This window comes from Kitasatospora sp. NPDC088742 (assembly GCF_055584905.1).
Genome location: NZ_JBVJLD010000060.1, coordinates 1 through 53465 on the forward strand (window position 1 = coordinate 1; position 53465 = coordinate 53465).

At 72.8% G+C, this 53465-nt stretch carries 39 protein-coding genes, 1 tRNA gene, 1 other RNA gene and 1 riboswitch; of the genes, 35 read left to right on the plus strand and 6 right to left on the minus strand.

Translation table 11 applies throughout. The features are described from left to right. Positions 1–103 precede the first annotated feature (103 nt). The 6 genes from ACZ6ZR_RS33545 (at position 104) to ACZ6ZR_RS33570 (ending at position 9358) form a co-directional block, all read left to right on the plus strand. Positions 104–550, plus strand: coding sequence for an SsgA family sporulation/cell division regulator (locus tag ACZ6ZR_RS33545; protein ID WP_465648923.1), 447 nt, complete (start codon positions 104–106; stop codon positions 548–550). A gap of 196 nt (positions 551–746) precedes the next feature. Beyond that, on the plus strand, positions 747–1679 hold the full coding sequence (locus ACZ6ZR_RS33550) for an RICIN domain-containing protein (RefSeq protein ID WP_465648925.1): 933 nt from the start codon (positions 747–749) through the stop codon (positions 1677–1679). 121 nt (positions 1680–1800) lie between these two features. Continuing rightward, positions 1801–2454 (plus strand): HAD family hydrolase, encoded by a 654-nt coding sequence (locus ACZ6ZR_RS33555; RefSeq protein ID WP_465648927.1) that lies wholly within the window; start codon positions 1801–1803, stop codon positions 2452–2454. A 280-nt stretch (positions 2455–2734) separates the two neighbouring features. After that, positions 2735–7675 carry an NAD-glutamate dehydrogenase gene (locus tag ACZ6ZR_RS33560; RefSeq protein ID WP_465648929.1) on the plus strand — a complete coding sequence of 1647 codons (4941 nt, stop codon included), beginning with the start codon at positions 2735–2737 and terminating at the stop codon, positions 7673–7675. A gap of 100 nt (positions 7676–7775) precedes the next feature. Further along, entirely contained in the window at positions 7776–8390 is a 615-nt protein-coding gene (locus ACZ6ZR_RS33565; protein ID WP_465648931.1) for an RNA polymerase sigma factor, read from the plus strand. Next, positions 8390–9358 (plus strand): CU044_5270 family protein, encoded by a 969-nt coding sequence (locus tag ACZ6ZR_RS33570; RefSeq protein WP_465648933.1) that lies wholly within the window; start codon positions 8390–8392, stop codon positions 9356–9358. Before ACZ6ZR_RS33565 ends, ACZ6ZR_RS33570 begins: the two co-directional genes overlap by 1 nt. A gap of 7 nt (positions 9359–9365) precedes the next feature. On the opposite strand, the gene ACZ6ZR_RS33575 is transcribed toward ACZ6ZR_RS33570, so the two are convergent. Continuing rightward, positions 9366–12128 (minus strand): FtsK/SpoIIIE domain-containing protein, encoded by a 2763-nt coding sequence (locus tag ACZ6ZR_RS33575; protein WP_465648934.1) that lies wholly within the window; start codon positions 12126–12128, stop codon positions 9366–9368. Positions 12129–12383: 255 nt separating this feature from the next. On the opposite strand from ACZ6ZR_RS33575, the gene ACZ6ZR_RS33580 reads away from it, so the two are divergent. The 3 genes from ACZ6ZR_RS33580 (at position 12384) to prfB (ending at position 16846) form a co-directional block, all read left to right on the plus strand. After that, positions 12384–14267 carry a serine/threonine-protein kinase gene (locus tag ACZ6ZR_RS33580; protein WP_465648936.1) on the plus strand — a complete coding sequence of 628 codons (1884 nt, stop codon included), beginning with the start codon at positions 12384–12386 and terminating at the stop codon, positions 14265–14267. Between the two features lie 182 nt (positions 14268–14449). Then, complete coding sequence (locus ACZ6ZR_RS33585) at positions 14450–15727, plus strand: serine/threonine-protein kinase (RefSeq protein WP_465648938.1); 1278 nt, start codon at positions 14450–14452, stop codon at positions 15725–15727. A 9-nt stretch (positions 15728–15736) separates the two neighbouring features. Further along, positions 15737–16846: a peptide chain release factor 2 gene (prfB, locus tag ACZ6ZR_RS33590; RefSeq protein ID WP_465648940.1), complete on the plus strand. Its 1110-nt coding sequence runs from the start codon at positions 15737–15739 to the stop codon at positions 16844–16846. A 158-nt stretch (positions 16847–17004) separates the two neighbouring features. On the opposite strand, the gene ACZ6ZR_RS33595 is transcribed toward prfB, so the two are convergent. Further along, entirely contained in the window at positions 17005–17199 is a 195-nt protein-coding gene (locus ACZ6ZR_RS33595; RefSeq protein WP_465648941.1) for a hypothetical protein, read from the minus strand. 300 nt (positions 17200–17499) lie between these two features. Here ACZ6ZR_RS33595 and ftsE point away from each other — a divergent pair, with 300 nt between their 5' ends. The 8 genes from ftsE (at position 17500) to ACZ6ZR_RS33635 (ending at position 26619) form a co-directional block, all read left to right on the plus strand. Further along, positions 17500–18189, plus strand: a complete 690-nt coding sequence (gene ftsE / locus ACZ6ZR_RS33600; protein WP_345281355.1) for a cell division ATP-binding protein FtsE — start codon at positions 17500–17502, stop codon at positions 18187–18189. Between the two features lie 57 nt (positions 18190–18246). Then, complete coding sequence (gene ftsX / locus ACZ6ZR_RS33605; RefSeq protein WP_465648943.1) at positions 18247–19158, plus strand: permease-like cell division protein FtsX; 912 nt, start codon at positions 18247–18249, stop codon at positions 19156–19158. 35 nt (positions 19159–19193) lie between these two features. Next, a complete protein-coding gene (locus ACZ6ZR_RS33610) occupies positions 19194–20309 on the plus strand; it encodes a S41 family peptidase (RefSeq protein ID WP_465648945.1) in 1116 nt (371 codons plus the stop codon). A 45-nt stretch (positions 20310–20354) separates the two neighbouring features. Next, positions 20355–20834 (plus strand): SsrA-binding protein SmpB, encoded by a 480-nt coding sequence (gene smpB, locus ACZ6ZR_RS33615; RefSeq protein ID WP_465648947.1) that lies wholly within the window; start codon positions 20355–20357, stop codon positions 20832–20834. Between the two features lie 91 nt (positions 20835–20925). Continuing rightward, positions 20926–21301: a transfer-messenger RNA gene (gene ssrA / locus ACZ6ZR_RS33620) on the plus strand. Positions 21302–21489: 188 nt separating this feature from the next. Further along, positions 21490–22854, plus strand: coding sequence for a nitrate/nitrite transporter (locus ACZ6ZR_RS33625; protein WP_465648948.1), 1365 nt, complete (start codon positions 21490–21492; stop codon positions 22852–22854). 167 nt (positions 22855–23021) lie between these two features. Further along, positions 23022–24188 carry a uroporphyrinogen-III synthase gene (locus tag ACZ6ZR_RS33630; protein WP_465648950.1) on the plus strand — a complete coding sequence of 389 codons (1167 nt, stop codon included), beginning with the start codon at positions 23022–23024 and terminating at the stop codon, positions 24186–24188. Positions 24189–24336: 148 nt separating this feature from the next. Continuing rightward, positions 24337–26619: a HelD family protein gene (locus tag ACZ6ZR_RS33635; protein WP_465648951.1), complete on the plus strand. Its 2283-nt coding sequence runs from the start codon at positions 24337–24339 to the stop codon at positions 26617–26619. A gap of 202 nt (positions 26620–26821) precedes the next feature. Here the strand turns inward: ACZ6ZR_RS33635 and ACZ6ZR_RS33640 are convergent, their stop codons facing one another. Next, complete coding sequence (locus tag ACZ6ZR_RS33640) at positions 26822–27016, minus strand: hypothetical protein (RefSeq protein ID WP_345290463.1); 195 nt, start codon at positions 27014–27016, stop codon at positions 26822–26824. Here ACZ6ZR_RS33640 and ACZ6ZR_RS33645 point away from each other — a divergent pair. Then, positions 26931–28406, plus strand: coding sequence for an NAD-dependent malic enzyme (locus ACZ6ZR_RS33645; protein ID WP_465648953.1), 1476 nt, complete (start codon positions 26931–26933; stop codon positions 28404–28406). The two genes, ACZ6ZR_RS33640 and ACZ6ZR_RS33645, sit on opposite strands and share 86 nt — an antisense overlap. A gap of 532 nt (positions 28407–28938) precedes the next feature. Next, positions 28939–29220, plus strand: coding sequence for an HU family DNA-binding protein (locus ACZ6ZR_RS33650; protein WP_104816345.1), 282 nt, complete (start codon positions 28939–28941; stop codon positions 29218–29220). 82 nt (positions 29221–29302) lie between these two features. Here the strand turns inward: ACZ6ZR_RS33650 and murA are convergent, their stop codons facing one another. After that, entirely contained in the window at positions 29303–30643 is a 1341-nt protein-coding gene (murA, locus tag ACZ6ZR_RS33655) for a UDP-N-acetylglucosamine 1-carboxyvinyltransferase (RefSeq protein WP_465648955.1), read from the minus strand. 284 nt (positions 30644–30927) lie between these two features. Between murA and ACZ6ZR_RS33660 the strand changes: the two genes are divergently transcribed. The 10 genes from ACZ6ZR_RS33660 (at position 30928) to ACZ6ZR_RS33705 (ending at position 42422) form a co-directional block, all read left to right on the plus strand. Continuing rightward, positions 30928–31497: a YqgE/AlgH family protein gene (locus ACZ6ZR_RS33660; RefSeq protein ID WP_465648957.1), complete on the plus strand. Its 570-nt coding sequence runs from the start codon at positions 30928–30930 to the stop codon at positions 31495–31497. Positions 31498–31582: 85 nt separating this feature from the next. After that, on the plus strand, positions 31583–31864 hold the full coding sequence (locus tag ACZ6ZR_RS33665; protein ID WP_465648959.1) for a DUF3039 domain-containing protein: 282 nt from the start codon (positions 31583–31585) through the stop codon (positions 31862–31864). Between the two features lie 75 nt (positions 31865–31939). Further along, on the plus strand, positions 31940–33541 hold the full coding sequence (locus ACZ6ZR_RS33670; RefSeq protein ID WP_465648961.1) for a beta-N-acetylhexosaminidase: 1602 nt from the start codon (positions 31940–31942) through the stop codon (positions 33539–33541). Positions 33542–33828: 287 nt separating this feature from the next. Then, a complete protein-coding gene (locus ACZ6ZR_RS33675; RefSeq protein WP_465648987.1) occupies positions 33829–34689 on the plus strand; it encodes an FAD binding domain-containing protein in 861 nt (286 codons plus the stop codon). Next, positions 34686–35852, plus strand: coding sequence for a (2Fe-2S)-binding protein (locus ACZ6ZR_RS33680; protein ID WP_465648963.1), 1167 nt, complete (start codon positions 34686–34688; stop codon positions 35850–35852). Before ACZ6ZR_RS33675 ends, ACZ6ZR_RS33680 begins: the two co-directional genes overlap by 4 nt. After that, positions 35849–38230, plus strand: a complete 2382-nt coding sequence (locus ACZ6ZR_RS33685) for a xanthine dehydrogenase family protein molybdopterin-binding subunit (protein WP_465648964.1) — start codon at positions 35849–35851, stop codon at positions 38228–38230. Before ACZ6ZR_RS33680 ends, ACZ6ZR_RS33685 begins: the two co-directional genes overlap by 4 nt. Positions 38231–38341: 111 nt before the next feature. Then, on the plus strand, positions 38342–38971 hold the full coding sequence (locus tag ACZ6ZR_RS33690; RefSeq protein WP_465648966.1) for a DUF3558 family protein: 630 nt from the start codon (positions 38342–38344) through the stop codon (positions 38969–38971). Between the two features lie 146 nt (positions 38972–39117). Next, positions 39118–40455, plus strand: coding sequence for a S8 family serine peptidase (locus ACZ6ZR_RS33695; protein WP_465648968.1), 1338 nt, complete (start codon positions 39118–39120; stop codon positions 40453–40455). 139 nt (positions 40456–40594) lie between these two features. Continuing rightward, a complete protein-coding gene (locus tag ACZ6ZR_RS33700) occupies positions 40595–40921 on the plus strand; it encodes a hypothetical protein (protein ID WP_465648970.1) in 327 nt (108 codons plus the stop codon). 1 nt (position 40922) lies between these two features. Then, positions 40923–42422 carry a WXG100 family type VII secretion target gene (locus ACZ6ZR_RS33705; RefSeq protein ID WP_465648972.1) on the plus strand — a complete coding sequence of 500 codons (1500 nt, stop codon included), beginning with the start codon at positions 40923–40925 and terminating at the stop codon, positions 42420–42422. A 164-nt stretch (positions 42423–42586) separates the two neighbouring features. Here ACZ6ZR_RS33705 and ACZ6ZR_RS33710 read toward each other — a convergent pair. Beyond that, a tRNA-Cys gene (locus tag ACZ6ZR_RS33710) sits at positions 42587–42661 on the minus strand. A gap of 275 nt (positions 42662–42936) precedes the next feature. Next, positions 42937–42994: riboswitch (guanidine-III (ykkC-III) riboswitch) on the plus strand. Positions 42995–43029: 35 nt separating this feature from the next. Between ACZ6ZR_RS33710 and ACZ6ZR_RS33715 the strand changes: the two genes are divergently transcribed. Next, positions 43030–43344, plus strand: coding sequence for a DMT family transporter (locus ACZ6ZR_RS33715; RefSeq protein ID WP_396297825.1), 315 nt, complete (start codon positions 43030–43032; stop codon positions 43342–43344). Between the two features lie 92 nt (positions 43345–43436). After that, entirely contained in the window at positions 43437–44888 is a 1452-nt protein-coding gene (locus tag ACZ6ZR_RS33720; RefSeq protein WP_465648975.1) for an MFS transporter, read from the plus strand. Here ACZ6ZR_RS33720 and ACZ6ZR_RS33725 read toward each other — a convergent pair. Continuing rightward, positions 44885–46138 (minus strand): polysaccharide deacetylase family protein, encoded by a 1254-nt coding sequence (locus ACZ6ZR_RS33725; RefSeq protein WP_465648977.1) that lies wholly within the window; start codon positions 46136–46138, stop codon positions 44885–44887. The genes ACZ6ZR_RS33720 and ACZ6ZR_RS33725 overlap by 4 nt on opposite strands. Positions 46139–46329: 191 nt before the next feature. Here ACZ6ZR_RS33725 and ACZ6ZR_RS33730 point away from each other — a divergent pair, with 191 nt between their 5' ends. The 4 genes from ACZ6ZR_RS33730 to ACZ6ZR_RS33745 all read left to right on the plus strand — a co-directional run. Next, a complete protein-coding gene (locus tag ACZ6ZR_RS33730) occupies positions 46330–48912 on the plus strand; it encodes a phosphatidylglycerol lysyltransferase domain-containing protein (protein ID WP_465648979.1) in 2583 nt (860 codons plus the stop codon). Positions 48913–49179: 267 nt separating this feature from the next. Next, the gene (locus ACZ6ZR_RS33735; protein WP_465648981.1) at positions 49180–49806 is read left to right on the plus strand and encodes a class F sortase; all 627 of its coding nucleotides are present in this window, start codon (positions 49180–49182) and stop codon (positions 49804–49806) included. Positions 49807–49860: 54 nt separating this feature from the next. After that, the gene (locus tag ACZ6ZR_RS33740) at positions 49861–51198 is read left to right on the plus strand and encodes an alpha/beta hydrolase (protein ID WP_465648983.1); all 1338 of its coding nucleotides are present in this window, start codon (positions 49861–49863) and stop codon (positions 51196–51198) included. Then, the coding region (locus ACZ6ZR_RS33745; RefSeq protein WP_465648985.1) for a rhomboid family intramembrane serine protease at positions 51195–53465 on the plus strand (2271 nt) is incomplete at its 3' end. The genes ACZ6ZR_RS33740 and ACZ6ZR_RS33745, both read left to right, overlap by 4 nt.

Sequence of the window (53465 nt, forward strand, 5' to 3'; positions counted from 1 at the left end):
CCCCCGCTGTCCGCCCCTACAGGGTTTCGAATCCGCGGATACCGACCCGTCACCGGCGTCGTTCTCAGGGTGCCGGACCGGGACGAGCGGAGGAGAGCGCGAGATGGAGAGCCGCGAGATGGAGAGCACCGTGCTGGAGCGCGACCTGACCATGGACCTGCTGGTGTCGCCCCAGGACAGCATCCCGGTCCGGGCCCGGCTGGGCTACCGGGCTGACGACCCGTACGCGGTGCACGTCACCTTCCACGTGCACTCGGCCTCGCCGGTCAGCTGGTACTTCGCCCGGGAGCTGCTGGCCGAGGGCGTCTACCGGGCCACCGGCAGCGGGGACGTGCGGATCTGGCCGAGCACCGTGGGCGGCCGCGGCCTGCTCACCGTGATGCTCCGCTCGCTGGAGGGCGACGTGCTGCTCCAGGCCGACGCGGGCACCGTCGCGGACTGGGTCCGCCGCACCGAGGAGCTGGTGCCGCCCGGCACCGAGCACGTGCACGAGCAGGTCGACCGGGTGCTGCGCGAGCTGCTGACCGACGGCTCCACCCCCGGCGCCTGACGGCCCGAAAGATTTCTCGCGGGCCCGGCAACCTCTCCGGAGGCGGTGGCAACCGGGGGGTGTCCGGCCGAGCGGTCCGGCCAGGGGCACCGGCTGAGAGCGAGCGTCTCCATGTTCCGTCGCCCATCCGCACAGACCCGTCGCCGCCGTCGGCTGTACCAGCGCCGGAGCCTGGGCGGCCGTCGCGCCGGCAGTCGTGGGCGGCTCCGTGGCCGTGGTCAACACCGCCTCGGCGGGGACCGTGGACACCGGCAGCCGGTACGTGCTGGTCAACCGCAACAGTGGCGAGGTGCTGGACGGCCTCCACTACGGCTCCGAGGACGGTGCGGCGGTGGTGCAGTGGGGCCGCAACGACGGGGTCAACCAGCAGTGGCGGTTCCTCGGCTCGGGCGACGGGAACTACCGGCTGCAGAACCGCTTCTCCCCGGCCTCGCCCACCGCGCCGCCGGCCACCCCGACCGCCACCACCGGTGCGGGTGGCGGCAGTTCGGCGAAGAAGTTCATGGGCAGCAGCACGATGCTGATCGGCGGCTCGATGGCCGAGGCCTCGTTCACCGCCGCGCCCTTCGACGTCCGGTACAACTACGTGCACAGCCAGCCTGCGGCCTCCTCGGACCACTGCACGGCGGCGCGCTGCAAGGCCGAGTGGTCGAGCTGGTGGGGCTGCCGGAGCGGGGAGACCACGGCGCCCGGCTTCTACGTGACCTGGGGCGACGACCACGCGGCCAAGGCGGCCTACCAGGGCAAGCCGCGTCGGCAGAAGTACTTCTGGGGCTACGTCCGCTCGCTCGGTGACCCGCACAAGGTCCCCGCGCAGGTCACCTCCGCCAACCCGACGGACTGCGGCTCGCAGGAGAACAGCGCGGCCGGCCTGTCCGCCTGCCTGATCGCAATGGCCCACAAGTACGCGCCGAACACCGGTGCCGGCCTCCACCTCACCTGCTGGGACCGGCAGTCCGACATGCAGAAGTGCGTCAAGGACTACACGGCGCTCGGCGCGAAGAACGCGGACTTCCTGGTCGCCGACGTGGTGGACCGTGACGCGGGTTGGTACGCGAAGCCGGAGAACGGCGGCCGGGACACCTTCTGGAACGACCAGAAGGCCGCCGCCGAGACGGCGGGAACCTGATCGACAAGACCATCGCCTACCGCAACGCGGGCGGCACGCCGCTCAAGTAGCCGCAGGTGACCGCCGTGCCGGGCAGCGGGCGTTTTTTCGTACTGCCGCGCACGGCGGGTACCGTTCCGGGGTGAGCACGCACATCGTCTGGGACTGGAACGGCACCCTGCTGCACGACATGGCGGCGGTGGTGGCCTCCAGCAACGCGGCCTTCGCCACGCTCGGCATGGCGCCGATCACGCTGGAGCAGTACCGGGAGCTGTACACCTTCCCGATCCCGAAGTTCTACGAGCGGCTGCTCGGCCGCGAGCCCAGCCGGGACGAGTGGGCGGTGCTGGACGCCGCCTTCCAGGACCGCTACCAGGAGCTCAGCGAGGCCTGCGGGCTCACCGAGGGTGCGGCCGGGCTGCTCGCCGGCTGGCGGGCCGCGGGGCGCAGCCAGTCGCTGCTGTCGATGCACGAGCACCACCGGCTGGTGCCGCAGGTGCGGGCCCGCGGGATCGAGGAGCACTTCGTCCGGGTCGACGGCCGGGTCGGCGAGTCGTACGGGACGGGCAAGAGCGAGTACCTGCGGCTGCACCTGGAGCGGCTCGGCCAGGACCCGGCGCGCACGGTGGTGATCGGGGACGCGGCGGACGACGCGGTGGCCGCCCACCGGGCGGGCGCGCGTGCGGTGCTGTACACCGGGGGTTCGCACACCCGGGAGAAGCTGGCCGGGCTGGGAGCGCCGGTGGTGGACTCGCTGGCGGAGGCGGTCGAGCTGGTCCTGGCCGAGCAGGTCTGACGGCGCGTCATGTGACTGGCCGGTTTGGACACGGTGTCCAGGACGGTGTGATCTTCCTCCGGCTTTGTGCCTCCATGTCCCCTGACACCTTGCTGGGCTTTGGTTAGGGTGAGTGACGTCGTCGGGTGCCGAATCCGTCACCATTACCCGGACGAAGGTCGCTTCATGCGTGCCATGGGCCACTTTCCTCCGAAGCTGGTGGAGGATTGCGGGTAGACCCGGCGGTGAACCGGACCCATCACCGAGTCACGCAACGGCGCGCGACAGGAGCCATACAGCCATGCAGACCAAGCTGGACGCAGCCAAGGCCGAGCTGCTCACCAAGGCAGCGGCAGCCGCTGAGAACAGCCAGGTGGGGGGAGCGGCACCGGGGGAGGGCCTGAGCAACGGTGCTCTCGCTTCGTACCTGCGGTACTACTACCTCCACACCGCCCCCGAGGACCTCGTCGACCGCGACCCGGTGGACGTCTACGGCGCGGCGGCCTCGCACTACCGCCTCGGCCTGAAGCGCCCCCAGGGCACCGCCGAGGTCCGGGTGTACACCCCGACGGTGGAGGAGAACGGCTGGTCCTGCGGCCACACCGTGGTCGAGGTCGTCACCGACGACATGCCCTTCCTGGTCGACTCGGTCACCAACGAGCTGACCCGCCAGGACCGCGGCATCCACGTGGTGATCCACCCCCAGCTGGTGGTGCGCCGTGACCTGACCGGCAAGCTGCTGGAGATCCTCGACCTGGACGCCTGCTCGCGCAGCCAGGCGGCCGGCACCGAGTGGCCCGCCGACGCCACGGTCGAGTCCTGGATGCACATCGAGATCGACCGGGAGACCGACCGCGAGGACCTCCACGCGATCGAGGCCAACCTGCGCCGGGTGCTCGGTGACGTCCGCGAGGTCGTCGAGGACTGGGGCAAGATGCGCGACTCCGCGCTGCGCCTGGCCGACGAGCTGGCCGAGGAGCCCCCGGCCCACCTGGCCGAGCAGGAGGTCGGCGAGGCCTGGGAGCTGATGCGCTGGCTGGCCGACGACAAGTTCACCTTCCTCGGCTACCGCGAGTACGACCTGGCCGAGCACGAGGGCGAGGAGGTGCTGCGGGCCGTCCCCGGCACCGGCCTGGGCATCCTGCGCTCGGACCCGCTCAGCCACGACACCGACCACCACCCGGTCTCCGAGGCCTTCGGCCGGATGTCCGCCCCGGTCCGGGCCAAGGCGCACGAGAAGAAGCTGCTGGTCCTCACCAAGGCCAACAGCAAGTCCACCGTGCACCGCCCCGCGTACCTGGACTACGTCGGCGTGAAGAAGTTCGACGCCCAGGGCAACGTGATCGGCGAGCGCCGCTTCCTCGGCCTGTTCTCCTCCGCCGCGTACACCGAGTCGGTCACCCGGATCCCGGTGGTCCGCCGCAAGGTGCAGGAGGTGCTGGCCGGCTCCGGCTTCTCCGGCGAGAGCCACGACGGCCGCGACATGCTGCAGATCCTGGAGACCTTCCCCCGGGACGAGATCTTCCAGACCCCGGGCGAGCAGCTGCTCTCCATCGCCACCAGCGTGCTCTACCTCCAGGAGCGCCGCCGGCTGCGGCTGTTCCTCCGTCAGGACGAGTACGGGCGCTACTTCTCCGCCCTGATCTACCTGCCGCGCGACCGCTACACCACCCGGATCCGGCTGCGCCTGATGGACCTGCTGCTGCAGGAGCTGAACGGCGAGAACATCGAGTACACCGTCTGGTCCACCGAGTCGGTCCTGACGCGTCTTCACTTCGTGGTCCGGGTCGCCAAGGGCAGCGAGCTGCCCTCGCTGACCGACGCCGAGGTGGAGCGGATCGAGGCCAAGCTGGCCGAGGCCGCCCGGTTCTGGATGGACGGCTTCCACGACCAGCTCCACACCGAGCTGGGCGAGGAGCGCGCCGCCGAGCTCGGCCGCCGCTACGCCAACGCCTTCCCCGACGGCTACCGCGCCGACTTCCCGCCGCGCACCGCCGTCGCCGACCTCAAGCAGATCGAGGCGCTGAGCGGCGAGGGCGACTTCCGGCTCAACCTCTACCAGCCGGTCGGCGCGGGCGACGACGAGCGCCGTTTCAAGATCTACCGGGTCGGCGGCCCGATCTCGCTGACCGAGGTCCTGCCGGTGCTCCAGCGCCTGGGCGTCGAGGTGCTCGACGAGCGCCCGTACGCGCTCACCCGCGAGGACGGCTCCAAGGCCTGGGTCTACGACTTCGGCCTGCGGCTGCGCGAGGCCTCCGCCCTCACCGACGAGGCGCGCGAGCGCTTCCAGGACGCCTTCTCGGCGACCTGGACCGGCAAGGCGGAGAACGACGGCTTCAACGAGCTGGTCCTCACCGCCGGTCTGACCTGGCGTCAGGCCGTGGTGCTGCGCGCCTACGCCAAGTACCTCCGCCAGGCCGGGAGCACCTTCTCCCAGGACTACATGGAGGACGCGCTCCGCAACAACATCCACACCACCCGGCTGCTGGTGAACCTCTTCGAGGCCCGGCTCAGCCCCGGCCACCAGCTGGGCGCCGACGAGCTGACCGAGGGCATCCTGGAGGAGCTCTCGGGCGCCCTGGACGAGGTCGTCTCGCTGGACGAGGACCGCATCCTGCGCTCCTTCCTGCACCTCATCCGGGCCACCCTGCGGACCAACTTCTTCCAGCACGCCGCGGACGGCGAGCGGCACTCCTACGTGTCGATGAAGTTCGACCCCAAGGCCATCCCGGACCTGCCGGCCCCGCGCCCGGCCTTCGAGATCTGGGTCTACTCGCCCCGGGTAGAGGGCGTGCACCTGCGCTTCGGCAAGGTCGCCCGCGGTGGTCTGCGCTGGTCCGACCGGCGCGAGGACTTCCGCACCGAGATCCTCGGCCTGGTCAAGGCCCAGATGGTCAAGAACACCGTCATCGTGCCGGTCGGCGCCAAGGGCGGCTTCGTCGCCAAGCAGCTGCCGGACCCGTCGGTGGACCGCGACGCCTGGCTGGCCGAGGGCATCGCCTCGTACAAGACCTTCATCTCGGCGCTGCTGGACATCACCGACAACCTGGTGGCCGGTGACGTCGTCCACCCGGCCGAGGTGGTCCGCCACGACGAGGACGACACCTACCTGGTGGTCGCCGCCGACAAGGGCACCGCGACCTTCTCGGACATCGCCAACGGCGTGGCCGAGAGCTACGGCTTCTGGCTGGGCGACGCCTTCGCCTCCGGCGGCTCCGCCGGGTACGACCACAAGGGCATGGGCATCACGGCGCGCGGCGCCTGGGAGTCCGTCAAGCGCAACTTCCGCGAGCTGGGCGTCGACACCCAGACCGAGGACTTCACCGTGGTCGGCATCGGCGACATGTCCGGTGACGTGTTCGGCAACGGCATGCTGCTCAGCGAGCACATCCGCCTGGTGGCGGCCTTCGACCACCGCCACATCTTCCTGGACCCGAACCCGGATGCGGCGTCCTCCTTCGCCGAGCGCCGCCGCCTCTTCGACGTGCCGCGCAGCTCCTGGGACGACTACGACAAGAGCCTGATCTCGGCCGGCGGCGGCGTCTTCCCGCGCTCCGCCAAGTCGATCCAGCTCTCCGCCCAGGTCCGCGAGCGGCTCGGCATCGAGGCGTCCAAGCTCACCCCGGCCGAGCTGATGAAGGCGATCCTGCAGGCCCCGGTGGACCTGTTCTGGAACGGCGGCATCGGCACCTACGTGAAGTCCTCCGCCGAGACCAACGCCGAGGTGGGCGACAAGTCCAACGACGCGATCCGGGTCAACGGCGGCCAGGTCCGCGCCCGGGTGATCGGCGAGGGCGGCAACCTCGGCTGCACCCAGCTCGGCCGCATCGAGTACGCCTCGACCGGCGGCCCCGAGGGCACCGGCGCCTGGATCAACACCGACGCCATCGACAACTCGGCCGGCGTGGACACCTCGGACCACGAGGTGAACATCAAGATCCTGCTCAACCAGGTCGTCGCCGACGGCGACATGACGGTCAAGCAGCGCAACAAGCTGCTCGCCGAGATGACCGACGAGGTCGGCCACCTGGTGCTGCGCAACAACTACGCGCAGAACGTGGTGCTGGCCAACGCGGTGGCCCAGGCCCTGTCGATGGTCGACGTGCACGCCCGCATGATCAACCGTCTCGAGGGCAACGGCCAGCTGGACCGGGCCATCGAGTTCCTGCCGACGGACCGTCAGATCAAGGAGCGGGCCGCCGCCGGGCGCGGGCTCTCCCAGCCCGAGCTCTCGGTGCTGCTCGCCTACACCAAGATCACCCTGGCCGACGAGCTGCTGGCCACCGAGCTCCCCGACGACCCGTACTTCCGCGCCGCGCTGCACGAGTACTTCCCGAGCGCGCTGCGGGCCCGGTTCGCCGAGGCGATCGACCAGCACCCGCTGCGCCGGGAGATCATCACCACCCTGATCGTCAACGACACGATCAACCGCGGCGGTTGCACCTTCGCCTTCCGGCTCCGCGAGGAGACCGGCGCCACCATGGAGGAGATCGCCCGCACCCACGCGGCGGCGCGCGCGGTCTTCGGCCTGGAGCGGATCTGGTCCGAGGTCGAGGGCCTGGACAACGCGGTGACCGCCCGGGTGCAGACCAAGATGCGCCTGCACACCCGCCGGCTGGTCGAGCGGGCCACCCGCTGGATGCTCAACAACCGGCGCCAGCCGCTCGACATCGCGGGCACCATCGAGTTCTTCCAGTCCCGGGTCGACCAGGTCTGGGACAGCCTGCCCAAGCCGCTGCGCGGCGAGGACCTCACCTGGTTCGAGGGAGTCCACCGGGAGCTGGCCGAGTCCGGCGTGCCGGAGGAGCTGGCGCTGCGGATCGCGGGCCTGTCGTCCGCCTTCCCGACCCTGGACATCGTCGGCGTCGCGGACCGCAGCGGCAGCGAGGTGACCGAGGTGGCCGAGCTCTACTACGACCTGGCCGACCGCCTGCAGATCACCCACCTGCTGGACCGGATCATCGAGCTGCCGCGCGACGACCGGTGGTCCTCGATGGCCCGCGCCGCGATCCGCGAGGACCTGTTCGCCGCGCACTCCGCGCTCACCGCGGACATCCTGTCCTGCGGCAGCGAGGGCTCCACGCCCGAGGAGCGCTACGCGGCCTGGGCCGAGCTCAACTCGACCCTGCTGAGCCGGGCCAAGACCACCCTCGACGACATAAGGGGTTCGGACAACTACGAGCTGTCCAGCCTCTCGGTCGCCATGCGGGTGATCCGCACCCTGCTCCGCACGGGCGTCTGACGGTCCGACAGTTCACCGCGAGGGCGGTACCGGCTCCGGCCGGTACCGCCCTCGCGGCGTTCGGTCCGGAACTCCCGCGCGCGAGCGGACAGGTGGGGGAGTGGAACTGTCACTGCGGGCCCGGCTGCGCGCCGGGGACCAGAGCGCCTTCGGGCAGCTCTTCGACGAGCACGCACAGGGGGTGTACGGGTATGCCGTACGGACGCTGGGGGACTGGGCCGCCGCCGAGGACGCGGTCTCGCTGACCTTCCTGGAGGCCTGGCGGCTGCGCGGGAAGCTGCACGAGGACGGCGAGTCGGTGCGGCCCTGGCTGTTCGGCATCGCCACCAACGTGCTGCGCAACACCACCCGGGCCGGCCGCCGGCACCGGGCCGCGATGGCCCGGCTGCCGGAGCGGGAGGTGGTGCCCGAATTCGCCGACGAGCTGGTCGGCCGACTGGACGACAGCGCCCGGCTGGCCGCCGCGAAGCGCGCGCTGGAGCGGCTGCGCCGGCGCGACCGTGAGGTCTTCCAGCTCTGCGTGCTGGCCGGGCTGGACTACGCCTCGGCGGCGGAGGCGCTCGGAGTGCCGGTCGGCACCGTCCGCTCCCGGCTGTCCCGGGCCCGGGCCCGGCTGCGCGAGCTGGCGGCGGAAGAACTGACGGAACCTCAGCGGGGCACCGGACAGGTAGGGAGTGACCGCGTCGAAGCGGTCCGGTCCGAGGGGAAGAACTGATGAACCGTGAGCACGAGCCGGTGCTCCCCGCCGACCGCCACCAGCTGTTGAGGGGACATCTGATGAGCGAGATCAGCCGGGAGAGCGTGGTGCGCCGGAGCCCGGCGCGGCGGTACGGATGGGTGGCGCTGCCCGCGCTGGCGGGCGGGCTGGCGCTGGTGATGGTGCTGGGCAGCGGCGGGGGCGGCGAGGCGCCGGCGCCGCCACCGGCGGCGGTCGGGCCGCTGGAGACGCCCTCGGCCACTGCGCAGTCGGCGCCGGTGCAGCTGTTGGAGAGGATCGCCCAGGTCGCGGCGTCCAAGCCGGCCAAGGAGGCGAAGGACCACCAGTTCGTCTACGTGAAGTCGCTGAACCGGTTCCCGGACTACGGGCGGGACAAGATGATCCCCGGGACCCTGCACGAGCGCGAGGTCTGGACGTCGGTGGACGGGAAGAAAGCCGGTCTGCTGAACGAGCCCGGCCGGTTCCGCCCCGGGGTCGACCCCGGCGTGAACCCCGACGGGACGATGCCGTTGGACGACAACCTGACACCTAACATCCAGTCACCGACGTACCGCTACCTGGCCACGCTGCCCACCGACCCCAAGGTGCTGCTGCAGAAGATGATCGACGACAAGGGCGGCAAGGCCCACACTCCGCAGAGCGCCTTCGGGATGATCGGGGACCTGCTGAGCGAGCAGATCGCGCCGCCGGAGGTGACCGCCGCGCTCTACCGGGCGGCGGGCCTGATCGAGGGCGTCCAGCTGATCGACGACGTGGCCGACGCCCAGGGGCGGCACGGCGTGGCGGTCGCGCTGACCACCCAGGACGTCCGGTTGGAGTGGATCTTCGACCGGGGCGCCGGCGAGTTCCTCGGCGAGCGCCAGGTGGTCGTCAAGGAAGGCAGCCGGGGCAGGCCCGGGGACGTGATCGCCGAGACCGCCGTGCTCGTCCGCGCGGTGGTGGACAAGGCGGGCGACCGCCCCTGACCCTCCGTCAGCCGCCCGCCCGGAGGGTGGCGGCCCGCTGGAGGGCGCTGGCCAGCAGGGCGAGGTCGGTCGGGCCGTTGCCCAGTTCGCGGACCGGGCGGCGGGTCGGCGGGGTGCCGAGCTGGGCCGGGTCGATCGCGACGACGGTGGGGCGCAGGGTGGCGGTGCGGGGGATCCGGCCGCTGACCCGGGCGGCCTGGAAGGCCGTCACCCCGCCGTCGGGGCGGCGCAGGTAGCCCCGGCCCGGGGTGCCCTCGGGGAGGGCGGTGGCGTCGGTGAGGTGGATCAGCAGGTCGGAGTCGACCGGGTCGGCGGTGCGCAGGGCGATCCGCAGCTGGGCGTTCTCGTCCAGCGCGGTGCCCACCGCCAGCTCGGGCGCCCCGGTGGCGGCCACCAGGTGGACGCCGAGCCGGCCGCCGCGCTCGGCGACGGCGGAGAGCGCCCGGCTGAGCGGGCGTCCGGCGGGGGAGGTGGGGGAGAGCAGCGCGTCCAGGTCGTCCACCACCACGACCAGCCGGGCCGGGGCGCTGAGCACGTCGGCCGGCTTGCGCTGCTGCCCGACCCGGGGGGCCGGAGCGGGGGCGGTGCCGCCGCCGGCCGTCACCAGGGCGGGGGCGGGCTGCACGGCGGCCCGGGCGTTGTGCCAGGCGGTGAACGAGAGGCCGTCGAACAGCGCCTCCCGGTGGGCGAGTTCGTCCAGCAGGGTCTCGGCGGCGAGCAGCGCCCGGCGCGGGTCGGCCCCGGCGTCCACGTGCTCGGTGACCTGCGGCAGGTCGGTGCAGCCGGCCAGCCCGGCGGGGGCCTCGGGGGTGCCGCCGCCGCGGCCGTCGATCACGGTGATCCGCAGCCGCCCCGGCTGCTCGGAGACGGCCAGCGAGGCGACCAGGGTGCGCAGCAGCTCGGTCTTGCCGGTGCCGCGGGTGCCGCCGATCAGCAGATGCGGGCCGTTGGGCTCGTCCGGGTCGGCGAGGTCGATCAGCAGGGTCTCGTCCCGGCCGGTGCCGAGCAGGGCGGTGGCGGTGCCGGGGCCGCCGGGCAGGGCGGCCCAGCGGGCGGCCAGCTTGGAGGGGGTGACGGTGTCGGGCTGGAGCAGGTCCAGCAGCCGCAGCTGCTCGGGCAGCGGGCCGCGGGAGACCGGGGAGGCCTCGCGCAGCGGGGCCAGCACCCGGGCCAGCCGCTCGGCCCAGGCGGGGGAGACGGCGTCCAGCGCGAGCTCGCGGACCAGCTCGCGGCCGCCGCCGCCGAGCGGGCGGTCCAGGGTGAGCTGGGTGGCGACCTCGCCGGTGACCACGGCGGTGGCGCCGAGCCCGGCGGGCAGCGCCTGCGCGGTCTCGGCCAGGCAGACCGGGAAGACGCCGAGGGCCGGGCCCTGCTCCAGCAGGACGGCGAGCGCCGCGCGGGCGGGCTCGGTGGCGGGGGCGCCGTCGAGCAGCAGCACGGTGGTGCCCGACGGGCCGTCAGCTGCCCCGGCGCGGGCGCCGGCCCGGGTCGCGGTCCGCGCTCCGGCGGCCAGCTCGGTGAGCCGGGCCTCGGTCTGCTCGGGGCCGAACCCGACCAGTAGGCGGCAGTCCTGACCGTGCGTCGGCTCCAGGTGCGGCAGCCAGAACGCCCAGGACCAGTCCGCGGCGGCCTCCTCGGCCCCGGCCACCACCAGGCTGAGCGAGCTCGGCGGGTGCAGCACCGCGAGCTGGGCGAGCACCGCGCGGGCCAGGCCGGCCAGCCGGGGGCGCGGCCCGGCCAGGCCCAGGCTGCCGGCGGTCTGCAGGTCCACGGTGACGGGGACGGCGGGCAGCACGGTGCCGGGGGCGGTGCCGGGGCCGCCCGGCCGGTCGGCGGTGCCGAGCCGAAGGGTGAGCGCGTCGGGGTGGTGCGGGCCGCGCTCCCAGAGCCGGGGGCCGGAGCCGAGCGCGGTCAGCAGCAGGGCGGCCGGGTCGGGCCAGCGCTCGCGCTGGGCGGCGGCCTGGCGGCTGCGGACGGCGGCGTGCTGCTGGGCGGCGCTGGGCCCGGCGGGCTCGGCCTGGCGGCGGCGGGAGAACAGCGAGCGGGCCCGGCCGCCGGTGGCCGGGAGCTCGGTGGCGGGCGGCTCGGGCGGCGCCGCGGCCGGTACGGGCGGGGCCGGGGGAGCGGCGGCCAGCTGGAGCCGGCCGAGGCCGTCGGGGGTGGTGCGGTCGCCGTCCCTGGTCTCGGGGCGGGTGACCAGCAGGGTGGACTCGCCGATCCGGACCAGGCCGTCCTCGGCCAACTCGACCGCCTCGTCGCGCAGGAAGCGGCCGTCCAGCACGGTGCCGTTGGTGGAGGCCAGGTCCCGGACGGTCACGGTGCCGTCGGGGGAGAGCTGGAGGGAGAGGTGCAGCCGGGAGACGTCCGGGTCGTCCAGCGGGACGTCGGCGGCGCTGGAGCGGCCGACGGTGACCCGCTCGCCGTGCAGGCGGTGCACGCCGCCCGCGTCGGGGCCGCCGGTGACGCGCAGCTCGGCCGGGGCCGGGGCGTCGTCCTGGTCGGCGTCCGGATCGGGCTCGTTGAGCGAGAGCACCGCGCCGTCGAGCAGCGGGGGGTGGCCGAGCGGGGTCTGTTCGTCGATCCGCCGGCTCCCGGCGTACAGGTGCACATGGGTGGCGGAGCGCGGGCCGCGCACGCCCACCGCGCCCGCGAGCGCCCCCGCGACCGCGCCGAGCGCCGTACCGACCGGGGCCGTGACCAGGACGTCGGTGGCCGTTCCGGCGGCTGCCGGTCCGCTGCGCGGTCGGAGGACAGTGAGCCGGATCTGCATCGCCCCCGCACTCCCCTTCAGTGATGCCGTTGGGCCACAAGAGTGGTGCCTGTCATCCTGCCACTACGGGGGGACACGGCGCGCCCGGCACCACAATCGGACGATCTTGCGATGATCGCCATGGTGGAGCCGACGCCCCGTCAGGTCAACCCGCACCGGTGCGCGTACGGTCGGGGTACCTCGGAAACCTGGACGAGCGCCGTTAGAGTTGCCGAAAACCACGGCAGTACCGAACGGCAGTACCGAGGAGACAGCGTGCGGCCAGTCGGCAGCAAGTACCTGCTTGAGGAGGCCCTCGGACGCGGGGCGACCGGCACCGTCTGGCGCGCCCGGGTGCGCGAGGGCGTGGTGGTGCCGGGCATCGAGCCGGGCGCCGCGGTGGCGATCAAGATACTGCGCGAGGAACTGGCCGCCGACCCGGACGTGGTGATGCGCTTCCTGCGCGAGCGCTCCGTCCTGCTCCGGCTGACCCACCCCAACATCGTCCGGGTCCGCGACCTGGTGGTGGAGGGCGAGCTGCTGGCCCTGGTGATGGACCTGGTGCAGGGCCCCGACCTGTTCCACTACCTGCGCGGCAACGGCCCGTTCAGCCCGATCGCCGGTGCGCTGCTGATGGCCCAGATCACCGACGCGCTGGCCGCCAGCCACGCCGACGGCGTGGTGCACCGCGACCTCAAGCCCGCCAACGTGCTGCTCGCCTCGGTCACGGTGGACGGCGCCGAGCAGATGCACCCGATGCTCACCGACTTCGGCATCGCCCGGCTCGCCGACTCCCCGGGCATCACCCGCAGCCACGAGTTCGTCGGCACCCCGGCCTACGTCGCCCCCGAGTCCGCCGACGGCCGTCCGCAGACCTCGGCGGTGGACGTCTACGGCGCCGGGATCATGCTGTACGAGCTCACCACCGGCCGCGCCCCGTTCCAGGGCGACAGCCCGGTGGCGATCCTCCAGGCCCACCTGGCCCAGGACCCGGAGCGCCCGCGCACCATGCCCGAGCCGCTCTGGACGGTGATCGAGCGCTGCCTGCGCAAGGAGCCGGCCGAGCGGCCCAGCGCCGTCGCGCTGGCCCAGGCGCTGCGGGTGGTGGCCGCCGGGATCGGCGTGCACGCCTCCCCGGACCAGGCCGAGGCCGCCTTCGCGGTCGCCGAGCTGCTCCGCCCAGACCCGCGGCCCACCCCCGCCACCGGCTCCCCGACCGAGCCCGGCGTGCCGGTGCAGGCCCAGTTCGCCGACTCCTCCTTCGGTGACCAGACCTTCGGCGAGCAGACCCAGGTGCTGCCCTCGGGGCAGTACGACGCGGCCGCCGCCACCCAGTTGATGAACCCTCAGGGCGCCGTCCCGCCGCTGGGCGCGGCCGACCGGACGGCCGTGATGCCGCAGGCCCCGGCGATGCCGCCGGTGCCCCCCGGCGCCCCGGCCGCGCCCGCCGCCGAGCAGCCGCACCCGTGGCAGACCCAGCTCCGGGCCGCCCGGGACCGCAACCAGCAGACCGAGGTCTTCGCCCCCGGCGACTACGGCACCCAGGACGACTGGCCCGCCCCGCAGGTGGCCCCGCAGCCGTACCAGCCCCGGCCGCAGCAGCCGCAGGGCTACCAGCCGCCGCAGCCGTACTCGCCCTACCGCCCCGAGCAGCCGTACCAGCAGCCGCACCAGCAGCCCGGTCCGCCGCAGGGCGGCCCCCGGCCCGGCGCCCGCCCGCAGCCGGCCGACGGCTACAACCAGCGCCAGCCGGTGGCCCCGCCGCCGTACCAGGGCCAGCCGGGGTACGGCCAGCAGCCGCAGCCCGGCTACGGCTACCCGCAGCAGCAGCCCCAGCCGCCCGCCTACCGGCAGGCGCCCCCGCCCGCCCCGGCCCCGGTCCGGCGCCCCGAGCCGGCCCCGCAGCGCCGCCAGGAGCCCCCGGCCCCGCAGCAGCGCGAGCCGGAGCCCCCGCGGGAGCGCGAGCCGCGGCGGCGCAGCCGGAACCGGATGTACATCCCGGGCCTGGGCTGCCTGAAGGGCTGTCTGATGATCATCGTGGTGCTGGCCGTGGCCGCCGGGGCGCTGTGGAACTTCACCGACCTGCCGATCTGGTGGGAGAACACCAAGGGCTGGTTCACCGACGTCAGCGACTGGGTCACCAGCCTGACGAGCAGTTAGACCCCAGGTCACGTAGGCGACTTGTCGACAATTCAGGATTTTTCCTGCCCCCTGAGGGCTGTTCCGGGCCGATCGGCGTCCCCCGAACGGCCCTCGGGCGCGTAGGTTGGGTGGCTGAGAAGCACCGACCTACCGAGCGCGCAGCCGGACAGCGCGCTCCCGCCGCCTACGGAGCAGCAGCATTGGCACGCAAGATCGGCAGCCGTTACACCGTCCAACAGGTGATCGGCCGGGGGTCCGCCGGGACCGTGTGGCTCGGCGAGGGCCCGGACGGACCGGTGGCAGTCAAGCTGCTGCGCGAGGACCTGGCGTCCGATCAGGTGCTGGTCGGCCGCTTCGTCCAGGAGCGCGCCGCGCTCACCAGCCTCGACCACCCGAACGTGGTCGAGGTCCGCGACATGGTGGTGGACGGTGACGACCTGGCCCTGGTGATGGAGCTGGTCCAGGGCACCGACCTGCGCTCCCGGCTGGAGCGCGAGGGCGCGCTGGCCCCGGCCGTCGCCGTCTCGGTGATCGCCGACGTGGCCGACGGCCTGGCCGCCGCGCACGCCGCCGGGATCGTCCACCGCGACGTCAAGCCGGAGAACGTGCTGCTCGACCTGGCGGCCCCGGCCGGCCCCGGCGGCGCCCCGCGCGCCAAGCTCACCGACTTCGGCATCGCCCGCCTGGTGGACGCCCCCCGCCGCACCCGGGCCACCCGCATCATCGGCACCCCCGACTACCTCGCCCCCGAGATCATCGAGGGCCTGGAGCCGCGCGCCGCCGTGGACATCTACGCGCTGGCCACCGTGCTGTACGAGCTGCTCACCGGCTTCACCCCGTTCGGCGGCGGCCACACCGGCGCGGTGCTCCGTCGGCACGTCACCGAGCAGGTGCCGCCGGTCCCCGGCCTGCCCGAGGGCCTGTCCCGGATCATCACCGAGTGCCTGGCCAAGGCCCCCGCCTCCCGACTGCGCGCCGCCGAGCTGGCCGCCCGGCTGCGCGAGCAGCTGCCCTACCTGGTCGGCCTGCCCCCGCAGCTGCCGCCGGAGCGGGCCGAGGCCGAGCCGCTCCTCACCCCGGGCGAGGCCGTCTACACCGAGGTGGACGCCGGCCCCGGCACCCACCGCCGCCGGCGCGGCCCGGCCGTCCCGCTGGTCCAGGCCCCGCTGCCGGACTCCACCCGGGACACCCACACCAGCCTGCGCCGCCCCTCCGACCGCGAACTCGCCTCCTACGCCGCCGAGTCCCAGGCCCAGCGCCGCGAGGCCGCCCCGGCCGGGCACCGCAAGGGCCGCCGGGCGCTGGTGCGCCGCCGCCGGCTCTACGCGGTGCTGATCGCGGCGGTGCTGCTGCTGGCCGGCGCGGCCGCCGCGTACTCCGCCTTCGCCCAGGAACGGCACGCCGCCGGGGCGGGTCCGGTCGGAATCCAACGGGTCCTCACGGATACCCATGCGCAGTCGGGGTCACCGAACCATTAGTCTGGTGGCGTGGCAGCCGTCGATCCTTCCGAAGAGCTCAAGTCCCTCGAAACGACCATGGGGTCGATCGAGGCCGTCCTCGACCTGGACAAGATCCGGGCCGACATCGCCGTGCTGGAGGAGGAGGCAGCCGCCCCGGCCCTCTGGGACGACGTAGCGAACGCCCAGAAGGTGACCAGCCGGCTCTCCTTCCTGCAGGGCGAGGTGCGCAAGTTCGAGACCCTGCGCGGCCGCGTCGAGGACCTCGCGGTCATGTTCGAGCTGGCCGAGGACGAGAACGACGCGGACGCCCGCGCCGAGGCCGAGACCGAGCTGACGTCCGTTCAGAAGGCCGTCGAGGAGCTCGAGGTCCGCACCCTGCTCTCGGGCGAGTACGACGCCCGTGAGGCCCTGGTCAACATCCGGGCCGAGGCCGGTGGCGTGGACGCCGCCGACTTCGCCGAGCAGCTGATGCGCATGTACCTGCGCTGGGCCGAGCGGCACGGCTACCCGACCGAGGTCTACGACACCTCGTACGCCGAAGAGGCCGGCATCAAGTCCGCGACCTTCACCATCAAGGCGCCGTACGCCTACGGCACCCTCTCGGTCGAGCAGGGCACCCACCGCCTGGTCCGCATCTCGCCGTTCGACAACCAGGGCCGCCGCCAGACCTCCTTCGCGGGCGTCGAGGTGCTCCCGGTCGTCGAGACCTCCGACCACGTCGACATCGACGAGGGCGAGCTGCGGGTCGACGTGTACCGCGCCTCCGGCCCCGGCGGCCAGGGCGTCAACACCACCGACTCGGCGGTCCGGATCACCCACCTGCCGAGCGGCATCGTGGTCTCCTGCCAGAACGAGCGCTCGCAGATCCAGAACAAGGCCTCGGCGATGAACGTCCTCCAGGCCAAGCTGCTGGAGCGCCGCCGCCAGGAGGAGCGCGCCGCGATGGACGCCCTCAAGGACGGCGGCTCGTCCTGGGGCAACCAGATGCGCTCCTACGTGCTGCACCCGTACCAGATGGTCAAGGACCTGCGGACGGAGTTCGAGGTCGGCAACCCGCAGAGCGTGCTGGACGGCGACATCGACGGGTTCATCGAGGCAGGCATCCGCTGGCGGAAGCAGCGGGAAACGGCCGCGTGACGGGAAGGATGCCTGCCTCGATGAAAATCAAGCACAGCATCGAGGCCGGCATCCGCTGGCGCAAGCAGCGGGAGACCGCCGCGTAAGGCCTGCTCCGATCAGGAGACGCCGAAAAGGGCCCCGGGTGCTCCCGGGGCCCTTTCGCGTGTGCGGACCGGTCAGGCCAGGGCGTGACGGGCGATCAGGGCGACCGCCAGCAGGCCGACGAGCAGCGCGAGCAGCGCCGTCGGCGACAGTGCCGCGAACGGGCCCTGCTGGTCCTGGAGCCGGGCGCGGTTGGCGCGGCAGACCGGGCAGCGGCCGTCACTCACGCGGCCGTTGCAGTTGGCGCACACCAGATGGTCGCAAGTCATGCGATCTCCTCCTTGCTGGTTACTGCAACGCGCCGGACGGGCTTCCGGTTCCTCCGACAGCCACGGACGGACGCTCTCTGCTACCACTGTGCCAGGTTCCGGCCGTTCCGGCCCGTCCTCCCCCGTCCCCGACCGCTCAACCGCATGCGGCACTGTGACATGGGTCGCACTTATCCGGGCAGAACGGGATTTTTCTCGCCAATTCCCAGGTGAACCCCCGGGCAGTCCCTGCGGGTGCCGAGGGGCTTCGCGTAGGGTCCGAGTCCGGACCCACCTTAGGATGGCCCCCGTGATGCAGCCGTGATCAGATTCGACAACGTCTCCAAGACCTATCCCAAGCAGAACCGTCCGGCCCTGGACAACGTCTCGCTGGAGATCGAGAAGGGCGAGTTCGTCTTCCTGGTCGGTTCGTCCGGCTCCGGCAAGTCGACCTTCCTGAGGCTCTGCCTGCGCGAGGAGCGCCCGAGCACCGGCGCGGTCCACGTGCTGGGCAAGGACCTCGGCAAGCTGTCCAACTGGAAGGTGCCGCACATGCGGCGTCAGCTGGGCACCGTCTTCCAGGACTTCCGCCTGCTGCCGAACAAGACCGTCGCGCAGAACGTCGCGTTCGCGCTGGAGGTCATCGGCAAGCCGAAGAGCGCCATCAACAAGGTGGTGCCCGAGGTGCTCGACCTGGTCGGCCTCGGCGGCAAGGAGGACCGGATGCCCGGTGAGCTCTCCGGTGGTGAGCAGCAGCGCGTGGCGATCGCCCGGGCCTTCGTGAACCGGCCGATGCTGCTGATCGCGGACGAGCCCACCGGTAACCTCGACCCGCAGAACTCGGTCGGCATCATGAAGCTGCTCGACCGGATCAACCGCACCGGCACCACGGTCCTGATGGCCACGCACGACCAGGCCATCGTCGACCAGATGCGCAAGCGGGTGATCGAGCTCGACAAGGGGCTGCTGGTCCGCGACCAGGCCCGCGGCGTCTACGGCTACCAGAACTGAGCCACCTGACGCCCCGTCCGCCTGCCCGCCCCACCTGTCTGCCCTGGAGTTAACGCCATGCGTGCCCAGTTCGTCCTGTCGGAGATCGGTGTCGGTCTCCGCCGCAACCTGACCATGACCATCGCGGTCGTGGTCAGCGTCGCGCTCTCCCTCGCCCTCGCCGGCGCCTCGCTGCTCGTCCGCGACCAGGTCAACTCCATGAAGGGGTACTGGTACGACAAGGTCGAGGTGAGCATCTACTTCTGCACCAAGTCGGACGCCAAGACCTCCGCCCAGTGCTCGGCGGGTGCCGCCACCGACCAGCAGATCGCCGAGGTCAAGGGCCAGCTGGACAAGATGACCCAGCTGGTGCAGAGCTCCGCCTTCGAGAGCTCGCAGGACGCGTACAAGCGCTGGAAGGAGACCAACCCGGACAACCCGCTGCTCGCCGCCGTGGGCGCGGAGGCGATGCCGCAGTCCTGGCGGGTCAAGCTGAACGATCCGACCAAGTACGACGTGGTGCAGAGCGCCTTCGCCGGGAAGCCGGGCGTCAAGTCGGTCGAGGACCAGCGGAAGATCCTGGAGAACCTGTTCGGCCTGCTGAACGGCCTCCAGACCGCCGCGTTCGTGATCATGGTGCTGATGCTCTTCGTCGCCCTGCTGCTGATCGTGAACACCGTCCGGGTGTCCGCGTTCAGCCGACGGCGCGAGACCGGGATCATGCGCCTGGTCGGTGCCTCGAACTTCTACGTGCAGATGCCGTTCATCGCGGAGGCGGCCTTCGCCGCGCTGCTCGGCGCGGTGCTGGCCTCCGGGCTGCTGCTCGGCGGGCACTTCTTCGTGCAGGAGTTCCTGGCCCAGCGGGTGCAGTTCATCCACTTCATCGGGCTCTCCTCGGTGCTCACCGTCATCCCGCTGCTGGTCGTGGTCGGCATGGGGATGGCCGGTATCGCGGCGTTCATCACCCTACGGAAGTACCTGAAGGTCTGACGTCCCCTCAGACCGGGGGCCTAGACTCCCTTGCCATGCCGGTGACACTGCGTGCGGGAGTGCGCCAGGGGGCGGTGCTCTCCCTGGCGTTCGGCGCCGTGCTGTTCACCGGGGCGGTCACCGGGGCCTGGAGCGAGGCCCCGGGCAGTGAGCCCCGGAGCGGTGGGCGAGTGTCCTCCGATGCCCTGGCCGGGCGTGACCTGGCCGGGGCATCGCTGTCCCGCCAGCAGGCCGAGCGGCTGGTGGCGGAGGGTGGCGACCCGTGGGCCGCGTACTACACGCCGGAGGAGTACACCGACCTGACCAAGGGGCGCTACCGGGGCGTCGGCCTCTCGGTGCGGCGGACGGCGGACGGGGCCACCACGGTGGACCGGGTGCACCCCGACGGGCCCGCCCGGCAGGCCGGGATCGCCGCGGGTGACGTGCTGCTGGGCATCGACGGCACCCCGGCCGACCGGCTGCCGGTCACCGAGGTGGTGGCCGGGCTGCGCGGCGAGGCCGGCACGGCGGTGGAGCTGACGGTCCGCCGGCCGGGCGGGCAGCCGCGCGAGCTGACGCTGCGCCGGGCGGAGCTGGAGGCCCGGGACGTGACGGTGGAGCAGCTGCGCCCCGGGGTGGTGAAGGTCGCGGTGCGCGGCTTCACCGCCGGGGTGGCCGGCGAGGTGGCGGAGGCCGTCCGGGGCGCCCGGGGCGTCCTGCTGGACCTGCGGGGCAACTCCGGCGGGCTGGTGGACCAGGCGGTGGAGACCGCCTCGCTCTTCCTGGACGGCGGCCCGGTGGCCTCGTACCAGGAGCGCGGGGAGCGGCGCGAACTGACCGCCGCGCGCGGGGGTGACACCACCGTGCCCCTGGTGGTGCTGGTGGACGGCGGCACCATGAGCGCCGCCGAGCTGCTCGCCGGAGCGCTCCAGGACCGCAGCCGCGCCGTCCTGGTGGGCTCCCGCACCTTCGGCAAGGGCACCGTCCAGCAACCCAGCCGGCTGGCCGACGGCGCCGTCCTGGAACTCACCGTCGGCCGCTACGCCACCCCGGCCGGCCGCTCCCCGGACGGAACCGGCCTCACCCCTGACGTCCCCCAGCCCCCGGGCGGCGACCCGGAGGCGGTGACCCGGCTGGCCGACACCGTGCTGTCGGGCCTGGGCCGCGGCTAAAGGGGCTGACCACCGGGCCGGTGAGGTGCGAGAATGGCCGGTGCTATGGCTAAGGAAACGGGAAAGAAGCTGATCGCGCAGAACAAGAAGGCGCGACACGAGTACACCATCCTCGACACGTACGAATGCGGCATGGTGCTGACCGGCACGGAGGTGAAGTCGCTCCGCGAGGGGCGGGCCAACCTGGTGGACGGTTACGCCTACGTGCAGGGCCACGAGGCGTGGGTCGACAACGTGTTCATCCCCGAGTACACCCAGGGGACCTGGACGAACCACGCGTCGCGGCGCAAGCGCAAGCTGCTGCTGCACAAGCTCGAGATCCGCAAGATCGAGTCGAAGGTCAAGGAGACCGGCCACACCCTGGTGCCGCTCTCGCTGTACTTCAAGGACGGCCGGGTCAAGCTGGAGCTGGCCCTCGCGGTCGGCAAGAAGCTCTACGACAAGCGGCAGACCCTGCGCGAGAAGCAGGACCGGCGCGAGTCGGACCGGGCCGTCGCGGCGGTGCGGAAGCGCCAGAAGGGTTAATGGCTTGGCCGGGGCCGGTGCCTGCGCGTACTATGGCTCTCGCAACACCCCCGGAGGGTCCGCCCGCCGGAGCTGTTTGTCAAATGAACATGGGGATGATCGGTTTCGACAGGGGACGTCGAAACAGGAGAAGCGAGCCGAGGAACGCGGCAATGATCTCGTTAACCATCTGTCGCAAAAAAATAATCGCCAACTCTAAGCGCGATTCCCAGCACTTCGCTCTCGCTGCCTAAGCAAGAGTGAATGGGTGTCAGCCCGGGGAGTTCCCGACCCGGATCCTGGCATAATCTAGGGAACTCATCCGCCACCCCGGTCACGGGGGTCGGCGGAAAAAGAAAACAGTGACTGGGCCTGTTGGCGGCTTGTCCGCGTGACTGCCAGGGCCGAGAAAATCACAGCGGACTGCGCTCGGAGAAGTCCTGAATCCACTCCACTGGACCCGGGTTCGATTCCCGGCATCTCCACAGACCCCATGTCGCTTGAAGGCCGCACTCCTCCGGGAGGCGGCCTTCTCGCGTTTCCGCCGTCTCACACCCCGCCGGGCCGCCCCGTGAGAGGACGGTTCCGTCCGGTTCACAGCCCACAACTCGGCCGAAATCACGGCCCGTTAGGGTCAGGCACGTCAGGGCGCCGGGACAGCACAAGGGGAGTGGCGATGAGTGGTGACACGACGGTGCGACGGCGCTGGATCCAGGAGTGGGATCCGGAGGACCGGGCGTTCTGGGAGCGGACGGGGCGCAGGACCGCCAACCGGAACCTGCTCTTCTCGGTGCTCTCCGAGCACATCGGCTTCTCGATCTGGAGCCTCTGGTCGGTGATGGTCCTCTTCATGGGGCCCACGTACGGGATCGACCCGGCCGGGAAGTTCTTCCTGGTCGCGATGCCGACCCTGGTCGGCGCCTTCGTCCGGATCCCCTACACCGTGGCGGTGGCCCGCTTCGGCGGGCGGAACTGGACGGTGGTCTCGGCCCTGCTCCTGCTGCTGCCGGCGCTGGCGGCCGCGTACGTGATGGAGCCGGGGACCTCGTACTCCACCTTCCTGGTGGTGGCCGCGCTGACCGGGCTCGGCGGGGGGAACTTCGCCTCCTCGATGACCAACATCAACGCCTTCTTCCCGCAGCACCGCAAGGGCTGGGCGCTCGGGCTGAACGCCGGCGGCGGCAACATCGGCGTCCCGGTGATCCAGCTGGTCGCGCTCGCCGTGATCACCTCGGCCGGGGCCGCCTCACCCCGGCTGGTGCTGGGCATCTACATCCCGCTGATCGTGGTCTCGGCCACCCTCGCCGCGCTCTTCATGGACAACCTCGCGCCGGTGAAGAACGACACCGGGGCGCTGGCCGGGGTCCTGAGGGAGCGTCACACCTGGCTGATGTCCGTCCTCTACATCGGCACCTTCGGCTCCTTCATCGGCTTCAGCTTCGCCTTCGGCCTGGTGCTCCAGACCCAGTTCGGCCGCACCCCGCTGCAGGCCGCCCAGCTCACCTTCGTCGGCCCGCTGCTCGGCTCGCTGATCCGCCCGTTCGGCGGCTGGCTGGCCGACCGCTGGGGCGGCGCCCGGATCACGCTGTGGAACTTCGCCGGGATGGCGGCGGCCACCGTGGTGGTGCTCTACGCCTCCTCGGAGCGCTCGCTGCCGGTCTTCCTGGCCGGCTTCACCACGCTCTTCGTGCTGGCCGGGCTGGGCAACGGCTCCACCTACAAGATGATCCCGGTGATCTTCGAGGCCAAGGCGCAGAACCGGATCGCCGAGCTCGGGATCGGCGCCGAGGAGGCCGCCGCCTGGTCCCGCCGGATGTCCGGCGCGGCCGTCGGGGTGATCGGCGCGGTCGGTGCGCTGGGCGGGCTCTTCATCAACCTGGCGTTCCGTCAGTCCTTCCTGGTCGCCAAGACCGGCACTCCGGCCTTCGCCTCCTTCCTGGCGGCGTACGCGGTCTGCGCCGCCCTCACCTGGGCCGTCTACCTGCGCCGCCCCACCGCCACCGGGGCGTCCGCCCCGGCGAAGGAGCGCGTCGCCGTCTGAGCCCCGCCCGGGCCGGCCGTCCCACCGCGGGACGGCCGGCCCGGCCCGTGAAACACAGCGGAAATCCGTCCGACCCCGTCGCGACACCACGCAGGGGGAGGATTCCCGTCCACCCACCCTCCCGGCCGGCCGCAGCCGGGGCGCGCACCATCGAAGGACCCACAGTCATGGACGAACTGACGGCCCCTCACTCCGTCGAGCCGGTGCCCCCGCTGGCCGGATTCACCGTAGGCATCACCGCCGCCCGGCGCTCCGAGGAGCTGGCCACGCTGCTCCAGCGCCGCGGCGCCGCCGTGCAGCGGGCCGCCGCACTGCGGATCGTGCCGCTGCCCGACGACACCGAACTCCTCGCCGCCACCCGGGCGTTGGTCGCCGACCCGCCGGACGTCGCGGTGGCCACCACCGGGATCGGCTTCCGGGGCTGGATCGAGGCCGCCGAGGGCTGGGGCCTGGGCGACGAGCTGATCGAACGCCTCGGCAAGGCCTCCGTGCTGGCCCGCGGCCCCAAGGCCAAGGGCGCCATCCGGGCCGCCGGGCTGCGGGAGGAGTGGTCGGCCACCTCGGAGTCCTCGGTGGAGGTGCTGGAGCGGCTGCTGGAGCAGGGCGTCGAGGGCAAGCGGATCGCCGTCCAGCTGCACGGCGCCCCGCAGCGCGACTTCGTCGACTCGCTCACGGCGGCGGGCGCGGAGGTGGTCGAGGTGCCGGTGTACCGCTGGCTGCCGCCGGCCGACCTGGCCCCGCTGGACCGGTTGCTGGACGCCTGCTGCTCCGGCGCGCTCGACGCCATCACCTTCACCTCCGCCCCGGCGGCGATCAGCCTGCTCGACCGGGCGGCGGAGCGCGGCCTGACCGACGAACTGCTGCACGCGCTGCGGCGGGACGTCCTGCCGGTCTGCGTCGGGCCGGTGACGGCCGCGCCGCTGGAGGAGCTCGACATCGCCACCGTCTGGCCCGAGCGGATGCGGCTGGGCGCGATGGTGCAGCTGCTCACCGCCCGCCTCCCGGAGCGCGGGCGCAGGCTCTCGGTGGCGGGGCACCAGCTGGAGCTGCGCGGCCAGGCCGCCCTGGTCGACGGCGAGCTCCGGCCCGTCCCGCCGGCTGGCATGGCCCTGCTCCGCGCCCTGGCCCGCCGCCCCGGCTGGGTGGTGGCCCGCGCCGAACTGCTCCGGGCCCTGCCCGGCAGCGGCAACGACGAACACGCCGTGGAGACCGCGATGGCCCGGCTGCGCGCGGCCCTCGGCACCCCCAACCTGGTCGCCACCGTGGTCAAGCGCGGCTACCGGCTGGCGGTGGACCCGACGGCGGAGCCGGGGGAGAAGTACGGCGCCGTCTAGCGGGCCGACCCGGCCCCGGCGGGCCGGTGCGTGGCGGTGCGGTGAAGGCGGAGTGTGCGGGCATCTGCCGCTGGGCGGCCTCCTGGGCGTAGGATCTTCCGTCCGTCTCTTTTTTCCCGCAGGTTCACAGCCGCCACTGAACGAGGCCATGCACAGCAGCACAGACTCAGACACCGTCCGAGACCGCGAGATCGCCGAGGAGCAGCGCCACCTCGACACCGTCTACCACCGGTTGGAGGAGAAGCTCGCCGAGGCCGAGTACATCCTCGAGGACGCCGCCAAACGCGTCCAGGTCGGCACGCCCGGCGCGCTGGCCGAGCGGGACGCCCAGGTGTACCGCGCCGGGGCGCACCTGCACCGGCTGAACACGGAGTTCGAGGACTTCCTGTTCGGCCGGATCGACCTCCAGCAGGCCGACGCTCCGGAGGAGCACGGCATCCCGTCGCAGACCCCGCTCGACCCGGCCGACCCGGCCGTGGCCGAGACCCTGCACATCGGCCGGCTCGGCGTGCTGGACGCCGAGTTCGGCCCGCTGGTGATCGACTGGCGGGCCCCGGCCGCCGCGCCGTTCTACCGCTCCACCCCGCTCGAGCCCGGCCGGGTGATCCGCCGCCGGGTGATCCGGTCCAAGGGCCGCCGGGTGGTCGGCGTCGAGGACGACCTGCTCCGCCCGGACCTGACGCCGACCCTGGACGGCGAGGAGCTGGCGGTGGTCGGCGACGGCGCGCTGATGGCGACGCTCGGCCGGGCCCGCAGCCACACCATGCGGGACATCGTCTCCTCGATCCAGAAGGAGCAGGACGAGGTGATCCGGGCCCCCGCACCCGGTGCCACCCTGGTCACCGGCGGCCCGGGCACCGGCAAGACCGCCGTCGCCCTGCACCGCGCGGCCTTCCTGCTCTACCAGGACCGCCGCCGGTACGCGGGCGGCATCCTGGTGGTCAGCCCGACCGCGCTGCTGGTCTCGTACACCGAGGGCGTGCTGCCGGCCCTGGGCGAGGAGGGCCAGGTGGCGATCCGTGCGGTCGGCAGCCTGGTGGACGGCATCGAGGCCGGCCGGTACGACACCCCGGAGACCGCGCACGTGAAGGGCTCGGCCCGGATGGTGACGCTGCTGCGCCGGGCGGCCAAGGCCGCGCTGGAGCTCGGCGCCCCGACCGAGCTGAAGGTCTTCGCCCGCGGCGAGGCCCTGCGGCTGGACGCCGGCCGCCTCAAGGCCGTCCGGGGCAACGTGATCGGCAGCGGCGGCACCCCGCTCAACCTGCTCCGCCCGCGCGCCCGCCGGCTGCTGCTGGACGCGCTCTGGCAGCAGGCGGTCCGGCACCAGCCGCGCCCGTCCGACCACTACGCGCGCGAGCAGCGCCAGGAGGAGAAGGAGGCCTTCGACGAGTACGTCTCGGACGAGGCCGCGTTCCTGGACTTCCTGGACGCCTGGTGGCCCGCCCTGACGCCCCGTCGGGTGCTGGCCACCCTCAAGCAGTCCCGGCACACCAACCGGATCGCCCGCCGCGCCGTCACCCCGGAGGAGGCCCGTCTGCTGGCCGACTCCTGGCGGCACCTGACGACCCGTGGGGACGGCGAGCTGTCCGCGCACGACGTCGCGTTGGTGGACGAGCTGCAGCTGCTGCTCGGCGAGGCGGCGGTGCGCAAGGTCCGCGAGGTGGACGCGGTGGACATGCTGACCGGCCTGGACGAGGTGACCACCTACGCCGACCGGATGTCCCGGCAGCGCGAGCGCGTCCCGGTGGAGCGCACCGAGTACGCGCACGTGATCGTGGACGAGGCGCAGGACCTGACGCCGATGCAGTGGCGGATGGTCGGCCGGCGGGCCCGGATGGCCACCTGGACCATCGTCGGCGACCCGGCGCAGTCCTCCTGGCCGTTCCCGCAGGAGGCGCAGGCCGCGATGGACGAGGTGCTGGCCGGCAAGCCGCGCCGCCGTCACACCCTGACCGTCAACTACCGCAACCCCTCGGAGATCGCCGAGGTGGCGGCCAAGGTGCTGGAGCTGGCCGCGCCCGGCACCCCCTCGCCGACCGCCGTCCGCTCCACCGGCCTTCAGCCGCGGTTCGCGGCGGCCGGCTCGGCCGAGCCGGCCGTGGTCGCGAAGGCGGCCCGGGCCGAGCTGGAGCGGCTGCTGGCCGAGGTGGACGGCACCGTCGCGGTGGTGGTCCCGATGGACCGCCGGGCCGAGGCGGCCGGCTGGGTGGCCGGGCTGGGCGAGCGGGCGGTCGCGCTGGGCTCGCTGGAGGCCAAGGGCCTGGAGTACGACGCCACCGTGGTGGCCGACCCGGTCGGCATCGCGGGCGAGTCCGAGGCGGGCCTGCGGGTGCTGTACGTGGCGCTGACCCGGGCCACCCAGCGGCTCACCGTGCTCTCCGGCCCGGACGACCTGCCGGACGCGGACGGGGTGCCGGCGCTGCTGCGCTGACGGGCCGACAGCAGAAGGCCCCCTCACCGGACTTGGTGAGGGGGCCTTCTCAAGCTATGACACCGACCCGCCATGCTCGCCTCGCGGCAAGTGGTCCCTCTGAGGGACGAAGGTTGGGCCCGGGGGCTTGGATCGAGCCGGTGCCTTGTCCAATGTAACGCATCGTCCGGCGAGGGCAAGAAGCCTTGTCGACTCCGGACACTCAATGAACGTTATTTCTATCGAACCCTTGGTGAGTGCGACGATCGAGGTCTAGCATGCCGACTGCGCAGGCATTCAACAAAGTGTTGATTTCAGGAAGAAGGACGTCGATGGCGACGGTGCCCAGTGTCTCGAACTCGATCACGGTCCGGTTGGAGGTGCCCGCCACCGGCAACGCGGTGAGCTCGATCACCACCGCCGTCGAGTCCTCCGGCGGCTCGGTCACCGGCCTCGACGTCACCGCCTCCGGCCTGGAGGCGCTCCGGATCGACGTCACCGTGGCCGCCGCCTCGGTGGCCCACGGCGAGGAGATCGTCGAGAAGCTGCGCGCGATCGACGGCGTGGCGATCGGCAAGGTCTCCGACCGCACCTTCCTGATGCACCTCGGCGGCAAGATCGAGATGTCCTCGAAGCTGCCGATCCGCAACCGTGACGACCTCTCGATGATCTACACCCCCGGTGTGGCCCGGGTCTGCATGGCCATCGCGGAGAACCCCGAGGACGCCCGCCGCCTGACCATCAAGCGCAACAGCGTCGCCGTGGTCACCGACGGCTCCGCCGTGCTGGGCCTGGGGAACATCGGCCCGATGGCCGCCCTGCCGGTGATGGAGGGCAAGGCCGCCCTGTTCAAGCGCTTCGCCGGCATCGACGCCTGGCCGATCTGCCTGGACACCCAGGACGCCGACGAGATCGTCGCCATCGTCAAGGCGATCGCCCCCGGCTTCGCCGGGATCAACCTGGAGGACATCTCCGCGCCGCGCTGCTTCGAGATCGAGGCCCGGCTGCGGGAGGCCCTGGACATCCCGGTCTTCCACGACGACCAGCACGGCACCGCGATCGTGGTGCTGGCGGCGCTCACCAACGCGCTCAAGGTGGTCGGCAAGGACATCGCCGACATCCGCGTGGTGATGTCGGGCGCGGGCGCGGCCGGCACCGCGATCCTCAAGCTGCTGCTGGCCGCCGGCGTCGAGCACGCCACCGTGGCGGACGTCCACGGCGTGGTCCACGAGGGCCGCGAGGACCTCAACGACAGCCTGCGCTGGATCGCCGAGCACACCAACCGCTCGGGCCGCACCGGCAGCCTCAAGGCGGCGGTGGCCGACGCGGACGTCTTCATCGGCGTCTCGGCCCCGAACGTGCTGGACGGCGACGACCTGGCCACCATGGCCGACAACGCGATCGTCTTCGCGCTGGCCAACCCGGACCCGGAGGTGGACCCGGCGGTGGCCCGCCAGACCGCCGCCGTGGTGGCCACCGGCCGCAGCGACTTCCCGAACCAGATCAACAACGTGCTGGTCTTCCCGGGTGTCTTCCGCGGCCTGCTGGACGCCCAGAGCCGGAACGTCAACACCGAGATGATGCTGGCCGCCGCCCGGGCGCTGGCCACCACCGTCGCCGACGACCAGCTGAACCCGAACTACATCATCCCCAGCGTCTTCCACCCCGACGTGGCCAAGACCGTGGCCGCCGCCGTCCGGGAGGCCGCGCTGGCCGCCCGTGGCGAGTCCGAGCCGGCCCAGGCGCGGCCCACCTCGGGCATCGTCGGGACGCTGGACACCACGTCGTTCCCGGCCGTTCAGCTCTGATCCAGCCGCAGCTCGGGCGGGGTGGCGGCCCGCCTCCGGCCCTCCCGAGGGGGTGGCCGGTGGCCGGCCGGCCACCCTACCCGAGCCCGTCCGCCCCGAACCCTTGCGACACAAGGGGAAGGGGCGTGTTTGGGCTTGTCGGTGGCAGGGCGTACGGTAGCCCTGCACGGGGCAGGCGTGTCCGACAAGTACGGAACGTCCCCCTGGGCCCTCGGCGTGTCCCCCCGGGCCGTCGCCCGCTCCGGTCCGCCGGAGCGGACGGAGCGTCACAACTCCGTCCGGCGGGCGCTGTTCGGGTCAACCGCGGCGGGGTCCGATTGGCTTTCTCAGTGTCGGTCGGGGCAGGATTCGTACCCAGGCAGTGCGGTTTGAGGCGCTTCGGGGTGCAAGCCCGACCCCTGACCAACCCTCGCCTGAACGAGCACAGTGTGCGGACCAACGGCCCGGTCGGCCCGCCTCCCGAGGTGGTGCCCCGGCAGGACGGCCGGTGGGCCCCCGCACACAGCAACGCGAACAGACCACAGGAGTACACATGAACCGCAGTGAGCTGGTGGCCGCTCTGTCGGAGCGCGCCGAGGTGACCCGCAAGGACGCCGACGCCGTTCTGGCCGCCTTCGCCGAGGTCGTCGGTGAGGTCGTCGCCAAGGGTGACGAGAAGGTCACCATCCCCGGCTTCCTGACCTTCGAGCGCACCCACCGTGCCGCTCGTACCGCGCGTAACCCGCAGACCGGTGACCCGATCCAGATCCCGGCCGGCTACAGCGCCAAGGTCAGCGCCGGTTCGAAGCTGAAGGAGGCCGCCAAGGGCAAGTGACGCCCCTGGTAGCCCCTGAACACGGCTGTGGCCGGTCTCCCCTCGGGGAGACCGGCCACAGCCGTTTCGCGTGCCGTCCGGATCAGACGGCGACCAGCTCCTCGTTCTTCAGCTCGACCTGGGCGCCCAGGTCACGGAGCTTCTCCATGAAGTTCTCGTAGCCGCGGTTGATCAGGTCGATGCCGTGCACCGTGGAGGTGCCCTCGGCCGCCAGCGCCGCGATCAGGTACGAGAAACCGCCGCGCAGGTCCGGGATGACCAGCTCGGCGCCGATCAGCTTGGACGGGCCCGAGACCACCGCGGAGTGCTGGAAGTTCCGCGCGCCGAAGCGGCACGGGGTGCCGCCGAGGCACTCGCTGTAGAGCTGGATGTGCGCGCCCATCTGGTTCAGCGCGCCGGTGAAGCCCAGCCGGGACTCGTAGACCGTCTCGTGGACGATGGAGAGGCCGTCGGCCTGGGTCAGCGCGACCACCAGCGGCTGCTGCCAGTCGGTCTGGAAACCGGGGTGCACGTCGGTCTCCAGGGCGATCGCCTTGAGCTCGCCGCCCGGGTGCCAGAACCGGATGCCCTCGTCGTCGATCTCGAAGGCGCCGCCGACCTTCCGGAAGGTGTTCAGGAAGGTCATCATCGGGATCTGGTCCGCGCCGCGGACGTAGATGTCGCCCTTGGTGGCCAGCGCGGCGCAGGCCCAGGAGGCCGCCTCCAGGCGGTCCGGCAGCGCGCGGTGGTTGTAGCCCGAGAGCTCCTCCACACCGGTGATCAGGATGGTGCGGTCGGTGCCCATCGAGATGATCGCGCCCATCTTCTGCAGCACGCAGATCAGGTCGACGATCTCGGGCTCCACGGCCGCGTTGCGCAGCTCGGTGACGCCCTCGGCGAGCACCGCGGTGAGCAGCACCTGCTCGGTCGCGCCGACCGAGGGGTAGGGCAGCTCGATCTTGGTGCCCTGGAGCCGGCTCTGGGCCACCAGGTAGGTGCCCTGCGGGTGCTTCTCGATGGTGGCGCCGAACTGGCGGAGCACCTCGAAGTGGAAGTCCACCGGCCGGCCGCCGATGTCGCAGCCGCCCAGGCCCGGGATGAAGGCGTGGCCGAGGCGGTGCAGCAGCGGGCCGCAGAACAGGATCGGGATCCGCGAGGAGCCCGCGTGCGCGTCGATGTCGGCGACGTTGGCGCTCTCCACGTGCGAGGGGTCGAGGATCAGCTCGCCCTCCTCGTCGCCGGTGCGCACGGTCACGCCGTGCAGCTGCAGCAGGCCGCGCACGACCTTGACGTCGCGGATGTCCGGGACGTTGCGCAGTCTGCTGGGGCCCGTGCCGAGCAGGGCGGCGACCATGGCCTTGGGGACCAGGTTCTTCGCACCACGGACGCGGATCTCGCCTTCGAGCGGGTTTCCGCCGTGAACCAGCAGGACGTCGTCGGTCATCGTTCTCGCAATCCGGGGTGACTGAGGGGAGGGAGCGGCTGCGGAGCAGGGCAAACGCGAGTGGAAGGAACTTCCGCCGTTCGGCGAATGCCCTTCCACCACCTGTAGATGGTAATGGGCGGGCGGATGGTTCCCTTGCGCCCTACTGGTGATGGTCGCCTCCTCACCGTCTCCACCGCAGCGACACGGCGGTGCGGTACGGCCGTACGGGTGTTCGCCCACGGCGTGTCGGGGCTCCCCGTGTTGTCCGCCCCGGGCGGGCCCGGCTGGGGGATCATGTGGGCATGACCCCGGCCTCCTCGCACACCGGCCGACTGCTGGTCGCGACCCCGCTGCTCACCGACCCCAACTTCTCCCGGGCGGTGGTGCTGCTGCTGGACCACGACGCGCAGGGCGCGCTCGGCGTGGTCCTCAACCACCCCACCCCGATCGAGGTCGCCGCCGTGCTGGACGGCTGGTCCGCGCTGGCCGGGGCGATGCCGGTGGTCTTCCAGGGCGGCCCGGTCGGCCTGGACTCCGCGCTCGCGGTGGCCGTCGTCCCCGGTGAGCCGGGCGGGGCCGAGCCGCTGGGCTGGCGGCGGGTGCACGGCGCGATCGGCCTGGTCGACCTGGAGGCCCCGCCCGAGGTGCTGGCGGGGGAGCTCGGCGGCCTGCGGGTCTTCGCCGGCTACGCGGGCTGGTCCCCCGGCCAGCTGGAGTCCGAACTCGCCGAGGGCGCCTGGTACCTGGTCGACTGCGAACCCGGCGACATCTTCTCGCCGGAGCCCGAACGCCTCTGGCGTGCGGTCCTGCGCCGCCAGCGCGGCCCGCTGGCCGTCCTGGCGACGTACCCGGACGACCCGACGCTGAACTGAGTGGGCCGCGGGAGGGGGCCGCGGGAGGGGGCCGGCCGGGCGTGTGCCTTCTGTTCGGTTCGGCGGGCCCATAGACTTGAGCGTCATGAGCACTCTTGAGCCCGAGCGCGGCCTCGGTACCGGCACCCTGGTCGAGCCCGTCCCCCAGGTCTCCCACGGGGACGGCGACCACGAGCGCTTCGCGCACTACGTCCAGAAGGACAAGATCATGGAGAGCGCGCTCTCCGGATCCCCCGTGGTCGCGCTCTGCGGCAAGGTCTGGGTGCCCGGGCGGGACCCGAAGAAGTACCCGGTCTGCCCGATGTGCAAGGAGATCTACGACGGCATCGGCAGCCCGCAGGGCGGCGGGGACGACGACAAGAAGTAGCACGTCGCGCGGTACGCGGAACACTTCCCCGATTGGTCTATGCCACTCGGGTGCCGGCGGGGCAGGATGCAGGTCATGGACCTCATTCCTGCCCCGCTGAGTTTCATCCGTCCCGAGACCCCCGGCACCTACGCCCTCGACGCGAGCACCGGACTGACCGCGGACCCCGCGCTGGCCCCGGTCGAGAGCTGGCTGCGCACCGCGCTCGGCGCCGCCACCGGCCTCCCGCTCCCCGCTGCCCCGGGCGGCATCGAGCTGCGGCTCGACGCGTCGGCCGCCCCCGAGGCGTACCGCCTCGCGGTCGGCCCCGACGGCGTGCTGCTCTCCGCGAGCACCACGGCCGGCGCCTTCGCCGGCGCCCAGACGCTCCGTCAGCTGCTCGGTGCCGACGCCTACCGCACCGCCCCGCTGCGCCGCACCGGCTGGGAGCTGCCGTACGCCGAGATCGAGGACGCGCCCCGGTTCGGCTGGCGCGGCGTGCTGCTGGACGTCTCGCGGCACTTCATGCCGAAGGCGGGCGTGTTCCGCTTCCTCGACCTGATGGCGGCTCACAAGCTGAACGTGCTGCACTTCCACCTGACCGACGACCAGGGCTGGCGGATCGAGGTCAAGCGCTACCCGCGCCTGGCCGAGACGGCCTCCTGGCGGGAGCGGTCGATGGTGGGCTTCCGGGCGGCGGACCGCCGGGACGACCGGCCGCACGGCGGCTTCTACACCCAGGACGACCTGCGCGAGATCGTCGCGTACGCGGACGCCCGGCAGATCACCGTGGTGCCGGAGATCGACCTGCCCGGCCACTCGCAGGCCGCCATCACCGCCTACCCGGAGCTGGGCAACACCGACGTGGTGGACACCGCCGCGCTCGGGGTCTGGACCGACTGGGGCGTCAGCGACAACGTGCTGAACGTCTCCGAGGCCACCCTGCGGTTCTTCGAGGGCGTGCTGGAGGAGGTGCTGGAGATCTTCCCCTCGCAGTTCGTGCACCTGGGCGGGGACGAGTGCAGCAAGGACCAGTGGCGCGCGAGCGAGGCGGCCCAGGCGCGGATCCGGGAGCTCGGGCTGGCCGACGAGGACGAGCTGCAGAGCCACTTCATCCGGCACTTCGACACCTGGCTGGCCGAGCGCGGCCGCCGCCTGATCGGCTGGGACGAGATCCTGGAGGGCGGGCTGGCGCCGGGCGCGGCGGTCTCCTCCTGGCGGGGCTTCGAGGCCGGCATCGAGGCGGCGCGGGCCGGGCACGACGTGGTGATGTGCCCGGAGACGCACGTCTACCTGGACCACCGGCAGGGGGCGGGGGAGGAGGAGCCGGTCCCGGTCGGCTTCGTCCGCACGCTGGAGGACGTCTACCGCTTCGAGCCCGTCCCGGCCGAGCTCGACGAGGCGGCCGCCTCGCACGTGCTCGGCACCCAGGCCAACATCTGGACCGAGTTCATGGACGACGCCCGGGACGTGGACTTCCGGGCCTTCCCGCGGCTGGCGGCCTTCGCCGAGGTGGCCTGGTCGGCGCTGCCCGCGCCGGCCGAGCGGGACTGGGCGGACTTCGAACGGCGGATGACGGCGCACTACGCGCGCTTGGACGCGCTCGGCGTGGAGTACCGCCCCCCGGGCGGCCCGCACCCCTGGCAGAAGCGCCCCGGCGTGCTCGGGCGTCCACTCGACGGGCCGAAGGACTCCTGACGGAGTGTGGGAAGCCTCCGGGAACTCCTGACGGCGGCCCGGACGTCAACAACAGATGAAGATCCGATCCGGTGGCCGCCGGATCGGATCGTTCTGTGCCTGGATTCGTCCGGGATTGACACAGCTTGTTCGCGGGCCCGGAAATGATCACAAAGCTTTGTGTGCCAGAGTTGCCCAACCCGCACCGATCGCCCGTACCCTACGGGCCAGGCCACACACCGCCGGGGGACGGCGGGGCAGTTGATGAGCAAGTGGAGCACGGTGGATTCCTGGTGAACCGGACGATCATGCTGCCGGCCTCGCTCGACGAGGCCGTCGAGGCGCTCGCCGCCACACCCGGCGCGGTACCGGTGGCCGGAGCCACCGACCTGATGGAGGCGGTCAACGCCGGACGGCTCCGCCCGGCCGCCCTGATCGGCCTCGGCCGGATCACCGAACTCCGGGGCTGGCGCTACGAGGACGGCGGCACCGCCGTGCTGGGCGCGGGCCTCACCTTCGCCCGGATGGACCGGCCCGACTTCGCCGCGCTGATCCCCGCGCTGGCCGACGCGGCCCGCACCGCCGGCCCCCCGCAGACCCGCAACGTCGGCACCCTGGGCGGCAACATCGCCACGGCCGCCCCCGGCGGGGACACCCTGCCGGTGCTCGCCGCGCTGGAGGCCGCCGTCACGCTGGCCCGGCCCGGCGGCAGCCGGGAGGTGCCGGTCAGCCACCTGCTCACCGGTCTGGACCCGGTCCGCCCGGGTGAGCTGCTCACCTGGGTGCGCGTGCCGCTGCTGCACGCCCCCCAGGTCTTCCTCAAGGCCACCGGCCGCAGCGGCCCGTCCCGCGCGACCGCCTCCGTCGCCCTGGTGCTCGACCCGGCCCGCCGCGCCGTGCGCTGCGCCGTGGGCGCCGTCGCGCCCGTACCGCTGCGCCCGCTGGAGGCCGAGGCCTGGGTGGCCGGCTGCATCGACTGGGACGCCCGCGGCGACCAGGCCGCCGACGCCATCGACCCGGCCGCCGCGGCCGCCTTCGGCGAGTACGTGGCCGCCGCCTGCGTCCCCGACGGGGCGCTGGAGGGGGAGGGGGCCCCGGCCGCCGCCGCCCGGCTGCGGCGTACGGTATCCGTGCTGGCCCGACGGGCGCTGGGAAGGGCACTGAAGTGACGGATCTGGTGAGCGACAGCCTCGGCGCCGGGGTCGGTGGCGCGGTCATCGGCGCGGTCGGCGGCGACCTGCGTCCGACCGCCTCGTACACGTTGCGGGTCAACGGCTTCGACCGGCCCGTCAGCGACGCCTGGATCGGCGAGAGCCTGCTCTACGTGCTGCGCGAGCGGCTCGGCCTGGCCGGTGCCAAGGACGGCTGCGAACAGGGCGAGTGCGGGGCCTGTTCGGTGCAGGTGGACGGCCAGTTGGTGGCCGGCTGCCTGGTGCCGGCGGCGCTCGCCTCGGAGAGCGAGATCGCCACCGTCGAGGGCCTGAGCGCGGACGGCTCGGCCAGCGACGTCCAGCAGGCGCTGGCCGACTCGGGCGCGGTGCAGTGCGGCTACTGCACCCCCGGCATGGCGATGGCCGTGCACGACCTGCTCCAGCGCAACCACCGGCCCAGCGAGGTCGAGGCCCGGCAGGCACTCTGCGGCAACCTCTGCCGCTGCACCGGCTACCAGGGCGTGCTGTCCGCCGTGCAGACGGTGGCGGAGGCGCGCGGGCTGGCCGAGGAGGAGGCGCTGGCCGCCGCCGAGGCCGCCGTGGCGGAGGGTCAGGCCGCTCCGGCGGCGCAGGCCGCTGCCGGGGGCGGGGTCGGGGCCGGGGTCGGGGCTGCTGGGGCCGCTTTCGCCGCCGAGGCCGCCGCTGCCGCCGCCGCCGACCTCGCGGCCACCGGTGAACTCCCGCTCTACGCCGACTCCGAGGCCTGGGTCGAGGCCGAACCGGCCCTCCCCGAGTACGGTCTGACCACCCATCAGACCGGCGTCTACGAACCGGGCTTCCCGGCCGGCGCCGCGTACGGCCCCGGCTTCGACCCGGCCCCGTACGACCCGGGCCACGACGCCGTCTACGAGCCGGTGCAGGGCGAGGCCACCCCCGCGCACGGCACCGCCTACGACGGCCCGGCCGGCACCGGGACCCCCGCCCACGGCACCCCGTACGTCCCGACCCCGGCGCACGGCACCGCCTACGACCCGGGCACGGTCTACGAGGGCGGTTTCGACCCGGCCTACCAAGCCTTCGACGGCGGCTACCAGGCCGGTTACGACCCGGCCGCCGCCCAGGCCCACGACGGCACCACCCCGCCGCACGGCATCCGGCACCCCGAGGACGATCGCGCATGAGCTCGCCCACCGACCTCACCGCCCCCGCGGCACCCGCCGGTGCGGAGGCCGAACTCCCGGACGGCGCCGAGTCGTTCGGCCTCGGCACGTCCGCCCGGCGCAGCGACGCGCTGCCCAAGGCGCTCGGCATCTACCCCTACGCCTCCGACCTCTGGGCCGAGGGCCTGCTCTGGGGCGCCGTGCTGCGCTCCCCGCACCCGCACGCCCGGATCGTCTCGGTCGACACCAGCGCGGCCCTCGCCGTCCCCGGCGTGCACGCCGTGGTCACCGCCGCCGACCTGCCGCCCTCCGCGGGCCCGTCCGCCGCCGGTGACCTGCCGTCCGCCGTCGAGGGCCTGCCGTCCACCGCCGAGGGTCTGACGGACCGCCGGGGCGTCGCCGACCGCCCGGTGCTCGCCGACGGGCTGGTCCGCCACCACGGCGAACCGGTCGCCGCCGTCGCCGCCGACCACCCCGACACCGCCCGGCTGGCCGCCGCCTCGATCGTGGTCGAGTACGAGCTGCTGGAGCCCGTCACCGACCCCGAGCAGTCCTTCAACTGCCCGCCGCTGCACCCCGACGGCAACCTCTTCCGCCACCTCCCGCTGCGGACCGGCGACCCGGAGGCGGTCGGCGAGATCGTGGTCGAGGGCCTCTACCAGGTCGGCCGCCAGGACCCGGCCCCGATCGGCGCCGAGGCCGGCCTCGCCGTGCCCCGCCCCGACGGCGGCGTCGAACTCCACCTCTCCTCCACCGACCCGCACGGCGACCGCGACCGCACCGCCGCCTGCCTCGGCCTGGAGCCCGACCGGGTCCGCCTGGTCGCCACCGGCGTGCCCGGCGCCACCGCAGACCGCGAGGACCTCTCCTTCCAGGTCGTGCTGGCCCTGCTCGCGCTGCGCACCGGCCGCCCGGTGAAGATGACCCTCACCCGCGAGGAGTCCTTCCACAGCCACACCAGCCGGCACCCCGCCCTGCTGCGCTACCGTCACCACGCCGACGCCGAGGGCCGGTTGGTCAAGGTCGAGGCGCAGATCCTGCTGGACGGCGGCGCCTACGCCGAGGTCTCGGCGGAGTCGCTGGCCGCCGCCACCGCCTTCTCGGTCGGCCCCTACACCTGCCCCAACGTCTTCGTGGACGCCTGGGCCGTGCGCACCAACAACCCGCCCGCCGGGCGGATGCGCGGCGAGGGCGCCCTGCAGACCTGCTTCGCGTACGAGTCCCAGCTCGACCAGCTCGCGGCGCGGCTGGGCCTGGACCCGGTGGAGATCCGCCGCCGCAACGCCATGGCGACCGGCGACCCGCTGCCCACCGGACAGGCCGTCACCTGCCCCGCCCCGGTGGCCGCCCTGCTCGACGCCGTCTCCACCGCCCCGCTGCCCTCCCTCCCGGTGGACGACCCCGACAGCGAGTGGCTGCTCCCCGGCGGCCCGGGCGGCGCCGGTGACCCGGCCGCCGTCCGGCGCGGCATCGGCTACGCCCTCGGCATGGTCCACATGCTCGGCGCCGAGGGCGAGGACGAGGTCTCCACCGCCACGGTCCGGGTCAGCGGCGACCACGCCACCGTCATCTGCGCCGCCGTCGACGTCGGCCAGGGCTTCGCCACCCTGGCCCGGCAGATCGTCCAGTCCGTGCTCGGCGTCTCCGAGGTCTACATCGCCCCGGTCGACAGCGACCAGTCGGCGGCGGGCCCGTCGGCGCGGGGGCGGCACACCTGGGTCAGCGGTGGTGCGGTGGAGCGGGCCGCGGTGATGGTCCGTCACCAGCTGCTCCAGCCGATCGCCGCCAACTTCGGGATGTCGGTCGAGCTCCTCACCATCGCCGACGGGAAGATCTCCTCCTACGACGGCGTCCTCGGCATGCCGGTCTCCGAAGCCCTGGAGGGCAAGGAGCTCTGGGCCACCGCCCAGTGCCGCCCGCACCCCACCGAGCCGCTGGACGAGAACGGGCAGGGGGACGCCTTCGTCTCCATCGCCTTCTGCGCGATGCGGGCCGTCGTCGACGTGGACATCGAACTGGGCGCGGTGCGGGTGGTCGACGTGACCGTCGCCCAGGACGTCGGCCGGGCCCTGAACCCCCGTCAGATCGAGGACCGGATCGAGGCCGGAGTCGCCCAGGGCGTCGGCCTCGCCCTCCTGGAGGACCTCCGCACCGAGGGCGGCCGCCTCCTCAACCCCTCCCTCACCGGCTACCGCCTCCCCACCGCCCTCGACACCCCCGAGGTCCGCATCGCCGCCCTCCTCGAGGAACGCGACGTCGTCGCCACCTTCGGCGCCAAGGCCGTCAGCGCCGTCCCCGCCGTCGCCGCCCCCGCCGCCGTGGCCGCCGCCGTCCGCGCCGCCACCGGCCTCCCCGTCGCCCGCCTCCCCATCCTCCCGGAGGACGCCATCACCGCGTGACGGCCCCGTTCGCTAGGGTGACCTCCCGTAGACACTCAGCACCGGCCGGGGGGCTCCATGGTTCGCACACATCCCGCGTCCGCCGAACCGAACGGAACGAGGACCGACGGCATGCGCCGACCCACCACCGCCCTGGCGGCCGCCACCGTGCTGACACTGGCCCTGACGGGCTGTTCGCTGCTGGGTGACGAGAAACCCGCCTCCGCCGAGCCGGCCGTGAAGCTGCCGGTGGCGGCGGAGACGGTCGACCCGGGGACCGGCGAGCCGGTGACGAAGCAGAAGAAGACCAAGACGGTGGAGATCTGCACCCTCTTCAACGCTTCGGACATCAACCGGGTCACGAATGACGAGATGGAGGGCACGCTAGCCGCCGGTGGCAGCTACTGCGTGGTGTCCACGAAGAAGACCCAGCTTGCCGTCGACGTCATGTCGACCCGCTACGAGCAGGGCCTCCAGGAGCAGGGGGGCGGCGGCACCAACCTCCGGATCGGCGGAAACCGGGCCTCTCAGAAGCTGGGTATCGGCAGGGACGGGAAGGAGCAGTGCAGCGTCGTCGTGCAGTTGAACAGCATCAACGAGTTCGGCGACAACGCGGTGCGAATCGAGATCGGCAACTACGCCAAGGGCACGAAGCCGGACCTCTGCGGAGTCGCTCGGAACGTCACGCAGATGGTCTTCGACAAGATCCCGGCGGCGACCGGACGTCCCGGCACCGGCGGCGTTAGTGCGGAAGCTGTGTAGCCGTGTGGCCTCCTGCCCGGTGCAGGTGGTCGGGCGATACGATCGAGCGGTCCGTGCCCTGACGGTGCGGCTGTGGTCTCCAACTGACGGGGTACGGGGTAGGGATGACGCTCAATAGGACTTGGCGCGCGCTCGGTGCCGCGACGTTGGCGGCCGGTCTGCTGGCGACCACGGCTCCGCTGGCCTCGGCGGACCAGGTGCGGGACGCGCAGTGGCCCATCCAGCAGTTCGACCTCCAGAAGGCGTGGGCGGTCAGTAAGGGGGACGGTGTCGTCGTCGCGGTCATCGACTCCGGCCTCGACCCCAACCACCCGGACCTCGCCGGACAGGTGCTGCCTGGGTTCGACCCGGGGGGCAAGGGGCGGGAGAACATTTCCACCGGCGACGGTCACGGCACCTCCATGGCCTCGATCATCGCGGGCAGGGGCCATGGCAACGGTGAGGGCGTGATCGGGGTCGCTCCCGGAGCCAAGATCCTGCCGATCTACAAGAGCACCGCGGACAACCTGGATGCCGTCCCTGAGGGCATCCGCTGGGCAGCTGACCATGGCGCGAAGGTCATCAGCATCTCGCAGGGGAGCAGCGGCCCGACCTCGGCCAAGGAACAGGCGGCCGTGGACTACGCCCTCTCGAAGGACGTGCTGGTGATCGCGAGTTCCGGCAACGACGGAACGACGCCGATGCACAGCCCGGCCAAGACACCTGGAGTGCTGGCAGTTGGCGGCACCGGGAAGAACGGCAAGATCTGGGCGAAATCCAACTACGGGCCAGAGATTCTGGTCGTGGCGCCGGCCGACGAGATCGTATCGGCCGGGGACTGCTCGGGCGGCAAGTACTGCATGGGGAACGGTACGTCGCCCGCGACTGCCTTCGTCTCCGGTGCCGCGGCGCTGCTGCGGGCCAAGTACCCGAACCTGACGGCGGGACAGATCGCCAACCGAATCGTGAAGTCGGCGAAGGCACCAGCCGGAGTGACCGTCCCCGACCAGCGCTACGGCTACGGCCTGATCCGCCCGTACGAGGCGTTGACCCAGGACATCCCCGCCGGCCCGGCCCAAGGCCCTCTCGCCGTCAAGGGCGGGGCGTCCGCGAGCTCCGGCAGTACGCCCGGGACGACGAGTCCGACCGCGGGTGCCGGCTCGCTCGGCGGTACCGGCACGGGGGACACGGCGCCCGAGGTGAAGGACTCGGACGGGTTCTCCTTCGTGGGCAAGGGGCTCGCCATCGGTGGAGCCGTTCTCCTCGGCCTGCTGCTGGTGTTCGTCCTGATCGTGGTGCTGATCGTCCGAGCGGCGAAGCGCCGTCGTTCCGCCGCTGCCCCGCAGTTCACCCCGCCGCCCGGTCAGGCGCCGTACGGCTACCCGCCCGCGCAGCCGCCGTACCCGAACCAGCCCTACGGCCAGCAGCCTCCGCCGCCCGGGTACCCGCAGCAGGGCAACCAGCCGCCGTACCAGAATCCTTATGGATCCGGTGGCAACCAGTGACGCTGAGGGTGTGTCAGGCCCCTCCGCACAAGCGATACGATCGAACGTCCTGACCGCGTGACAACAACCGGTCGGCCGGGCGTCAGCAGCGCCTGAAACAGTCAGACGGGGAAGCAGACACTCCAGGGGGAGGAGCCGGATGTCGAACGGATACCGGGTCAACACCGATGAGTTGGAGGCGGTCGTCAGGCGACTGCGGGCGCTCCAACAGAACCTCGGCCAGACCGCGAACAGCAGCAAGTACAACACCGTGATCGGGCCGAACGACTTCGGTGGAAGTGGTTTCAAGGAGGCCAAGGCGCTCGCCGATGCCCACGACGGCATGCAGACCTTCCTTGCGAAGACGATCGCCGATCTGAACACGCTGATCAACGAGTTCGGTGACAAGACCCAGACGGTGAACGACAACTACCGCGGCACCGAGTATGACCAGAAGTCCGCCATGGACTCCCAGAAGGCAGGCTGACATGGGAAGCCGTTCGTACTTCGAGGACCACCCGCTGATCCCGCTCCAGAAGATGCTGAGTGGATCCAACCCCGGACGCCTCAAGGAGGTCGCCGACCACTGGAAGAACGTCGACGCCGAACTTCGGGCCGCCGCCGACGACTTGCAGAAGGCCGTACAGCACGCGTTGCAGAGCTGGGAGGGCAAGGCGGCCGAGGGCTTCACCCAGTCCGCCACCCGTATCCAGACCAGCCTGACCAACACCGCGAGCTACGCGGTCCGCACGTCCACCGCGGTGGACTACGCCGGCAAGGTGTTGGAGCAGAGCAAGTCCGTCATGGGGGACATCGAGGTCCCCAGCCGCCTCGAGAGCGGCATGAAGTTGGTCGGCGACCTCGGTCAGCGGTCCGATGCACAGTTCAAGGCAGACCTTGCGGGCGGCATGGACCGTGCATCGGCGGTCAACAAGAACTATGACGAGTTGTCGGCCACCGAGATCGCGCACCAGCGTGCGATCGTGGTGATGGAGCACCTGGCTCCGCAGTACGAGGACGCGGTCAAGTTCATGGGGGACCCGCCCCGTATCGACGACGGCGGTGACCCGCGCAAGCCGTTCCCGCCGGAGCCGACCAAGCCGCAGACGCCTCCGCCGGTGAAGCCGCAGCCGCACATCGCCCCGCCCACCCCGAACACCCCGGACGGGCACGACAAGCCCGGGTGGACGCCGCCTAACAGCACGCCCGGCATCCCGAAGCCGGATGCGCCGCACTCGCCGATCATCCCGGGCGGCCCGAACGGGCCGGGGATTCCGGACAACAAGGTGCCGACGCCGGTGCACCCGCTGCCGGGTGGGCCGCGGCTGGACAGTGTGAATCCGCCGGTGACGACGCTGCCGACGCCGGGGCACAACGTGCCGACGGTGCCGACGGGGCCGGGAGTCGGTGGGGGTGGCGGTGGGCTGCACCCGACCGGGCCGATCGGGATTCCGGGGATCGGTGGCGGAGTCGGTGGTGGCGGCGGTGGCCGTGGTGTCGGCGGTGGTGGTGCCGGTGGCGGTCGTGGGATCGCCGGTGGCGCGGGCCGCGGTGGTGCCGGGGCCGGCGCTGGTGGTGCCGGAGCGGGTGCCGGCCGTGGTGCCGGTGCCGGGGCCGGTGCTGGTGGGGCCGCTGGTTCGGGCCGGGCGGGTACGCCGGGTGCGGGCGGCATGCCGGGTGGTGCTCACGGTGGTGGCGCCGGTGGCAAGGCCGGGAGTGGCAAGCCGAGTCTGGTCCGCCGTGAGGGCGGGGCGGTCGGCGGGGCCAAGGGCGGCGGGGCCAGTGGCCGGTCGTTCACCCAGGGCGGTTCTGGTCTCGGCCAGGGCGGTCAGGGGCGCGGTGGCGCGGCCGGTGCCGGTGGCATGCCCGGGATGGGCGCGGCCGGTGGCAAGAAGAAGGACAAGAACGGCAACCGTCCGGACTACCTGGTCGAGGACGAGGACACCTGGCGTACCGGCGGCAAGGCCAACCCGCCGGTGATCGACTGACCGGGCGGTTCGTGCCGGACGGAAGGGGCCCGGCCGTGGGAGAGATCCTGCGGCCGGGCCCCGGCCGTTTTTCCGGATTTCCGGCGGGACCGAATTCTCGGGGGATTGCCGGAAAAGGGAATGCCGAATTCACCCACCGGGGAAGGGTGGGTGAATTCGGCAGTTGGAGGCCATGACGGGAATCGAACCCGTGTTCACCGCTTTGCAGGCGGTTCCCTAAACCACTCGGGCACACGGCCGGGAAGGGGGTGACGGCAGGTCAGTGACGCTTGCCGGCAAGGGAGGAGAGATCAGCGACAGGAGCAACAACAGGGAGCGGCACAGGTGCGGGGCGCTGCGATCGCCACCGTCTTCCTGCTCATGGCCTGCTCCTGTCGGTCCGGCCCCGGAATCCCCGGGGCGCTGCGTGAATTCATGGTGGCGGATAAACGGAGCCCGCGTCAATCCCCGAACGTGAATTCCGTGTGTCGCGGTGCGGATGTGCGGATCTGCGTGCGTGCTAGCCTCGGAGGCAGGTGAGTGATCACCCCCGGACGAGGCGCGTCGTACCCGGAACGACAAGACGGCGCAGTAGTGATGTCGAGACCTACTGCGAGGAGTGCCCGTCGTGGCCTGGATCGTGTTGATCGTTGCCGGTGTGCTGGAGACCGTGTGGGCCGTCGCCCTGGAGGCGTCGAAGGGGTTCTCCCGGCTGGTGCCGAGCGTGGTGTTCGGGGTGGCCCTGGTGCTGAGCATGGGCGGGCTGGCGTACGCGATGAAGAGCATCCCGTTGGGGACGGGGTACGCGGTCTGGGTCGGGATCGGGGCGATCGGGACGGCGGTGTACGGGATGGCCGTGATGGGGGACGCGGTGACGGCGGCCCGGGTGACCTGTCTGGTGCTGATCCTCGGTGGCGTGGTGGGGCTGAAGGTGCTGCACTGACCCACCCGGCCGGGGCCTAGGACCTGCGGGGTAGCGAGAACGGACCCGCAGGTCAGGGGTCATTTCGGTGGACGGCACTTACGATGTCGGGCATGACCACAGCAGCCGGCAGCGCCACCCCGACGTCCCAGACAGTGCACGAACCGCCCCTCGGGGAAGAGGGCGGGGTGCTCAGCGGCCCGTACCGGGCGCTGACGCTGGGGATCGTCTCGGTGGTGCTGCTGCTGGCCTTCGAGGCGACGGCGGTGAACACCGCGATGCCGGTGGCGGCGGAGCACCTGCACGGGCTGGGGCTGTACGCCTTCGCGTTCTCGGGGTACTTCACCTCGACGCTGTTCGCGCTGGTGATATCCGGGCAGTGGGCGGACCGGCGGGGGCCGATGGGGCCGCTGTTCGCGGGGATCGCGGTCTTCGGGGCGGGGCTGGTGCTGGCCGGGGCGGCCGTGAACATGTGGATGTTCGTGGCGGGCCGGGCGGTGCAGGGGCTCGGCGGCGGGCTGGTGATCGTGGCGCTCTACGTGGTGGTGGGGCGGGCGTTCCCGGAGCGGCTGCGGCCGTCGGTGTTCGCGGCCTTCTCGGCGGCCTGGGTGCTGCCCTCGATCGTCGGGCCGGTGGTCTCGGGCGCGGTGACCGAGCACCTGGGCTGGCGCTGGGTGTTCCTGGCGGTGCCGGTGCTGATACTGCTGCCCCTGGCGGTGATGGGCCCGGCGCTGCGGCGTTCCGAGCGGGCCCAACCGCCCGCCGAGGCCAAGGAGTTCGACCGGTCCAGGACGGTGCGGGCGGCGATGGCCGCGCTCGGTGCGGGGCTGCTCCAGTACGCGGGCCAGCGGCTCGACCTGCTCGGGCTGCTGCCGGCCGCGGCCGGGGCGGCGCTGCTCGGCCCGGCGGTGGTGCGGCTGCTGCCGCCCGGTGCGCTGCGGGCGGCCCGGGGGCTGCCGACGGTGATCCTGCTGCGCGGGATCGCGGCGGGGGCGTTCTTCGCGGCCGAGGCCTTCATCCCGCTGATGATGGTGACCCAGCGCGGCCTCTCGCCGACGATGGCCGGGCTGACGCTGACCAGCGGCGGGCTGTCCTGGGCGCTGGGCTCGTTCCTCCAGGGGCTGCCGGCGGCGCAGGCGCACCGGGAGGTGATGATCCGGCTCGGCTTCGTGCTCACGGCGGTGTCGATCGCGGGGGCGGCGCTGGTGCTCGTCCCGGGGGTGCCGGTCTGGGTGGCGGCCGTGGCCTGGGCGGTCGGCGGGGTCGGGATGGGGCTGGCGGTGGCCAGCATCAGCGTGCTGATGATGAAGCTCTCGACGCCGGAGGAGGCGGGGGTGAACTCCTCCTCGCTCCAGCTGAGCGACGCGCTCGGCAACGTGCTGCTGATCGGCCTGGCCGGGGTGCTCTTCGCCGGCCTGGGCGGCGGTTCGTTGGCGGGGGCCGAGGGAGGCTCGGTGCCGGTGGCCCCGTTCACGGCGATCTTCCTGGTGATGACGGGCGTGGCGCTGGCCGGCGCCCTGCTCTCCGGCCGGGTCCGCCCGGCCGGAGAGGTCGCGAAGCGCTAGGGCGTGCCGAGGAAGGTCTCCCAGCCGCCGGTGGGGGACTGGCCGGGGGTGAGGGTCTGGAGCTTGCGGAGCACCGCCGGGTCCTGGACCTCCAGCCACTCGACCAGCTGACGGAACGACACCAGCCGGACCTCGGGCTTGCCGGCGATGGTCCTGATGGTCTGTTCGACGGCGTCCATGTAGATGCCGCCGTTCCACTGCTCGAAGTGGTTGCCGATGTAGAGCGGGGCCCGGTTGGTGGTGTAGGCGCGGTCGAAGCCGGCCAGCAGGGAGCCGGTGGCCTGGGTGCGCCAGGCGTCGTGGGAGCCGGGGTTGCCCTTGGTGTTGTTGCCGGACTGGTTGTACATGATGTTGTAGTCCATCGAGAGCACCTGGAAGCTGTGCCCCGGGAAGGGGATGGACTGCAGCGGCATGTCCCACAGAGCGCCGCCCTGGAACTTCTGCGGCCAGACCTGGGTGCCGCCGGGGCCGCTGGAGTCGTACTTCCAGTTCCGCTTGACGGCGGTGGGCAGCAGGCCGCGCTGGCCCTCCAGGCAGGGGGTGCGGGCGCCGATCAGCTCCTTGCGGTAGTCGAAGGGCAGCGCGGGCAGGTCGGTGAAGCCGGTGTTGGTCTTCCAGTTCATCACGAAGTCCATCGCCTGCTGGATCTCGCTGTCCCACTCCTCGGGGGACCAGCGGCCGCCGCCGTTGGAGCCGCAGAAGTGGCCGTTGAAGTGGGTGCCGACCTCGTGGCCCTCCAGCCAGGCGGCGCCCAACTGCTCGAGGGTGTCGTGGATGTGCTGGTCCGACAGGTAGCCGATGTCGCTGGCGCCGACCCGGTGCTGGGGCGGGTGGTAGAGGTCCTTCTTGCTCTCGGGCAGCAGGTAGATGCCGGAGAGGAAGAAGGTCATGGAGGCGTGGTGCTCCTTGGCCAGGGCGCGGAACCGGGTGAAGAGGCGGTTGTCCAGCTCGCCGGCGCCGTCCCAGGAGAAGACCACGAACTGCGGTGGCCGCTCGCCGGGCTTGAGCTTCTCGGGGGTGGGTTGGTTGGGCTGGGGGCCGGTGTCGGAGGTGGAGCCGTCGCCGATCGAGACGGCGGGGGGCTTGGCGGGGACCGCGGGGGCGGCCTGTTCGCCGGGGGCGGCCTGGCCGTTGGCGGGTGGGGCGGCCTGTTCGCCCTCGTTGGGGGTGCCGCTGCCGCAGCCGGCCGCCAGGGTGGCGGCGGTGGCTGCTCCGGCGGCCAGCAGGCTGCGACGGGAGATTGCGTCCATGGGCACGTCCGTTCCGGGAGCTCGTCGGAGCAGCGTGGGCTGTTTGTCCGATAAGTGCATGGATGTCGGTGATCGGGCCAAAGCTTCCCACGCACGCGGGCGCGAAACGGGTAAGGCGGGGCGGGATCCGCGGGTGATCCTGCGGGCGCGAGCGGCGCGCTCACCCGCGCGGAGTACCCGGGTGGCGCCCCGTGCTGACCGGCCGTCAGATGGGGGTGACCCCGCGCGGCGACCTGGGTGCGCACGGGCCGCCGGGGGAGCTGAGGGAGGAGCAGCAGCCGATGTGGCAGTCGCTGCTCGACGCCTACCGGGAGCGGATCGTCGACACCGGACGGGAGCCGCTCTTCCTGCTGCTGCTCGGCCTGATCGGCTCGTTCCTGTTCATCCGGTTCAGCGTCCGCATGATCCGCCGGGGCACCAGCTGGTGGCCCGGCAACGTCACGCCCGGCGGCCTGCACATCCACCACGTGGTCTTCGGCCAGGGCCTGATGGTGATCTGCGGGGTCGGCGCCTTCGCCGTCCGGGGCGACGGCGGGCAGCTGTGGAACGTGCTGGCGGTCGGCTTCGGGATCGGCTGCGGCCTGGTGCTGGACGAGTTCGCCCTGGTCCTGCACCTCCAGGACGTCTACTGGAGCGAACAGGGCCGGGCCTCGGTGGACGCGGTGATCCTGGTGGTCTCGCTGATCGGCCTGCTGCTGCTCGGCGAACTGCCGCTCGGCGGCTTCTCCGGCAAGCTGACCCTCGGTCAGGTCGGGGTGGCCGGACTGCTGTTGCTGCCGGTGCTGGTCTGCCTGTTCAAGGGGAAGATCTGGACCGGCCTGATCGGCGTGATGGTGCCCCCGCTCGCGCTGGTCGGCATGCTCCGGCTGGCCCGCCCGGCCAGCCCCTGGGCGCGCTGGCGCTACCACGCCCGGCCCCGGCGGCTGGCCCGGGCCGAGCGGCGGGAGGAGCGCTTCCACCGCCGGGTGGTGGCGGCCAAGACCTCCTTCTACGACGTCCTGGCGGGCGCGCCCGACCCGAGCCCGGCCGCGGAGGCGCCGGTGTCGATGGTGGTGCCGGCGCCGGGGCATGTCCTTGAACCACCGCGGCCCGCGGGCGCACTGACGGGCCGTGAGCCGGTGCCCCGCTGGCGGCAGCGCTGCGGCACCGCCGCCGAGTGGTACCTGCGGATCGCCACCCTGCTCAATCTGGTGGCCGGCCTGATCGCCCCGTTCCGGGACCGGGTCCAGCGGGCCAACAGCGGCGAGTACTTCACCCCGGTGCTGATGACCGCCGGCTTCACCGCCGCGCTCTTCGCCGGCCTGCTCGCGGTGATGGTCCGCCGCCGCAAGCGGGCCGCCTGGGTGGTCACCACCGTGGTGGTGGCCGGGTACGCGGCGCTCTGCGCGCTGGCCCTGGCCGTCCTGCCGGAGGACCGCGCGCACCCCTTCAACTGGGTCTCGGCCGGGCTCACCACCGCCCTGCTGCTCGCGCTGCTGGCCGCCCGCCCGGCCTTCCGGGCCCGCGGCGAACGCGGCAACCTGGCCGCCGGGCTGACCGTGCTGCTCGGCGGCGGCGCCCTGGTGACCGGCCTGGGCACGGTGCTGCTGCGGCTGGCCGACGAGGGCGATCATCCCGGCTGGGGCGCCTGCGCGCAGTACGTGGTGCTGCGGTTGTTCACGCTGGCCGGGATCGTCGAGTACGCCGACCTCACCGTGCCCGGCTGGCTGGACCTGCTGCTCAACGTGCTCGGCGCCGGGCTGCTCCTGTTCGCGGTGCGGATGCTGTTCCGCTCGCCGCGCGGCACCGAGCGGCTGGAGCCGCCGGAGGAGGAGCGGCTGCGCGCGCTGCTGGCCCGGTACGGGGAACAGGACTCGCTCGGCTACCTGGCGCTCCGTCGGGACCGGGCGGTCTGCTGGGCCCCCGACGGGCGGGCCGCGGTGGTCCACCGGGTGCTCAACGGGGTCTCGTTCGCGGCCGGGGACCCGGTGGGCGACCCGGACGCCTGGGCCGGGGCGGTGACCGCCTGGCGCGAACGGGTCCGGGAGGCCGGGTGGGTGCCCGCCGCGATCGGGCCGGGCGGGCGGGGCAGCGAGGCCTACCGGGCGGTGGGGCTGCGGGCCCTCGAGTACGGCACCGAAGGGGTGGTCGCGGCGGCCGGCTTCGCGCCCGGGGCGGAGCTGCGGGCGATCCGGGCCCGGGTCACCGCCGCCGGGTACCGGGCGGTGATCCGCCGTCACCGGGACGTCCCGGAGGAGGAGGTGGCCGAGCTGGTGCGCCTCGCCGACGCCTGGCGGCACGGCCGCGACGTCCGCGACTTCGTGCTCACCCTCGGGCGGTTCGGCGACCCGGCGGACGGCGACTGCCTGCTGGCCCAGGCGCTGGACGAGCGCGGGCGGGTCTGCGCGCTGGTCAGCCTGGTGCCCTGGGGCGGGGACGGGCTGGCGCTGGACCTGATCCGCCGCGACCGCGAGTCGGACGACGGGCTGGTCTCCCACCTGCTCGCCGAAGTCCTCCTGCGCGCCCGGGAGTTCGGCCTGCGGCGGGTCTCCCTCAACTTCACCATGGCACCGGGGGTCCGCTGGCGGGTGCTCCGCCTGCTCGGCCGCTGGTGGCGCCTGGACGAGCGGCACCGGGCCGCCGCCCGCTTCCGGCCCACCCGGCGGGCCCGCCACCTGCTCTACGAGAAGCCCTCGGAGCTCCCGGCCATCCTGGCCGCGGGGCTGACCGGGGAGGGGCTGCTGACGCGTCGTCGCCTGCGGGGCGCGCGGGGCTCCGAGCGAGGACGGACGTAGGCCCGAAGGGCCTTCAGGGGCGCGGGGCTCTGCTGATCTGCGGCTCCGCCGCGTGGGCGCGGGTACGGAAGGCGGATCAGGGTGAGATCGGGGCAGGCGAGCCAGTTGCACGTGCTGCCGTTCCCCCACGCGCAGTTCCCCGCGCCCCTGGGGTCGCTGCCCTGCCGGTGCGTGTGCCTCGTGTCACCCGTTCAGTAGCCCACGGCGGGTGGAGCGGGTGGAAGGCCGGTTGACTGGCGGGGTCGTGAGTCGGGTGGAGCGAGGGGAGTGGCGGTGGTGGGGAACTGGCCCGGGGCGGTGGCGGCCGGGGGTGCGTTGGTGCTGGGGGCGTGGCTGCTCGGGGGCGGGGGGCTCGTGCTGCCGCCGGCGCCGGGTGCGGGGCAGGCGATGGACGGGGCGACCACGGCCGCGCTGCTGGTGCCGCCGAGGGAGCGGGCGGTGCCGACCCGGATCAGGATCCCGGCGATCGGGGTGGACGCGCCGGTGGCCCGGCTCGGCCTGGACGGGGGCGGGCGGCTGGAGCCTCCGGCGGAGAAGGAGCGGAACCTGGCCGGCTGGTACCGCGCGGGCATCACCCCTGGTCAGCGTGGAACCGCGATCATGGCCGGGCACGTCGACACAGCGGAGGGCCCTGCGGTCTTCTACCGGCTGGGCGCGCTGCGCAAGGGCGACCAGGTCGAGGTGGACGGGGAGGACCGCGGCACCGGGTGGTTCGTGGTGGACGCGGTGGAGAGCTTCGCCAAGCGGGACTTCCCGGACACCCGGGTCTACGGCCAGGGCCGGGACTCCCAGCTGCGGCTGATCACCTGCGGCGGCGACTACTCGGCGTCCCGCGGCTGGGAGGCCAACGTGGTGGTCTTCGCCCATCTGGTGCGCGGCACCGGCGCCACCTGACCGGGCGCCACCTGACCAAGGGTCACCTGACAAGGCGTCGGCGACGGCCGGAACGTGACGGAGACGGAAGAGAAGAGCGGCATGACGATCGCGGCCTGGAACCCGCTGGACTGGCACATCACCACCGGGGTGATCCCGTACCTGGTGCTGGCGGCCGGCTGCGCCGCGCTGCTCGGCCTGGCGGTCTCCCGCGCCAGGACCTGGTGGACCAGGCGCCTCCCGTGCGCGGTGGTGACGGCCGCCGCGCTGTCGGTGCTGCTGAAGTACGTGGTGGACGACTGGTGGCAGCCGCTGCCGGACGGGCTGCCGCGGCCGACGCTGGTCTGGACGTCGGTGGGGATCCTGGGCGTCTGCCTGGCCCTGTTCCGGATGCCGCCGCTGCGCTGGCGCGGCCGGGCGCTGGCGGCGGTGGCCGCGGTGCTGGTGGTGCTGATGGCCTCCTCGCAGATCAACCGGGAGTTCGACCAGTACCCGACCCTGCGGGTGCTGCTGGCGCCGTGGATCGGCAAGACGGACGCGCTGACCACCGGCAAGGTCCGCACCGTCCAGGTGCCGCCGGGCAAGGTGCTCGCCGAGGTCTGGCAGGCGCCGACCGGGCTGCCGGTCAAGGGCACCGTCTCCAGCACGCCGGTGCCCGGCGTCAAGTCCGGGTTCAAGGCCCGGGACGCGTACGTCTACCTGCCGCCCGCCTACCAGGCCGACCCCCGGCCGCTGCTGCCGGTGCTGGTGCTGATGGCCGGTCAGCCCGGTGCGCCGGCGGACTGGGTGAACTCCGGCGGGATGCCCGAGCTGCTGGACGACTTCGCGGCGGGGCACCACGGCCTGGCCCCGATCGTGGTGGTGGTGGACCCGATCGGCTCCCCGTTCGACAACACGCTCTGCATGAACTCCCGGATCGCCCAGGCCCAGACCTACCTGGCCGAGGACGTGCCGGACTGGATCCACACGCACCTGCAGACCGCCACCGGCCGCACCGCCACCGCGATCGGCGGCCTCTCGCTGGGCGGCACCTGCTCGCTCCAGCTGGCGGTCAACGCACCGCAGGTCTACGGCTCCTTCCTGGACATCTCCGGCCAGCAGGAGCCGACTCTGGGCAGCCACGCCAAGACCGTGGACGAGGCCTTCGGCGGCGACGAGGCGGCCTTCGACGCGGTGGACCCGCTGCACGTGATGGCCCGTCAGCGCTTCCCCGACACCGACGCCACCTTCGTGGTCGGCGAGAGCGACGGGGAGTACGGGCCGCAGCAGCGGGTGGCGTACCAGGCGGCGGTGGCGGCCGGGATGCGGGCGCGGTTCCAGACCGTCCCGGGCGGCCACGACTGGAACACCTTCCGGGCCGGGCTGGGCGACAACCTGCCCTGGCTGGCCCGGACGACGGGGCTGATCCGGTGACCGCGACCGTCCCCGACGCCGGGGCGCCCACCACCCCGGCCCCCGAACGGCACCGCTGGCTGCGGATGCTGGCCCTGCTGGTGGCCCGGGTGCGCACCGCCCCGGTGACCATGGTGCTGGTCGCCGCCCTGTGGGCGGTCGGCGCGGCCACCGGCAGCCTCGGCGCCGGCCCGGACCAGCCGCTGCTGGAGCAGGTCGGGATCGGCCTGCCGACCCTGGAGGCCGGGCGCTGGTGGACCCCGCTGAGCTCGCTGCTCTGGATGCCGGGCATCGGCGCGTACGTGTTCACCACCCTGGTCCTGCTGCTGGTCGGGCCGGTCGCGGAGCAGCGGCTGGGCCCGGGGCGTTCCGTGCTGGCGCTGACGGTCTGCCAGGTGCTGGGCTCGCTGCTGGCGGTGGGCCTGGTGCGGCTCGGGGTGGCCGCGGACCTGAACTGGATGCAGGCGGTGCAGGACCAGATCGCGGTGGGCCCGGCCCCCGGCCTGATCGGTCTGGCCGGGGTGCTCAGCTACCGGCTGACCGCGCTCTGGCGGCGCCGGCTGCGGCTGCTGGTGGTGCTGATGCCGGTGGTCACCATGCTCTACATCGGGCACCTGGAGGGCGTGCGCCGGGTGGCCGCGGTGCTGGTCGGCCTGCTGATCGGGGCGCTGCTGTTCCACCGCGGCCCGGCCCGGCCGCGCGGGGTCTCGCACACCGAGGCCCGGGTGCTGGTCGCGCTCTGCCTGGTGGCGACCGCGGTCGGCCCGCTGGTGGCCTCGCTGTACAAGGACGCGATCGGGCCGTTCAACACCATGAGCGAGCTCTACTTCTCGCACGTGCCCTCGGCCGAGGAGGTGGCCGCCGCCTGTGAGGAGTCGGCCCGGGCCTGCGCCGCCGCGCACTCCACCCAGCGGTTCTTCGACTCGCCCGGGCGCCTGATGGCGGCCCTGGTCCCGGCCCTGCTGCTGGTGCTGGCCGAGGGGCTGCGCCGGGGCCTGCGGCCGGCCTGGCGGCTGACCGTGGTGACCGAGCTGGCCTGGGCCGGGCTGCTGGTCTGGCTGCTGGTGGACAACTACGACGAGTTCGCCTCGACCGGCGGCTCCGGGTTCCTGATCCAGCTGACGGGCGAGGCGATGCTGCTCCCGGTGCTGATGCTGGGGCTGCTGCTGATCACCCGTCAGCGCTTCGACCAGCTGCTGCCGGGCCGGGTGGTGCGCCGGCTGGCGGCCGTGGTCGGCGCGGTGCTGCTGCTCAGCTGCGGCGCGTACGTCGGGATCGGCTGGCTGGTGCGGGACCAGTACGAGCCGGACGCCACCTTCGGGCAGCTGGTCGCCGGGCTGCCCTCGGAGCTGCTGCCGCCGGCCTACAACGCGCTGGTGCCGGACTACCCGATCGCCGCCGGGGGCACGGCGCAGGCCACCCAGATCTGGTGCGGGGTGCTGTTCTGGGCGGTGGCGCTGACGGCGCTGCTGCTGGCCTTCCGGCGCCCGGTGGTGCACGTGGACGCCGAGGACGCGGCCCGGGCCCGGGAGCTGCTGACCAGGTACGGCGGCTCGACCCTCTCCTTCATCACCACCTGGGACGGCAACCACTACTGGTTCGACGAGCGGGGCGAGGCGGCGGTGGCGTACCGGGTGCTGGCCACCGTGGCGCTGACCACGGGGGACCCGTTCGGGGAGCCGGCGGCCCGGCAGCGGGCGGTGGCCGGCTTCGCCCGGTACTGCGACGAGCGCGGCTGGACCCCATGCTTCTACAGCGTCACCCCGCAGGTCCAGGAGGAGGCCGAGCGGCTCGGCTGGCGCTCGCTCCAGGTGGCCGAGGACACCGTGGTGCCGCTGCCCGACCTGGCCTTCACCGGCAAGAAGTGGCAGGACATCAGGACCTCGCTGAACAAGGCCGCCAAGCAGGGCATCACCGCCGAGTGGCGGACCTGGGCGGACGCCCCGATCGCGGTCAAGGACCAGATCCGCTCGATCTCCGAGGAGTGGGTCTCGGACAAGGGGCTGCCCGAGATGGGCTTCACCCTGGGCGGCCTGGACGAGCTGGCCGACCCGGCGGTGCGGATCCTGATCGCGGTGGACGCCGACCGCACGGTGCACGGGCTGACCAGCTGGATGCCGGTGTACCGGGACGGCGAGCCGGTCGGCTGGACGCTGGACTTCATGCGCCGTCGGTCCGACGGCTTCCGGGGCGTGATGGAGTTCCTGATCGCCTCGGCCGCGCTGGGCTTCAAGGAGGAGGGCGCCGAGTGGCTCAGCCTGTCCGGCGCCCCGCTGGCCCGGGTCGAG

Excerpts from the sequence above, each read along its gene's own strand:
- smpB (WP_465648947.1), top strand. The coding sequence starts at position 20,355 with ATGGCTAAGGAAACGGGAAAGAAGCTGATCGCGCAGAACAAGAAGGCG.
- ACZ6ZR_RS33670 (WP_465648961.1), top strand. The coding sequence starts at position 31,940 with ATGGACCTCATTCCTGCCCCGCTGAGTTTCATCCGTCCCGAGACCCCC.
- ACZ6ZR_RS33595 (WP_465648941.1), bottom strand. The coding sequence starts at position 17,199 with ATGACTTGCGACCATCTGGTGTGCGCCAACTGCAACGGCCGCGTGAGT.
- ACZ6ZR_RS33630 (WP_465648950.1), top strand. The coding sequence starts at position 23,022 with ATGGACGAACTGACGGCCCCTCACTCCGTCGAGCCGGTGCCCCCGCTG.
- ACZ6ZR_RS33570 (WP_465648933.1), top strand. The coding sequence starts at position 8,390 with ATGAACCGTGAGCACGAGCCGGTGCTCCCCGCCGACCGCCACCAGCTG.
- ACZ6ZR_RS33560 (WP_465648929.1), top strand. The coding sequence starts at position 2,735 with ATGCAGACCAAGCTGGACGCAGCCAAGGCCGAGCTGCTCACCAAGGCA.
- ACZ6ZR_RS33575 (WP_465648934.1), bottom strand. The coding sequence starts at position 12,128 with ATGCAGATCCGGCTCACTGTCCTCCGACCGCGCAGCGGACCGGCAGCC.
- ACZ6ZR_RS33720 (WP_465648975.1), top strand. The coding sequence starts at position 43,437 with ATGACCACAGCAGCCGGCAGCGCCACCCCGACGTCCCAGACAGTGCAC.
- ACZ6ZR_RS33705 (WP_465648972.1), top strand. The coding sequence starts at position 40,923 with ATGGGAAGCCGTTCGTACTTCGAGGACCACCCGCTGATCCCGCTCCAG.
- ACZ6ZR_RS33625 (WP_465648948.1), top strand. The coding sequence starts at position 21,490 with ATGAGTGGTGACACGACGGTGCGACGGCGCTGGATCCAGGAGTGGGAT.
- murA (WP_465648955.1), bottom strand. The coding sequence starts at position 30,643 with ATGACCGACGACGTCCTGCTGGTTCACGGCGGAAACCCGCTCGAAGGC.
- ACZ6ZR_RS33665 (WP_465648959.1), top strand. The coding sequence starts at position 31,583 with ATGAGCACTCTTGAGCCCGAGCGCGGCCTCGGTACCGGCACCCTGGTC.
- ACZ6ZR_RS33610 (WP_465648945.1), top strand. The coding sequence starts at position 19,194 with ATGCCGGTGACACTGCGTGCGGGAGTGCGCCAGGGGGCGGTGCTCTCC.
- ACZ6ZR_RS33660 (WP_465648957.1), top strand. The coding sequence starts at position 30,928 with ATGACCCCGGCCTCCTCGCACACCGGCCGACTGCTGGTCGCGACCCCG.
- ACZ6ZR_RS33690 (WP_465648966.1), top strand. The coding sequence starts at position 38,342 with ATGCGCCGACCCACCACCGCCCTGGCGGCCGCCACCGTGCTGACACTG.
- ACZ6ZR_RS33685 (WP_465648964.1), top strand. The coding sequence starts at position 35,849 with ATGAGCTCGCCCACCGACCTCACCGCCCCCGCGGCACCCGCCGGTGCG.
- ACZ6ZR_RS33725 (WP_465648977.1), bottom strand. The coding sequence starts at position 46,138 with ATGGACGCAATCTCCCGTCGCAGCCTGCTGGCCGCCGGAGCAGCCACC.
- ACZ6ZR_RS33545 (WP_465648923.1), top strand. The coding sequence starts at position 104 with ATGGAGAGCCGCGAGATGGAGAGCACCGTGCTGGAGCGCGACCTGACC.
- ACZ6ZR_RS33650 (WP_104816345.1), top strand. The coding sequence starts at position 28,939 with ATGAACCGCAGTGAGCTGGTGGCCGCTCTGTCGGAGCGCGCCGAGGTG.
- ACZ6ZR_RS33635 (WP_465648951.1), top strand. The coding sequence starts at position 24,337 with ATGCACAGCAGCACAGACTCAGACACCGTCCGAGACCGCGAGATCGCC.
- ACZ6ZR_RS33645 (WP_465648953.1), top strand. The coding sequence starts at position 26,931 with ATGGCGACGGTGCCCAGTGTCTCGAACTCGATCACGGTCCGGTTGGAG.
- ftsX (WP_465648943.1), top strand. The coding sequence starts at position 18,247 with ATGCGTGCCCAGTTCGTCCTGTCGGAGATCGGTGTCGGTCTCCGCCGC.
- ACZ6ZR_RS33675 (WP_465648987.1), top strand. The coding sequence starts at position 33,829 with ATGCTGCCGGCCTCGCTCGACGAGGCCGTCGAGGCGCTCGCCGCCACA.
- ACZ6ZR_RS33700 (WP_465648970.1), top strand. The coding sequence starts at position 40,595 with ATGTCGAACGGATACCGGGTCAACACCGATGAGTTGGAGGCGGTCGTC.